This window comes from Kroppenstedtia guangzhouensis (genome assembly GCF_014637345.1).
GTDB lineage: Bacteria > Bacillota > Bacilli > Thermoactinomycetales > DSM-45169 > Kroppenstedtia > Kroppenstedtia guangzhouensis.
Window position 1 is genome coordinate 230,686 of record NZ_BMEX01000004.1, and the last position, 56,473, is coordinate 287,158.

The following is a 56,473-nucleotide window of genomic DNA, read 5'->3' on the forward strand; positions in this document are numbered from 1 at the left end:
GGTTCCCGATCTGTTGCGAGAGTGCCGGCTGGGCGACCCTGAGCCGCTCCGCCGCCCGCGTGAAATTAGACAACCTCGCCGCCTCGACAAAGTACCTCAACTGTCTCAGTTCCATGCTTCTTCCCCTTTGTTGGTGGCATAAGTATTCCTTATGTCCAGAATAGCATAGATATTTATCGCTTTTTAATCATGTTGCGGAAACCTGTAACCGGAACTTCCAAGACCCAAATCCCGATGATTCGTTATTCGCTGCATTTTGCGGCTAAGCTGACGGCCTCCGAGCCTTTGGAAAAAGACCTGTGATCTTTGACGAGGCATTCCAATGTCCGGTGGAGAATGGGTTGCCCTCATTTATCGGGGTGGACAGGTGATTGTTGCAGGCTGGAGCAGGATACTCCATCTTTGAATAACAGGTCTGTGATCCCATGCGACAGCTGGGATCCCGAGTGGACACCCGGGTGGGTGTTTCAGGCTACCGGGTGGACGTGGCAGTGATTCACCCTGAGGATCCGGAAGAAACCCTCGGAGATCTCATCGAAATCACCGATTTGGGCGATATCGGGGGTGTCTTCTAGTTATCTACAATCATTCGCCTTTTAAAAAGTCCGGGTTCATGAAGCTGGGATGGGGATATGTGTAGAATCCTTCTCCGGTTTCCCTTCCCAGTTTTCCTTTATCGATATACTCTGTTTTCAACAAGTCAGCCACCTTTTTAGATTCGGGATCACCTGTCTTTTCTGCTTTTGCCAGTGCGATATTATAAGCAGTCTTAAGTCCGACGACGTCCAAGATGGCAAAAGGACCCCGGGGAGCACCTGTGGCGATCATCCATGTTTTATCGATGGTTTCTATATCCGCCACTTCTTTTGCCAAGAGCGACTGGGCAGCACTTAAAAAAGGAACCAGCAAGGAGTTCAAAATGTAGCCCGGCTGTTCTTTATGTAAAGCTAAAGGAACCATGCCAATCTGTTTTGCAAATTGAATCACCTCTTGGAACGCTTCCAGATCTGTTCTCGGGTGTTTCATGATTTCGGCTGTATTGTTCTTCCAAATCTCATTCGCGAAGTGCAAGGCCAAGAACTTCTCCGGTCGGCCGGTCGCGTCCGCGAACTGGCTGGGCAACAAGGTGGAGGAGTTCGTGGCGAATACGGTCTTTTCAGGAGCCACCTTGCCTAACTTCCTGTAAAATTCGGTTTTAATATCCGCTACTTCAGGAATCGCCTCAATCATGAGGTCAGCTTCTGCAACTGCCTCGGATAAATCACAAGTGAAGGAGATGCGGTCACAAGCCCTTTGAACCTCTTCCTCCGTGGCTCCCAGATCTTTTTGATAACGTGGCTTTAGATTCATGATTCTTTCTTTCGCACGTTCCAACGAATCATCATCAATGTCATACAGACACACGTTAAATCCTTTGAAAGCGGTCTGGTACGCAATCTGACTTCCCAGAACACCGCCGCCGGCAACGGTGATATGTTGATAATCCATGGCGATTCTCCTTTTAAACTTTTTGTTCTATCATGAGGAATGACTCTGACTTCTATGCATCAGGATGGAATACCTTCACTTTTTTGCAATATGGGTCTTACTCATATGGATGTCCTAATCTAAACGTTGCTTCCTATTCTAGTATCAGTTTATACTCATATGAGAAGTTCTACCGTTATAGAAACTTTTGTGCTGTACAGGCGATGACTTGGGGGTTGTCGCCTGTTTTATTCATGGAGGAGGGAAGAGAAGTGGCGGAGACTGTGGAGAAGCGGTTTCGGCGGATGGAGCAGTATCTGGAGGGATTGGTGCAGGAGTTGGAAGCGTTGCAGTCGGAACTGCCCGGATTTGGGTATGAGATCCGCAATATCGGGATGAAGACCCATGAGGTGCAGCGGAATATTCAGTATCTACGTCGGAAGACCTCACCACCGGGTGGGGGCTCCGATCCGAGGGTGACAGGATCAGGGGAGGAAGCCTCCCGGGATGCAAGAGAGATGGCCCGGGATTTGCACCGGTTTTTGAGTCAGTGCAAGGAATATATGGGTCAGATGGAAGAGGTGGATCCCTCCTTCGCATCATACCGGACTGACTTGCGCATCCTGTTCAACCAGGCCCAGGATCGGCTGCAACAGTATTGGGAGCGGGACGGGCAGGAGAGAAAAGAGCCTTTTATCCAACCGCTGGTTAAACACGACGACCGAAACCAAAAGGATCACTATGAGATCCCCTCTTTTATGGAGATCACCAAGGGGATGGGAGAAGCGTAAACCGGGACAGTCGCTCAGACTGTCCCGGTTTGATTTGAGAGAAAAAGCCGGGTTTAACCCAGCTAAAAGCTTGTCCTGATCCATGTCCGGCCTCACGATGAGGAAGAAATTGTTGACGAGAAGGGCCTGTTTTTATTGCAGTTCCATTTGAATTCGATCTTTTAAGCACATGGCCAAATGGTACCAAGCTTGAACTCCTTTATCCTTGTATTCGTGTTGTTCAGCTAACTCCGCGGCTTTATGGAAATAACCGACTGCTTCTTCCAGCTGATCCTGAGCTGAATACAGGTTGCCCATGGTAAGGAACGCATCTGTCAGATAGGCTGTGCTTTGAAGTTTTTCTCCCTTGGTGATGGCCGTTTGCAGAGCTTCTTTGGCTGATTGCCATTGTTTTTTCTGTATGTTTAAGAGTCCCAGTTGTATGTAACCCCGAACCACCCGGCTGTCATCAACTTGATTTTCGGCGACTTTCAGGGCGATGTTTAATGGAGTTTCCGCTTTTCCCCAATCTTTTTGATCCATATAGATACTGCCCAATACAACCCAATGATCATAGGTCATGGGGAAATGACGATTGAGGCTGGCCAGTTTCAGCCCTTCCCGGGCGACACGGGTCGCGTCTTCCAAGGCACCGCTTTTTCGCAGCAGTTCACTCTTCAGCCAATAAAATCCCAGGACCGTCTCCGCCTTCTGAACCCGGGGCAGTTCGTCCCATATATCTTCCACGATCCGCAGGGCTTCCACGACTCTCCCCAATCGTTCCAGATAGGTTGCCTGATTTCGTAGCAGAATGTATTTTACAAAGTCCCGTTCGCCCTCTGGGTTCAAAGCAGCCAGCCCGCTTTTGGTGTATTGAAGCGCCCGCTCCAGATCGTTCTGAAAGTAGCTGCACAGGCTCAGGTCGTTAAAACTGTAAGCCTCGATGTTGGCATTGGCGGCGTAACCGCTCTGTTTGGACAGTCGAATGGCATCCATCAGGGACCGTTCGGCTTTTGGGTACTTCTTCTGAAACAGGTGGATGGTTCCCTTTAACCAATAGTATTCCGGGGCATAGGGATGATCATCTGACAGATCCAGTCGGTTTAAAGCCTTCAGTGCTTCAGCCCATTGTCCCATCCGTTTCAAGGATTCAATCGCATCCAATTCAAATTTCAAATCGCTTAACTGTTCTTTTTCCCCCAGTATCAATTCAGGGATCTTTTCCAGGGAGATATTCAACTTGTCCAGTAGATAATCCACTTTATCCTGACGAACGTGAGAGACACCCCGCTCAATATTGCTGATGGTTGCCGGAGAAATTTTTTCATCCGCCAGATCTTCCAGCCGCTTTCCTTGTTATTTGCGTACCTTACGGATGATTTCGCCGATTTCGCTTACTCCCATACCATACATCCCCGCGTCCACTCCTTTCCAACTCTTCATGTTATTCTTATTTTATACTCTCTCAAGGAATTTGGAAATACAAAACTATCGTTTCCAATGGGAGAGTTTTATCGGAATCCTTCCGTTCAAACCCAAAAAAAGACCTCCTGCCTGTTGGGAGGTCATTTTGAGGTGTATTTATACCGCTGCTGAGTTTAGTTCCAGCTCGTCTTCCTGATCGTTGTTGAAAGCGTCGCGGTCGAATTCGTCTTCGGAGTTGGCAACGACGAGAGAGGCGACGGTGTCGCCGGTGACGTTGACGGTGGTACGGGCCATGTCGAGGATGGCGTCGATGCCGAGGACCATGGCCATCCCCTCCACAGGCAAGCCCATGCTGGTGAGGACGACGGTGGTCATGATGGAGGCGGTGCCGGGGACGCCGGCGGTGCCGATGGAGGCCAGAGTGGCGGTGGTGACCAGGATCAGGTAGTCGGTGAGGCCCAGGTCCATCTGGAAGACGTTGGCCACGAAGATGGCGACGATGGCGGGGTAGAGACCGCCGCAGGCGTCCATGTTCATGGTGGCACCCAAGGGGGCGACAAAGCTGGAAATCTTCTCAGAGACCTTCACCCGGCTGGTCAGCGTTTTCAGGGTGACCGGGAGAGTTCCGTAACTGCTTCGGGTGGAGAAGGCGACCACCATCACCGGCCAGATCTTTTTCAAAAAGCGGATCGGGTTCACCTTGGCCACAAAAGTGACCAGGCTGCCGTAGGTTACGACCAAGTGGATCAGGCAGGCGAGATAAACCGCGATCACCACCTCCATCAAGGGGAGCAGGGTGGAGAGTCCATGGATGGCGGCCACCTGGGTCAGAAGTCCGTAAACCCCGTAAGGCGTCAACTTCAGAACCATCTTGGTCACCCGGAAAATGACCCGGGAAAAGGATTCGATCAAGCGCTTTACCGGTTCGACGGAATCCGGATTGCGCCGGGATTCAATGGTGATGGCAATCCCGATCAGCATGGCGAAAAGGATCACTGGCAGAATCTTACCCTCGGCCGCATTGGCGATTGGATTGTCCGGAATCATGTCCAAAAACACCTGGGTGACGGGGGGGATCTCCCGGGCTTCACCGGGATCCTTCACATCGAAATCCATTCCGGCTCCAACATTGAAGGCATTTCCCACGAGAATGCCAATGATGCTGGCGATGACCGCTGTCACCAGAAACAGCCCGATGGTTTTGCCCCCGATCTTTCGCAGTTGGGCCGGGTCCTTGATGGTGGTAATGCTGGCGATGATCGCTGTCACCACCAGCGGGAGGACCAACATCTTGATCAGGTGGACAAAGGCATCCCCGAGGAAACCGACAATTTCAGCATCCTTTCCAAAGAGGGCTCCAACAGCCACCCCCAGCAGCATCGCCACCAGCACACGGATGCCAAAGCTCACTTTTTTGCGTTTCAGCCAGATGAGAAACAGGATCAGGGCGGCGGATACCGCCAAGCTGGTATACAATGTTCCAACCTCCCGAAATAAAATGGGTCTGCCGATATATATCATGAATGGGAGTCCAAACCATAAGACTCCTCTCATTAATTCATATCGGGATAGTAGGTATAATATTAGACCCAATCCCAGGATTCGTCAACCATTCTTTTGCAAGACTTGGTTGTTCCAGAGAAAAAGGTTTCATGTAGCCCCCTTTCGATATTGCATGGACCGGAAAACCGGGTAAATCCGGATTGTGATCCGAAGCGGATCGAGAAAAAGTGATGCAAAAACCCGGTGCTGAAATGAGCACCGGGTTGTGTTGGGAAGGAGGGTGGGGATCACTGGAGCGCCTCCCGTGCCTGCTGATTGGACAGGTTCCAGGCTTGCCAGCGCAGTTCCTGTTTGCTGTTCAATCCCTTCCGGGTTTGATCGAGTCCGGTGAGGAGCCAGTTGCGATCCGCCTCCTCGAGGTCGGGATTTTCAACCAGTTGCAGCAGAAGGGGGACCGCATCGGGGGAGAGCTCACCCAGATAATGGGGATCGATTTTCCCTGTCTTTTTCCACCGTTGAATGTTCTTGTCGGCGAACCAGTGATCTATGTTTGCGAAATTGAGGGCCAGATACAGGGTGAGTGCAATCCCCAGGTACGGCAGCCACAGGGAGAACCGCCTCCGCCAGATGCCGAACAGAGTGACCAGGGTCAACAGGAGCAGCAGCACCATGAAAGCATGGGCAAAAACCCGGAGGTAGGTGTACCCGTATATTTCCTCATACAGGGACAGGTGCAGGTGGGCGGAGGCCAGCATGACACTGCTGAATCCCACCAGCAGGCTGAGGAGTATCTGCACCAGCCGGAGGAGTCCCGGATGGGGCGGATCACCAACAGGATGCCGAAATTGATCGAGGTCACGATCATCAGTTCCGCAAATCCCCACCTTGGGGAGCGGGATCTTAAAAGGAAAACAGCGCCGTGTCGCCTTCCGGGTGGGTTTCGGCTTGCTGGCCGCCGTTCCGTTGCTCGTGATTATCATTCCCTTGCTGGGGACGGCGGACGAGGTGTTTGGGCAGATGCTGTTGGACCTTCCGGACACCCTTGCTCCCTTCAACCTCTGGGAGACCCTGTTTCGGGCGGTGAAGGTCCTGCTGGTCACCTGTTCCTCTTTGCTTTCACCTGCGGCCACCTCACGCCCCGAACCGGGAAGGAAGAGATGAAAGCTCCCCGGGAGGAGAAAGAAAAGAAGGAAGCCTTCCTCTCTCTCGACCCGGTGACTGCGCCCACAGTCCGGTGTACAGCAGAATCAACACCTGGGGATATTGGGCCACCGCCGACCAGCCTGCCTTGAGCAAATGAATGGAGGTGGACCGGCACAGGTAGACGAACAAAGATCCCGCCAGGAAAAGGAGCAGATTTCCGGCCACGATCCGGAGGACGGCCAGACGCATGGTCATCTCCGGTCGAGTGTCGAACTGTAGGGCCAAGTCTTCAGGATCGCCGATTTCCTCCAGCAGCCGTCCCAGGGTTTCATCCGGGTCCATGCCTGCCATGTCCGGTTCCGCCAGTTTTTCGTCCAGGTGAAGTTCGTATTCAAGCAGAATCTCCTTCCGGCCCCGGACGCTCTCAGTGCCTGTTCCAAGCGGCGAAGGTAGACTTTCTTGGCCGGATGCATCTTCATGTGCTCTCCCCCAGCACCCGATCGATCACCGAGACGAAGGAGCGCCACTCCCGTGTTTTCTCCCGGAGCAGGGCCTCTCCCTCCGCCGTGACCCGATAGTACTTGCGTGCTGGCATTCCGGTCTGCTGTTGCCAGAAGGATTCGATAAACCCTTTCTGCTCTAGTTTGTGAAGGGCGGGATACAACGTTCCTTCCTTGATCGTCAACTCCCGGTTGCTCTTCTTTTCCATCTCCTTTGCCATTTCGTAACCGTACATCGGCCGTTTGCTTACTAGGTGCAACAGGAGCAGAGAGGTGCTCCCCTTGACCAGTTCCCTGTCATACATCCGGCTCCCACCTTTCATATCTAGGTACATAGAAATTCTATGTATATGGTTTAGAAAAAAGATTACACCATTTTGAATGAGGTGACAAGGTCTACTTTGCATTTGTATAAACCAATCCCGACCTGCACAGGATACGGATATTCTGTTCGGAGGAGTGAGAATGATGCAGGAGAGACGACAAGAGTACCAGTTGACCAGTGTGGATCAGGCGTTGATGGATGAGTTGGCAGGCCGGGTGCGGGATTGTTATCGGCAGATGACGGAGATCGCCTTGCGTGCGATGGAAGACGGAAGGGAGTCCGAACACCGGGATATTTCCGCTGCTGAAGGGGAGACTGATCCTTTTCACGATGAGGAAGTCCGGTGGTGGATGGGGCCCGGCCGGGAGCTGTGTTATCGCAAAGACGGTGGAAAGGTGATCGTTCGCCCCGCCCGTTGATTGAAGGACGCGTTTTCCGAGGCAGGACAGTAACGTCAGCGGGAAGCGATCATCTGCTGACTTCATTTCGAAACGACTCGATTGGCGATTTTTATTCATTTTGGGCTTTACATACCCTGGCAGGGTATTGTATATTGGGTTTGGCGGTGATATACCCACTGTGGGTATAACAAAGGAGGAAAAATAAATGAAACAGACGATATTACATGTGAAAGGGATGTCCTGTGGTCATTGCGTCGATTCCGTCGAGGGCGCCCTGAAGCGGATCGGGGCGAAAGGGACGGTCGATTTGGAAGCCGGGACAGTCCAGGTCGCCTATGACGAGGATCGAGTGACGTTGGAACAAGTGAAAGAAGCCATCGAAGATCAAGGGTATGACGTTGCGTGAAGAGGATGAGCCGCTTAAAGCGGCTATCTTTTCCTTTTGAATATACCCTGTAAGGGTATTTAAGCAAGGTGATAAAGATGGAGAAGAAGGCTTCCCTCAAAATCAGCGGCATGACTTGCGCCGCCTGTGCCAACCGGATCGAGAAGGGATTGAGCAAGGTGGCCGGAGTCCGCTCGGCTCATGTCAATCTTGCTTTGGAAAAGGCATCTGTCACTTATGATCCGGAGAAGGCGGATGTATCGCTGATAGAAGAGAAAATACAGGATCTGGGATATGACACAGTCAAGGAGGAGGCGAATCTCCAGATCGGAGGCATGACCTGTGCCGCTTGCGCCAACAGGATCGAGAAGAGATTAAACCGCATGAAGGGTGTAAACAGCGCCCATGTGAACCTGGCCACCGAGACAGCCCGTGTGGTGTACACTTCCGGGGAAATCACGGTGGATGATCTGATCCGCAAAGTGGAGGAAACAGGGTATACCGCCATCCCCAAGGACGAAGGGAAAAATGATGAGGATCGCCGTCACCGGGCGATTCAAGCTCAACAGTGGAAGTTCGTCATAGCGGCGATTCTATCCCTTCCCCTGTTATGGACGATGGCGGGACACTTTTCCTTTACTTCGTTCCTGTGGGTCCCTGAACTGTTGCTAAATCCGTGGTTCCAGCTGCTGTTGGCAACTCCTGTGCAGTTTGTCATTGGGAAGCAATTTTATGTCGGGGCGTATAAGGCTTTGAAAAACGGCAGTGCCAACATGGATGTGCTGGTCGCACTGGGAACCTCCGCGGCTTACTTTTACAGTCTGTACCTCATGCTCCGCGACGCGGGACAGGGGGGTCACATGCCGGAACTGTACTTTGAAACGAGCGCTATCTTGATTACGTTGATCCTGCTCGGGAAGTTGTTTGAAGCAAAAGTGAAAGGACGCACTTCCGAGGCGATCAAAAAACTGATGGGGCTTCGGGCCAAGAATGCCTTGGTGATCCGGGAAGGGGAAGAAGTCACCATCCCCGTGGAAGAGGTGACCGTCGGGGACGTGGTGATTGTCAAGCCCGGTGAAAAGGTGCCTGTCGATGGAGAGGTGTTGAAAGGCTCCTCGGCAGTGGATGAGTCGATGTTGACCGGGGAAAGTATCCCGGTGGAAAAACGGGTGGGTGACCCTGTGATTGGAGCGACAGTCAACGGTCATGGTGTGTTGTGGATCCGGGCTGACAAGGTGGGCAGAGAGACCGCTCTCGCCCAGATCATCCGGGTGGTGGAAGAGGCCCAGGGTTCCAAAGCCCCGATCCAACGGATTGCCGATCGCATTTCCGGGATCTTTGTGCCCATTGTGGTGGGGGTTGCTCTGGTGACATTCCTGATCTGGTTCTTCGCTGTCAACCCCGGAAACTTTGCCTCCGCCCTTGAGAAAGCAATCGCCGTCCTCGTCATCGCCTGCCCTTGTGCCCTGGGTCTGGCCACACCCACATCGATCATGGCCGGGTCCGGTCGGGCTGCGGAATTCGGAGTTCTGTTCAAAGGTGGAGAGCACCTGGAAACGACCCACCGGATTGATACGGTGGTGCTGGATAAAACGGGGACGGTAACCCAGGGGGAACCGGAGTTGACCGATGTCCATCCCTTGGATATGGATGAAAAGGAGTTCCTCCATTGGGTCGGTTCAGCGGAAAAGAACTCGGAGCATCCCTTGGCGGAGGCGATTGTGGCCGGAATCAGGGAACGCGGGATTGAAGTTACATCCCCTGAAGAGTTTGAAGCGATTCCGGGGTACGGAATCCGCTCTGTGATCGATGGACGCGAAGTGATCGTCGGAACCCGTCGCTTGATGAATCGGTATGGTGTGGATGGGAGTCGGGCGGAAGAAAACATGAGCCGCTTGGAAGAGGAAGGAAAAACCGCGATGTTGGCGGCGGTGGATGGGCGGCTGGCCGGGATCGTCGCCGTTGCCGACACGATAAAGGAAACGTCCAGGGAAGCGATCCGGCGTTTGCATGACATGGGACTGGATGTGGTGTTGCTGACAGGTGACAACAAACTGACGGCCCGTGCCATCGCCCGGGAAGTGGGTGTGGACCATGTGATCGCGGAAGTGTTGCCGGAACAGAAGGCGGAGGAAGTGAAAAAATTGCAGGAGGCGGGTCACCGGGTGGCGATGGTGGGTGACGGGATCAACGATGCGCCTGCCCTGGCGACGGCTGATATCGGGATGGCGATCGGCACCGGGACAGACGTGGCCATGGAAGCGGCGGATGTCACCCTGATGCGCGGGGATCTGAACGGCATTTCCGACGGGATCGCCATGAGCCGGAAGACGGTGCGGAACATTCATCAAAATCTGTTCTGGGCTCTGGCGTACAATGTGATCGGCATCCCGGTGGCTGGAGTCGGTTTCTTGGCTCCTTGGCTGGCCGGGGCGGCAATGGCTTTCAGCTCCGTTTCCGTCGTTCTGAACGCGCTTCGGTTGCAACGGGTCAAGCTGAAGTGACCTTGGTTTCAAAAGTGGAAGTTTTATATCAAATAAAGAATCAACTGCTGTGTATAATGATGGAAAGGAAGGAGGAGAACCAATGAAGATTGCCAATCCGGATCTGGATCCCGGGAGAAAAAGAGTGAGAAAAAGCCACCATTCCCATCGGGTAAAAAACAATCTCACCTCCCGACTGAACCGCATTGAAGGACAAATCCGCGGGGTGCGTCGTCTGATTGAGAATGATACCTACTGCGATGATGTATTGACCCAGATCGCCGCCGTTCAGTCGGCCCTGAACAGCGTCAGTCGAATTCTACTGGAAGGACACATGAAAAGCTGCGTTGTCGAACGGATCCAGGAAGGTGACGAGGAAGTGATCGATGAACTGATGGTGACAGTCAACAGGCTGATGAAGAAATAAGCCATTGAAGAACCCCTTCACAAAAAGGGGTTTGATTTTTTGTACGAAGCATCTCATCAATATCGGGGGTATACCAGGCACGTGTGGCCAAGCGATAATTCACAGGGAGGGTGTGGTGGCGCCCTTTGTTCTCCCTGGGGGATCAAGTCAATCAAACTTTGGTGATGGATCACATCAATAATATTCGACTCCTCAATTCACAGATCCACGTTTATGCTGCTAAGGGCGCAAATCAAATAAAAAACCCCCGGATTTCCGGGGTTCATTCCAATACGAGGCGTTCTGTGGCTTTTCCAATGACAGCGGAGAACAGACGCTTTTGATTTGTCTTTTTCGACCCGCCCTTTTCCACTGTGAAACCCAGCTGTCGCAAACTGTTGATGATCACTTGTTCATTCAGGCTGGTCTGAGGCGGATAAGACTTTTCCAAGCGCGATCCGACCCCTTTTCATCATTGATCTCTGTTTATAGTATACGACAAATCGAAAGCCTGTTGCATATGTTTCGCGAATTTTTTTTGAAGTTGCTCCAGTTGGTCGTAGCCCTCCGCTTCCGATAAAAGATCGGGGTTGATCGTCAACAGGAAGATATACGGTGTATCGTGGACCTGAGTGGTCCGGGTGAGATAGAGGCGTCCCCGTTTGCGGCTGATTCCCTTGTGTTCAAAGGTATAAACTTCATCGTCCAACAAAATTCCGCGCAGGATCCCCGTTCGCTTGTGTTCATTCAACTTCCGCTCAATCTCCGGGTCCAGGGAAAAGGAGACATCGAGATTCAGTTTATTCTCCAAAATGTTGACTCCCATCACCAAAAAGGCGTATTTCATCGCCAGTTGGTCATTCATCCGGTCTTGATGACTTTGTTCTTTGATCTCATGGTAAAGATTCCCGATGAGGGTGAGCAGTCGATCGGGGATATTTTGATCCATCTCTTTTTTGGCTTGGATGAACTGTTTGTACAGTTTTTTGTCGATCTGAAAGATGATCTGCACCAAGGCATTTAACTCGATCCCTTCCGAAACATAGGCAGAAACATGATTGGCTTGCACTTTCACATGATGGTGATAATGTTTGAAGCTGTATCTGTACAGCTGGGCGGCCAACACGTAAGGTTCGTTCTTGGTGAAGCGTTCCATCGCTTTCTCCACTGAGTTTCTCCACTGCATTTCCTGCAAATCGTCATACAGTTCCATAAAGGTTCGCGCCTTATCGGCGAGGATTGCTTTATATTCTTCCCCACGCAACCGGGCCACCAGAATACAGAAAATCACCAAGAGGAATGTGATGATGAAGGGAAAGTCGAATCCCAGCAGGTCGCCTAAAAAGGTGTTGAAATAGAAGGAATCGGAGTCGTTTTCGATCCACAGATCCAAGATAAACAGGGTGATGGCAGACCCCAATACCAGCCAGTGTGTCGCGGTAAACTTGATTTTCAAGGTTTGATCCTCCGAAAAACCCTCGGGATGAGTACAGGCCTTTTGGGGCATTGTATCACAGAATAATAGGCTTGTTTCGACTGTTGTGGAGATAAAAAGTTCCCAGGATCAAAAAAAGCCCCCCTGATGGGGGGAACATGGATAAATGGAGGTTGTTGTGGCGGGCTGCTTGATACAAGCATAAAGGAGATGACGTCCGGATGCCATCTGCCGAAGGGAGAATTTTTCGCATACGGCCTATTGCCGATTCACCCTGAAAGGGGCGGAGACAGTGGACAGCCGGATGGTGATGAATACAAGTGTATCCGGGGTTTCACAAACATTCACCCCGGATCATTCATCAAGTGGTAGAAATGGGGATCGTCCTTTGTCAACAGAGCTTCCCGGGCGAACGCAGAATTCTTGTGATTGCTTTGGTACGGACAAAAGGAAGAAATCTTTTATTTTCGTGGTTTTCTCCTTCAGGTACAATAGGGTGGGAATTGCATACGGGAGGAGGGCGACAAGGATGAAATCGCCGGAGAGTTTATCACCTTATCTCACATTGAACAGGGAGCAGTGGAAAAAGTTGCGAGCTTCTGTCTCCATGCCTCTGACTGAGACAGAATTGGAGAATCTCAGGGGGATCAACGAAAATCTCTCCCTGGAAGAAGCATCGGAAGTATACCTCCCCCTGTCCCGTCTCCTGAACCTGTTAGCCACCAGCAACCGCAAGATGTCCGAGGCTACGAGGTTGTTTCTGGGAGACCTGAACCCCAAAATCCCCTTTATTATCGGGATCTCCGGCAGTGTCGCCGTGGGTAAGAGCACAACCGCCCGGGTGCTGCAGGCACTTTTGCGTCGCTGGCCGGGCAATCCCCGGGTGGAATTGGTGACGACGGACGGGTTTCTCTACCCCAACCGGGTTTTAGAAGAAAAAGGCCTGATGAAACGAAAAGGCTTTCCTGAAAGCTACGACCTGGAGGGATTGATCCGGTTTCTGGCTGATTTGAAATCAGGTAAAGAAGAAGTGAGCGTACCTCTATATTCCCATCTGGCCTACGATATCTTGCCGGAGAAAAAAAAGTGGGTTCGCCGTCCCGACATCGTGGTGGTGGAGGGACTGAACATTCTGCAGAATCCCTGTGTGGGGCCTGTGGCTCCCTCTGTTTTTGTATCCGATTTTATTGATTTTTCCATTTATGTGGATGCGGATGAAAAGGATATCGCTCGCTGGTATGTGGAGCGTTTTCAGGTGCTCCGCCGAACCGCATTCCGCGATCCCAACTCTTATTTCCACCGCTATGCCGACCTGACCGAAGAAGAGGCCGTCATTACCGCCCGGGGGATCTGGGAGGAGATCAACCGGGTCAACCTGTTGCAAAACATCCTCCCGACCCGGGAGCGTGCCCGTCTTATCCTGACCAAAGGGCCGGATCATGTGGTCCGGGAAGTGAAGCTGCGGAAGATGTGAACCCGTAGGAGGAACCGGATGACAAGAGACCGTGCGTACTTCAGGGCATGCGGTCTCTTGCTGTTCGTGTGGCGTATATTTCCAGTTGGAAGGAGCAGACTAGCAGGTACAAAAGTCCCAAAAAAGATTGGAGGGATGGGATTTATGCCTCGGATCGTGTCGGTGGGTACCGCAGTTCCGGAGCATATCCTTCCCCAGAAAGAAGCAAGGGAGTTTGTGCGCCGGCTTTTTGAAGATTCCTTCGATGACATCGACCGATATCTGCCGATTTTTGAGAATTCCAGGATTGAAACTCGATATCTGAGCCGCCCCCGAGCCTGGTATGAACAGGATCGAGGGTTTGCCGAACGGAACCGGATCTACATTGAGATGGCTTGTCTTCTGGGGAAGGAAGCAGTGATCCGTTGCCTGGAAAGGGCGGGACTTTCACCAGGAGAGGTGGATCATCTGTTTTTTGTTTCCACCTCCGGCCTGGCCACTCCGAGTATTGATGCCCGTATGGTGAAGGGGTTGGGATTAAACCGGCATGTAAAACGGACTCCGATCTGGGGATTGGGGTGTGCCGGGGGGGCATCAGGGTTGGCCCGAGCCTGTGAATATGCCCGGGCTTTTCCCGACAGCCGAGTGGTTTTGTTGGCAGTGGAATTGTGCAGTCTCACCTTCAGGCTGAACGACCGCTCCAAAAGCAATCTGGTGGCCACTTCCCTGTTTGCCGACGGAGCGGCCGCTGTGCTGGTGGCAGGAGATGCCGCCCGGATTCCGGGAGAGTGGGGAGATCCGCCGGCAGTGCTGGATACCATGACCACGACGTGGCCGAACTCTTTGGATGTGATGGGCTGGGATGTGACCGATGACGGGCTGAAGGTGATTTTTTCCCGGGACATTCCCGGAATCATCCGAAAAGAAGTCCTGCCGGCGGTGAAGGAATTTTTGGAGCGGACGGGAGTGGCTTCGGATCAGATCCGTCGCTATATGGCTCACCCCGGCGGAGCCAAGGTACTGAAAGCGTACCAGGAGGTTCTGGAGTTGCCTGGTGAGGCGTTGGTTCATTCCCATGCTGTGTTAAAGAAATATGGCAATATGTCATCGGCAACAGTTCTATTTGTTCTGGAACGAGAACTGCAGGAATCCCATCAGCCAGGAGAGCACGGTTTGTTGACAGCGCTGGGGCCCGGTTTCAGCTCCGAATTGATGCTGCTCCGATGGTGAAGGAAGGGGTGGGGGATGTGAGCTTTTGGTTTCCGATGGTGATGACCGGTCTGCTGTTACAACGGGGGGCGGAGTTGCTTTTGGCCCGAAAGCATACCCGCTGGATTCGCAGCCAGGGTGGGGTCGAGGTGGGTCGGGGGCATTATCCGTTGTTGGTGGGAATCCATTTACTTTTCTTTATATCCCTGGCTTGGGAGGTGATCGGGATCGGCACCGAACCCCCTGCCTGGTGGCCGATTCCCTTTTTTCTGTTTCTGGCGGCCCAGGGACTTCGAATCTGGAGCATTCACTCCCTCGGCCCCTATTGGAACACCCGGATCTGGGTGGTACCAGGACACCCGCGGGTGGTGCGCGGGCCCTACAAATACCTCTCCCATCCCAATTATGTGGTGGTGGTGACGGAGCTTTTGGTCTTGCCCCTCTTGTTTGGCGCCTATGTGACGGCGATCACCCTGTCTGTTCTCAACTTGCTTGTCCTTTTGAAGATACGGATTCCGCTGGAAGAAAAAGCCCTTACGGAGGCCGCCGCCGAAGGGAACGGTTCGGGGACGGACCGGGATTTTGGAGGGGACTGAAGTCTATATCCCAAAGCCGTGATCTCTGGGGATTTCGACATGTCCACTATGCTATTCGGCGGCTTTTCCTATGCCTCTCGTAGAATATTGATGGATCGGTATTGCCTTTCATGTCAGATTCCGGTTTAATGAAAGGGTATTTTTTCGGATTTTCGGTGGAATGGGGATTTTTTCCGTATGAACACGGCATAGGAGTGAGGGCATGTCAGTGGAAATGGAAAATCTGCCGTTGCATGATCATGTAAAGGCGCATCTTTCTAAGCGAGCCGCTGAAATCTATTCTTCTGCTTATCAACTGATTTGGCTTCATCTGACGGGAGAGATCGAGGAGAAGGAGTCTCTGGCCCATCAGGTGGCTTGGGACCGTCTGAAAGAAGAGTACCTCTCCCAATCGGGAAAGATTCGCATCCAATCCCGTTTGAACCAACAATCCTGACCCCGGGAACCGCGGGAGGGAAAGGGGCAAAATTTCCAAATCACCCCGGATGAACGGGGTTTTTTGTTGTGGTATTCTTGTTAGAAAAACAGAGGAGAATCGGATGTGTCTCAACAACGGGGAGAATGGTTCCGGGGATTATCCACAGCCGTTCCGATTATGGTGGGATATTTTCCGGTTGCTGTCACCTTCGGTGTGATTGCACAGCAGACGGGGGTTCCCGTTTTGCAAACCACCTTGATGTCCATGTTGGTGTATGCCGGGGCCAGCCAGTTTATGGCTGTCAATATGTTGGCAACGGGGGTTGGGGGGGTGGAAGTGGTGGCGGCCACCTTTGTCCTCAACTTTCGCCATTTTGTGATGGGACTTTCCCTGATGAATTTACTCCGGGAGTTTCCTTTTCGTTGGAAGCTTGCAATCTCCTCGGGGATGACCGATGAGACCTTTGCGATGGCTTCTGTCCCGGCCAGCTCAGGAAAAAAGATGTCACCGCAATATGTGGCGGGAATGATGTTGGGAGCGTACACTTCCTGGGTTATCGGCTCCCTGGCGGGCCATCTTCTTTCCCGGGTGATTCCGCCGACGCTCAGTGAAAGTATGTCCATCGCTTTGTATGCGATGTTCATCGGATTGCTGGTACCTGCCGTCCGCAAGGAATGGCGGGCGGGTGCTGTGGCTCTGTTTAGCATGCTTCTCTGTTGGGGATTCAGCCAGGTGTTGGATGATGGCTGGGCCATCGTCCTGGCCACGGTTCTTGGAGGGGGGATCGGATCCTTTTGGATGAAGGAGGAGTCGTCATGAATCTGGTCTGGATCATTTTCGGAATGTCTCTGGTCACCATGGTTCCCCGCTGGCTGTCTGTCTGGGTGATGGGCAGATGGAAGTTGCCTCGTCGGTTTCGCCTCTGGTTAAACAGTATCCCTTATGCCGCTCTAGGGGCATTGATCTTCCCGGGGGTCCTGTCCGTGGAACCCAGCGTTCCCTACGTCGGCCTGATCGGCGGCTTGGTGGCCGGAGGTCTGGCTTACTTCCGGCTTCCCATCCTGGTTGTCATCACCGGGGCCGTCCTCGCCGTGATGGGGATGAAGGAACTGATCTGATGTTTTCTTCCACATACGGGTTGAGAACAATTAGTTTCAACCCTTTTTTGTAACTTCCTCCTGACTGGTTGAATAGCCTGATCGAGCTGTTTTCACCCGGTTTGTTAAAAAGGTGGGGGTTGTAGCGGATACCACGATCATATGGGGATCATCGGAAACATCTTTGCGATTATCGGGAATGAAAAGAATCCGCTCCCCAATTGGTTGGGGGCGGATTCTTTTCATTCATTTTAAATCGGATTCAAAGTAATGGATCTGTTGCAGTTGGAGTTTCTCGATACGATATTTTTTCTTGGGAAGCTTGTTGTTATCCGCCAGGGTGTGGGTGAGCCGGGTGACCAGGGTGCCCATGTGGTGCAGGTTTTCCTTGCTGATCTTATCCGGGGTATCCTCCTTGGTGTGATAGTACGGATCGGGGTGGTAGTTCAGGAAAGCCGTCGGGATTCCCGCCTCTTCAAAGGGAACGTGATCGCTGCGGGTGGAGGTGTACCGTTCATAGTCGTGTCCGCCTTTCTTGACGAGTTCCTCGGCCAGATTGGCAACAAAGCTGTCTGCCGTCTCAGAGGCGGTCATGATGCCGATTGTATCCCCGACTCCAACCATGTCCATATTGATCATGGCCGCGATGTTGTCCCGCTCACCTTTACTCAGGGATTCCACATAGCGGGTGGAGCCGACCAGTCCCACTTCTTCCGCTCCAAAGAAGATCACCCTGACATTGTGGTGGAGCTTCTCTTTGGACAGCACCCGGGCCAACTCCAACAGCGTGCCGGTACCGGAGGCGTTGTCGTTGGCGGCGGCGCTGTCCACACCATCATAATGGGCGCCCACCACAATCGTTTTGGCTTTTTTCGGTCCTTTCTGCGCCGGAATGGTGCCGATCACATTTTGGGAGTGGCTGGGGAAAAGCTCCACGTCGGCGACCATGGTGGCTTCCACCCTTTGCCCGGTGGTCAGTTGGCTTTTCAATGCTTCCCCGTCTTCTTTGGACAAGGAGACAACCGGGATCTGTGCGGGTTCTCCCAGGGTGCCGTTGACCGGCCCCTCGGTGTTATTATAGATGATCGCCCCGACGGCACCAGCTTGGGCGGCGTTTTGCGCCTTTTCAAAGAAGCTGATCTCTCCCCGTTGGATCAGGGCGATTTTCCCCTTGACGTCTCCGGAGAAGTCTTCAGGAAGTCCCAGACCGGCATCAGCCAGCTCCGCAGTCAATCCACCCTTCGGAGTGGCCGGAGTGTAGGTGAAGGTGTGGGATTCCAGTGTTTTTTCATCAGGCGTGGTGATTTTCACTTCAGAACCGTGACTCCGGAAAGCCAGGATCGGAAATGTCTGCCTTTCCACTTTCAGCCCGTATCTTTTCAGTTCTTTCACCAGATAATCGGCGGCACGGTGTTCCCCTTCAAACCCTGTCATTCGGGCATTGTCCCGGTCCGCCAGCTTGGCGATATGTCCATAAATCCGCTCCGCTGACACCCGTTCCGCCGGATTTTTTCCGGAAGGCGGTGTGGCATAGGCCGAAGTGCTGAACACTAAAACGATGGCCAAGGCCAGGACGGAGACAATTCCCACTCGTTTCCCTTTCAAAACCTTCCCTCCTGATCGTTTTATATTTTGTCTGCACTTCGTATATTAATTTAAATCAGAAGATTGTCAATGTTATTTTCGCAGAGTGGTAAGGATGTTTTTGTTAAGGATTGATGGAATTGTTTAAGTTTAGGTGAAGATTGAATCCCTTCCTCATTCTCTATGTTATCTTGGGGCCACATGAGAGGATCAGAGGAGGGGACCTCATGAAAATGGTGCGCTTTATCGAAGAAATCAACGGAATTCGGGCAGTCGCCTGTCTGTTGGTGTTGGCTGTCCATGTATCTGCCGGTGTTTACTACCAGCAGGGAGGTTGGGACGGGTTCACCCTCTGGGTCAATCAGCTGGCCAGGTTCGGGACACCGGTATTTGCGGTGATCAGCGGATTTATCCTCTTTCATCAGGTGAAAGTGAAGGGGTTCCGGCTGTGGAGTTTCATCCGTTCCCGGATCCACAAGATCGTCATCCCCTATCTAATCTGGAGCATGGTTTATCTGATCATTTTGAAATATGGATACCAGGTGGACCATTTTGTCTCCTGGAAACACTGGGCGATGATGATGGCATCCGGGCGGGCTTTCTACCATTTATATTTCGTGGCGGTGGTGATTCAGTTTTATCTGATATTCCCTCTTCTTCAACGACTGCTGTGTTCCACAGGTGCCTGGTGGGTGGGGGTCATGATGGCCCTGACACTCAATCTCATTTTTTTAACGGTGGATCCATCGCTCTGGGCCGGAAGTTGGGGAGAGATGATCGACTCGGCGAGGAAATCTCTGTTTCCCGCCTGGATGTTTTATTTTATGTTGGGAGGATTATTCTCCCACCATTGGGATCGAATCCGGGCATGGTTGGGGACAAAAGGGGGATGGTTCCCGGTGATGGCCGTTCCGGTCCTCATCGGAGGGATGATGGAATATCAAATAAAGGGACTATACGGTCCCGCCCGCCCGATGAATCTTTTCAACACCCCCATCCTCCTTCTGGCCGGCATCGGGGCTCACCTCCGTTGGGGAGATCGGTGGTCGGGAGTGAAAAGGGGGCTGATGGCCCTGGGCAATTTCAGTTTCGGGATCTATCTGGTACATCCGATCATTATCATGCTGATGATGGAAACCCTTTCCCCACGGATCTGGAGTCCGGTTTTCCTCCCCTTGCTCTATGTGGTGGTGCTTGCCCTGACCGTCGGATTGATTCAGCTGGTCCGCTGTCTTCCCTTTCATCAGTATCTGTTGACCGTTCCCCGCCGTAAGATCCCGCGGGCAACCTCTCCTGTATCAAGACAAGCCTTCAGAAAGGATTCTGCCTCCGCCTGAGAGAAATCAGGCGATTAATAGCTTGTCAGTATCCTTGTTCATGGTAAAGTGAAAGACGGAGGTGGATGAAAATGCAGGAAGAGACCCGGGAGGAAGTCGTTTGGGAAGGCGCCACTTCCCACGTGGCCCGTATCGGTACTTATCTGTTATGTCTGGTGACCTGTGTGTTGGTAATTCCAATCTTTATTGCTTTGTGGGTTGCGGTGAAACTGAAATCGACCCGCTATCGAGTGACCACGGAACGGATCCGGGTGACCACCGGGATTTTGTCCAAGGAAACCGAAGAGATCGAATTGTATCGAGTGCGGGATCTCAGACTGGAGCAGCCTTTTCTCTACCGAATCTTCGGCAAGGGAAACCTGGTCCTGATCACAACGGACGAAACCATGCCCATTTTGGTGATGGAAGCGGTCCCCCGTCCAATGGAGCTGTTGGACGATATCCGAAAGTATGTGGAGAAACGTCGTGACCTGAAGCGGGTGCGGGAATTGGATATCGATGCCCGGTGACGGTCACCAAAAGGTCCGCTGCGGGCTTTTTTGTATCTGCCCGCAGATGAATCGGGGAAAGTGGAAGGCTGCCAAGAGCTTTGACTCGAGGGAGAAGTTGGATACACCGGAGAGAAGAAAACAATTACCTCCGGATTGCTTGATTCAAGAAAGAGTCATTGGAACCCCGGATGTCGGCAGTTCTCGAAGAGTGAGTCTGGGAAGAAGGGCTTCAGCAAGTGGAAATTCTTCAAAGTCGGTTGGAAGAGACCACTTGGTCCGCCAATTCTATTGATCATGTGATCCCTTCTCTGGATTTACATGGCGTGAAGCTCCTGGCCATGGGCTCCCATTTATAACCGCATCGCCTCATTCCGGATGGAGGCAGCGGGTTTCACGGTGATTGACCGGTTCTTCCCACCCAAGCCCATGTAAAAAAGGTGTAAAGAGCAGGGTTTCTCCATGATTTACCCTCCGCTCCGAAAAATCGGTCAAAAGAGCAAGCCCTTCATCATAAATTTTGTACAAAGGAGACATCATCGATTTGCCTTGAATCATCTGGAAAAAGCGTAGGACTGTAAACCGGTCATGTGGTCACATACAATTTTATACCCAAAATATGGATAATTTATATAAGGTATTTTTTGACGATTCCTGAATGTCCGACAAGGGCGGACAGCCGATCCAGGCTGTGAAATCAAGGATTCTCTTTGGATGATACAGATGGGAGAAAAGATTTAGTCTTATCCGTCTTTTTGAATAGATATTGACTGAAGGAAGATTGTTTAGTTATATCGAATATATCCAGTCATAAAGGGATTCATTTATCCAGTCGATTCACCGAATTCTTTTTCCGATATTTCATATGATTGAGGTGTCTTCATGGCTGAAGCATTGCTTGAGATCACTGGGTTCAAGATGCATTTCCAAACAGATAAAGGAGTCGTGAAGGCGGTTGACGGGGTGGATCTCACTGTCAGTGAAGGGGAGATAGTCGGACTGGTCGGAGAATCCGGCTGCGGAAAGAGCGTCACCTCGCTGTCGGTGATGGGACTGGTACCCCAGCCGCCAGGAAAGGTGGCAGGCGGATCCATCCGGTTTGCAGGGAAGGATCTCACCCGGTTGAAGGGGAGGGAGTGGCAGAAGATCCGGGGCAACGACGTGGCGATGATCTTTCAGGAACCGATGACTTCCCTCAACCCGGTGTTCACCATCGGTAACCAGATGGTGGAGGCGATCCGGCAACATCAAAAGGTCAACAAAAAGAAAGCGCTGTCACGGGCACGGGAAACTTTGCGGGAAGTGGGAATCTTCCGAGAAGGGATTCTGGATGAGTATCCCCACCAGCTTTCCGGCGGAATGCGCCAGCGGGTGATGATCGCTATGGCCATGGTCTGCCGTCCCAAGCTGTTGATCGCCGACGAGCCGACCACGGCCTTGGATGTAACCATCCAGGCCCAGATCCTGGATCTGATGCGGCGGCTGAACCGGGAGACGGGAACAGCCATTCTGATGATTACCCACGATCTCGGTGTGGTGGCGGAGATGTGCCAGCGGGTGGTGGTGATGTATGCCGGACAGGTGGTTGAGCAGGGGGATGTTCAAACCCTTTTTAAAAACCCTTGCCACCCTTATACCAAGGGCCTTCTGAAATCCATCCCCCAACTGGACAAGCGTATCGACCGACTGTACTCCATCCCAGGCCATGTTCCCAATCCACGGAAGTTACCGACCGGGTGTCGTTTTGCCCCGCGCTGTGAATTTGCGTCGGATATCTGCCGGGAACAGGAGCCGCAGTTGCTTGAACTGGGAGACGGCCATGTCAGTCGCTGTTGGCTGGAAGATAAAGATGGAACAAGGAGGGGAGCGGATCGTGACGCCACCACAAACACTGCTTGAAGTGAAAAATCTGAAAAAATACTATCCGATCCGTGGCGGGATTTTCGGCAGGAGGGTGGGGGAAGTGAAGGCCGTCGATGACATCTCCTTCTTCGTGAAAAGAGGGGAGACCCTGGGCATTGTCGGAGAGAGCGGTTGCGGAAAATCCACCACCGGCCGCACCATTCTTCGCCTGGAAGAGCCGACGGGGGGGGAGGTGAAGTTTGAGGGAACTTCCCTGACCCGGTTGAAATCCGAAGAGATGCGCCGGATGCGACGGGAACTGCAAATGGTTTTTCAGGATCCCTTTGCTTCCCTCAACCCGAGAAAAACGGCGGGGGAGATCATTGAGGAACCCTTGCGGGTTCATGGGATCGGAACCGCCCGGGAGCGGAAGGAGGAGGTGCAGGAGTTATTGCAGGTGGTGGGCCTCGATTCCTATCATACCGCTCGTTACCCCCATCAGTTTAGCGGAGGACAGCGGCAACGGATCGGGATTGCCCGGGCACTGGCGGTAAAGCCGAAACTGATCGTCGCTGATGAACCGGTGTCAGCCTTGGATGTCTCCATCCAGTCTCAAGTATTGAATCTGCTGGAAGATTTGCAGGAAAAGTTTGACCTGACTTATCTGTTTATCGCCCACGACTTGAGTGTAGTACGGCATATCAGTGACCGGGTGGGGGTGATGTACTTGGGGCGGATGGTGGAGTTGGCCGACCGGGATGAACTTTTCGACAACCCGCTTCACCCCTACACTCAGGCACTGATGTCGGCAGTGCCGATCCCCGACCCGGAAGTGAAACGGGAGCGGATCATCCTGAGCGGCGACGTGCCCAGCCCCAGCCAGCCACCGAAGGGATGCGCCTTTCATACCCGCTGCCCCCGGGCGATCAAAATCTGTGGACAAATCCGTCCGGAGTTCAGAGATTACGGAGGAGGTCATTTTGCAGCTTGTCATCTGTTGGAGGATGGATCATGAGATTTCGTGAAGGAGGTGTTGGCAGGCGAAGGTTTACGAGGCAATGGTTTTGGATCGAGATAAAATCTTAAGGGGGCGTTTTGACAGATGAAAATGCGTAAGTCTTTGTTGCTTGCCGTGGGATTTGCGCTTATTTTATCCACCATTCTCGCCGGATGCGGGGGCAACAAGTCCGCTGACCAGGGGAAGACACTGATCTACGGTCGCGGGGCGGACTCCACCAAACTGGATCCTTCCTTGGTGACGGATGGGGAGTCCATGCGGGTAACCGAAAATGTGATGGAATCCTTGGTCGATTATAAGAAGGATAACCTGGAAGTCGTGCCTGGATTGGCTGAAAAGTGGGAAACATCGGAAGATGGAAAGACCTGGACCTTCCACCTCCGCAAGGGTGTGAAGTTCCACGATGGGACTGATTTTAACGCTGATGCTGTTGTCTTCAACTTTGAACGCTGGATGAACCAGGAGATGCTGCCGAGCAAAAAGGATGACTTCATCTACTATGCTTCCATGTTCGGGGGCTTCAAAAAGGACAAAGGCCATGTGATCGAAAGTGTCAAAGCGGTGGATGAGCACACGGTGGAGTTTAAATTGAAGGAGCCCCAAGGTCCCTTTTTGCAGAATCTGGCCATGTCTCCCTTTGCCATCGCTTCCCCGGAAGCGGTGAAGAAGGACCCCCAAGAGTTCGCCAAACATCCGGTGGGGACGGGTCCCTTCAAATTTGAGAGCTGGAAGAAGGGGGATACCATCACCCTCGTCAAAAATGAGGATTACTGGCAAAAAGGGCTGCCCAAGCTGGATAAGATCATCTTCAAGTCCATCCCGGACAACTCCGCCCGCTTGACGGCACTTCAATCCGGAGACATCGACGTGATGGATGGGCTTAATCCGGATGATGCCCAACGAGTGGAATCCGATGAAAAGCTGCAGCTCTACAAGCGACCGCCCAACAACGTGGGCTACCTGGCCATGAACATGGAGAAGAAGCCCTTTGACAACAAAAAGGTGCGCCAAGCCATCAACCACGCTGTCAACAAAAAAGCATTGATCAAGAGCTTCTATGCGGGCCTGGCTGAACCGGCCAAAAACCCGATGCCACCGTCCCTCTGGGGCTACAATGATGAGATTCAGGACTATGAATACGATCTTGAAAAGGCGAAAAAGCTCTTGAAGGAAGCCGGTTACGAGAAAGGGTTCGAAGTGGAATTTTGGGCGATGCCCGAACCCCGTCCATATATGCCCGACGGGAAAAAGATTGCTGAGTACATCCAGGCGGACCTGAAGAAGATCGGGATCAAAACCAAGATCGTCAGTCCGGAATGGACCACTTATCTGGAGAAGGCTCAGCAAGGAGAGCATGAAATGATCCTGCTTGGATGGAACGGAGACAATGGAGATCCGGATAACTTCATCTATGTCAACCTGGATAAGGATAACACGAGGATTCCCGCCCAGAATTATGCTTTCTACAAAAGCGACAAGTTGCATGATATCCTGATCCAAGCGCAACGGGAAACAGAGCAATCCGAGCGTGAAAAGCTGTATATGGAGGCTCAGGAGATCATTCATGAAGATGCACCATGGGTTCCGTTAGTCCATGCCCAACCGCCGCTCGCCGGGCAGTCCTATGTGAAAGGGTATGTCCCTCATCCGAGAGGAAGCGAGAGTCTGGCTGAAGTCGACATCCAAAAGTAAACTTGATGGCGGCGTTGCGGGACCGTAATGCCGCCTTTATTTCTTGCACATGGCCGCTTTGAAAGGCTGGTGAAACTGTTGATTGCCTATACGATCCGGAGGTTATTGATGTTGATCCCGGTGTTGATCGGGATGTCATTCATCACTTTTTCTATTGTCCATGCCATTCCGGGTAGTCCGGCTCAAGCCATTCTGGGGGAGAAGGCCTCTCCCGAGGCGATTAAGCAACTGGAACAGCAGATGGGTTTGAATGATCCGCTTTATCTTCAATATTTTCGATATATGGAAGATCTTCTCCATGGAGACTTGGGGACTTCGATCAAGACGGGACGTCCCATCCTGGAAGAGATCGGTCCGTACTTGGCTGCCACGATGGAGTTGGCGCTGGCCGCGATGATCATCGCAGTCTTCTTTGGAGTCAATCTGGGTATTTTCTCGGCGTGGCGGCACAATACCGTCGTCGATTACACATCGATGGTGATCGCATTGATCGGGGTGTCGATGCCGGTTTTCTGGCTGGGTCTGGTGGAACAGTGGATTTTTGCCCAGGAGTTGGGATGGTTGCCTTCCAACGGGCGGATGGATCCCCGGATGTTTTTTGAACCGATCACCCAATTTGTTTTTATAGATGCATTGATTCAAATGAATTTTGAGGCGTTTATGGATGCATTCAACCATATTCTTCTGCCCGCATTGGCCCTGGGGACGATTCCGATGGCGATCATCGCCCGGATCACCCGCTCCAGCATGCTGGAAGTGCTTCGTTCCGATTATATTCGGACCGCCCGGGCCAAAGGAGTGGGAGAGGGACTGATTATCTATAAGCACGCTCTGAAAAACGCGTTTATCCCCATTTTGACCGTCTTCGGTCTCCAAATGGGCCTCCTGTTGGGGGGAGCGGTGTTGACCGAAACGATTTTCAGCTGGCCGGGGGTGGGTCGTTATCTGTATGAAGCGATCAGCACCCGGGATTATCCCGTGATTCAATCTGGCATCTTGGTAGTGGCCACGATTTTCGTGGTGATCAACCTGATCGTCGACCTCATGTACGCATGGATCGATCCGCGGATCCAATACGGAAAGGAGTGATCCCATGTCCACCAATGCACCCACGATGCCGGTCGGGGAACCGGAGCCGACAGCCGGGACGGAAGTGGAGCGGGAATCTCCCTTCCGGGATTCCCTGCGGGCCCTGCTGCGACACCGTTCCGCTATGATCGGAGGGGGAATCATTCTCTTTTTCATTATCATCGCTTTGATTGCCCCCTTGTTACTTCCCTATGGATACAACCAGATTGATGCAGACGCCCGGCTGCAAGCTCCCTCTGCGGATCACTGGTTTGGCACGGATGATTTTGGACGGGATATCTTTGCGCGGGTGGTTTACGGCGCCCGGATCTCCCTCTGGGTGGGTTTTTTCGCCATCACCGGTTCCATTGTGATCGGCTCTTTGCTTGGCTTGGTTGCGGGCTATTACGGAGGGTGGAGAGATACGATTATCTCCCGGATGTTCGATATCCTGCTGGCTTTCCCCAGCATTCTGTTGGCGATCGCCATTGTGGCCATGTTGGGTCCCAGCCTGCAGAACGCTATGTACGCCATCGCCATTATCAATATCCCCACCTTTGGCCGCCTGATGCGCTCCCGGGTGTTATCCGTGAAGCAGGAGGATTATGTGTTGGCCGCCCGGGCCATCGGTATGAAAAACAGCCGGATTCTGCTGCGACACATACTGCCCAATTCCTGGACTCCGATTATGGTGCAGGGAACCCTCGGTTTTGCAACAGCGGTGTTGGAAGCGGCCGCCCTCGGTTTTATCGGGCTGGGTGCCCAGCCCCCGGAACCCGAATGGGGCAAGATGTTGTCCGACTCCAGGGGTTTCATTCAATCTGCCCCGTGGACGATGTTGTTTCCCGGTTTAGCCATCATGTTTACCGTCCTCGGCTTTAACTTATTGGGCGACGGATTGCGGGATGTGTTCGACCCCCGCATGAAGCAATGAACCGGTTCAGGCTCCCGTCTGTGAATTGACGGGAGCTTTACTGTTTTTGGACGATCGACCTGCGGAACCAGCCCACCCGGCTGAAAATCCCGTGCATAGGATAGGATCGAGAAGGGCGGGAAAGGAGGGTGGTTCATGAGCTACGGGTACTATGGTTACGGGTTCGGTCTGGGCCGGCTTCTGATCTTCCTGTTGGTGATCGCCACCATCTTCGCTTTAGTCGGTTACTGGGGCTACTGATTCAATCCCCAGGTTCCCAGCAACGGTTTGATCAGACATGCCCCAATCAACACCCTTGGCACAAGAGAAAGCACTTCTTTATTTAAAAAAGGAGGGCTTTCTCGTTTTTTTAATTATTATAAATAAATCTCAGACGACCCTCCCTAAAGGAGTGGATTGTTGTCCCGCGGGTGAAGAGAACAAACTGTAACTCTATATATCGTATACATCATTTGAAGAAATCGGAATATAGATCCGATGCACAATTTACATAAAAAGTTGACGACAGTAAAGATTATTTTATGGGATATTGCATTATTACAATAATTTCATCCTGAAATTGTATAGTTATAATTTGAAAATATATAATAAAAATCCTTGACAGGCTATTCCATCTTCGTATACAGTTGTCTTTGAAATTGATGGAAAAAAACATAGTTTGCGAAGGGAGAAGTTAAAATGGAAAAATTAGCGTGTATTGTATGCAAGGATGAAATCAGTGTGGACCAGGATGCAACCACCGGTGAGATCGTGGAATGCGCCTCTTGCGGACAAGAACACGAGGTTCATATTACGGGAGATGGGGTCAAAGTGGAACTGGCACCGGAAATTGAAGAAACATGGGGAGAGTAAAGTGACCCAACACAGTAGCGATCACACGGAAGTTTTGCTTTGTGTGACTAAACTGCGGGAAGAAGAAAAACGAATTGCAGATTATCTGGAGAAAGACGGTCTTCAAGTTCAAATCAATCTCGATTCCATGGAGCTTCCCTTGGAATCGGGTCATCCGGAACAGATGTCGGGGATTGCGCTGATCCGTTGCCTGTCGCAGAAGAATGCACTCAACCGAGCAACTCTGCTGGAGTTGGCGGGAGTGGAGACGCTTAACTCTGTGAGGGCGATCATGATTTGTACGAACAAAATATATCAGGCGGTGACTTTTCAAAAATATAAAATTCCGCAACCGAGGTTTAAGGTTGCTTTCAGGACCTCCCATCTATTGGATGCATTCGAAACCTTCGGGAAAATATTCGTCATCAAACCTGCAAGTTCATCGTGGGGCCGGGGGATTGCTAGAATTGTCGGGAAAGATTGTCTGGACGGATGGATTGCTGCCCGGGAGTCCCTGGATCCGGGTCAGCAGTCCTTCCCGGTGCTTATTCAGGAATACATCGATAAGGGGGATTTTGACATACGGGTGGTGGTTGTGGGAAAGGAACCGATTGTTGCCTTTCGGAGGATTTCCCCGGATAACTGGAAAACAAATACATACCTGGGATCGGAAGTGGAACCGTTGGAAATGAACAACGAGATTCGTTTGATCTGCCACCGGTTGACCAGGATCCTGGGCGAGGGGATCTATGGGGTCGATTTATTCTATGACCACCGTAACCGATGTTATTTGGTCTGCGAGGTAAACCAAAACCCAGAATTCTCTAAATCATGGAAAATACATGGTGTGGATGTAGCCAGTTACATTGCAAAATATGTTCGCAGTCGCATTTTCGCCAAACGTAAAGAACAGTTGGTTTTTAACTCGTGATAAAGGGAGATGAAAAATGAAAAACTCACGGATTAAAGAAGAAGATTATTTCTCTATCTCCTTTGTCCTCTCCCGGGTCCTGACCTCAGGGGTGATTATGAGTATAGAGAAAAATGAGAATGAATTAAAAGGACTGGAAAAAAGAATCAAAAAGATTGCAAAAACCAAATATGCATCTTTGTTTAACAGCTATACCGGAGCTGTCCACGCTGCTCTGTGGGGACAGGATCTGGTGTACGGTTCTTCCACCAGAATAGATCATGCAAGCGAGCAGGAGAGAAAATTCCTGCATTGGCTGGGTGTGGAGCTTGTCTCTGATGAAAAGGTACCACTGGGCTTTGAGCGTGTGTCAATCGATTGGGATCATTTAAATCGGGTGGAAGAATTGGTTCACTCCAAACTGGATGGTTCCTCCGTTTTGGTACTGGATTTCACTCCATTGGGTTTTGGTCCCTGTGCGGCGATTGCGACCGATGACACGATGGTGTGGAAGAAAGCTGAACGGCTCAAAATCTTTGGAGCGTTTGATCTGAAAACGATGTGGACTCAGGAAGAAAGCGATCCGGAAATCCAACCGGCGATCCAGTTCAATTACAGGCTGAGTCCTCTGGTTGCTGCCTGTGTGAAATTATCCCTGTTGAGGAGGAATCGTGCGAATGAAGACAGACTTTATTCGAAAGCCGCTCCCATTACCAACTGAGGATTGGATCAAAGAAACCTTGGCTTATCAAGGCGGTCCTCCGATCATTCCCGAAGACATCCGTAAAACCGTGTTCCCTGTGATTACCAAAGAAGACATCACACAGATGATGATCTCCCTTCAGCAGGATGAGGGCAGTGTCGTTGATGAATTTACAGAGGCTTACCGTAAGTATGTGGGAGCCAATCATGCCATTGCCACTGCCAGTGGTACTTCCAGCCTGCATCTAGCATTGGTTGGGGTGGGGGTTGAACCGGGTGACGAAGTGATCTTGCCGGCTTTCACCTTCATTGCAACAGCACAAGCTGTCTTGGCCGCCAAAGCGATTCCCGTTTTTGTAGATATCGATCCAAGGACCTACTGTTTGGATCCGGTGAAGGTGGAAAAAGCGATCACGAACAAAACGAAGGCGATTATGCCGGTCCATGTGCACGGGTTGCCGGCAGATCTGCCCCGATTGAGGGAGCTCGCCAACAAGTATTCTTTGCGCTTGGTGGAAGATGCTTCCCATGCTCACTCTGCTTCGATCGATGGACAGATGTGCGGTTCCATCGGCGATGGGGCGGGTCAGAGTCTGATGGCGGACAAAAATTTCCCCGTCGGGGGGGAAGGTGGAATTGCATTTTTTAAAGAGGAGGCGGATTGGAAAAGGGCTCAAGCCTTCTTGGAGGAATCCGGCATTGATTACCGGATGTCCTGGATTGTAGCCGCTTTTGGGATCAGCCAGTTGGAACGTCTTCCATATTATGATGCGATCCGGGCGAGAAATGCGGATTATCTGACCAAGGCCTTGTCTGAGACACGGTTATTCGAGGGACCTTATGTACCTGAGGGATACAAGCACAGTTACAATATGTACCGGATAAGAATCTCTCCGGAATCCCTCGGACTCGATGATCTGGAGGATTACAAAGTTAAAAACGCGATCCAGGAGCTCATCAACAGCGAGGGGGTATTTGCAAGGGAGTGGCAGAACATGCCGATCCCGGGACATCTTCCTTTCAAAAACAGAAGAGGGTTTGGTAATGGATATCCCTTTACCTTATCTGAACGAGAGGACTTCGGTTATGATCTTCATCACTTCCCCGAAACGTTGAAAATGTTGCGTACCACGTTAACCCTCTGCAGAGAACTTCGATCACCGATCGAATATGAACGGATTCAAGCTTACGCCCTAGCATTCAAAAAAATAGAGGAAAATCCCGACATGATTCGCGAAGTCGTGGAAAAAAACAAGGAAATCAAGGTTTTATATGAAAGGGATGCCAGATTGGGATGACTGGAGGAGAACCAAGTGAAAAGGGCGGCCATATTGGGCGGGACCGGGTTTACCGGTTCAGAATTGTACAGGTTGTTGGGCGGACACCCATATATTGAAGTGGAGTATATCTCATCTGAATCGAAGGCCGGCACCCCTGTGGATCGATACTTCATATCATCCAGGCACAAAAAAAACAAGAGTAACTTAAGGTTTAGAAAATTATCCGAGTTGGATGGCAGATATGACCTGATCTTTTCCTGCTTGCCCACGGGTTCTTTGCCTCAACATATCGAGCGAATAGCGGAACATACGGATTACATCTTCAATATCAGCGGGGATTATCGAATCCCGGATGCAGACCTCTTGCAGAAATATTATCCTGAGACACTCAAACATGAATTTTCGGGAGGCAGCCATTACTACATACCGGAGTTCAGTGAGATCAAGCGGGATGTCAAAGTGGTGAATCTTCCGGGGTGTATGGCGGTGGCGAGCATTTACTCCTTATATCCGCTGGTGGCTCATGACTTGATCGAATCTTGGGTGGTGACGGATGCCAAAACAGGTTCAAGTGGAGCGGGAAAATCCAGTGCGGAGACCCATGCGGAACGCTCCCACAATTTCCGGCCCCACAAAGCTCATGGGCACAGACATCAACCGGAGATTCAATTTGCCCTTCAGAAGCATCTGGGCCGAAGGATTGAGCTCCAGTTCTCCACTTACAGTTTGGATCTGCCCCGGGGGATCTCGGTGTCTTCGTATTCCCGGCTGAAGGAAGACGTTTCGGAAATCGATGTAAAAAAAGCTTTTTACAGCACTTATGTGTCAAAGCCATTCGTTCACTATCTCCGTTCAAAAAATGGAGCCCAATCTCTGCCCATGATTAAAACGGTGGTAGGTACCAACGATGTGGAAGTCGGGGTGTATGTGGAGGGAAGAAACTGCGTATCCATCGCAAGTATTGACAACTTGATCAAAGGTGCTGCCGGACAAGCCATTCAGGCAGCCAATCTCTATATGGGTTTCCCTGAGGAAACGGGAGTTCAATCTTCAGCAGAAGGAGCATGGCCCTAATGGACAAACTGTATGTAATCAAACTTGGCAGCAGTACCATTATGAATAAACCAGGGGTTTTCAGGGAGATTCAACAGATTGTGCAGAGGGGAAATCAAGTACTCCTTGTCGCCGGCGGCGCTGAGGGAATCAAACAAAAGTATGAACAGCTCAACCGGGAAATGCCTTTCCTCACCTTGACGAGCGGGGATGAAGTTCGATACTGTTCTCCAGAGGAAATGCCGATCATCCGTGCGGCTTATCATGAGACGATCTTAGCCAAAACAGTGGAAGCAATGAAATCGCATCATTTGAATGTCTTTGCCCAACTCGGGGGCGACAATGGGGTTGTGACCGGCAAAAAAGCGAAGCCCCTGAAGGCTGTCAAAAATAATCGAGCATTCATTGTCCGTGACTCCCTGTTTGGACGTTACACAGGGTGTCATAAAGAATTTTTGAAATCGGTATTGGTCACATACGATGTGGTTTGTCTGACGCCTCCGATCTATGATCCAAAGATCGGGGAGTATATCAACATTGATGCAGATATGTTGGCAGCCCATTTGGCAATTGACTTGGATGCGCATCATTTACGATTTGTCACCGGTACGCCTGGGATCCTCCAGGATATTCATGACGACCACTCGACGGTTCGGGATGTGTACCAAGATGACGAGCTTCCTTCGATCACAGGAAGAATGAAGCAAAAAGTGCGCGCAGCCCATATGGCTGTCGAGCAGGGTGCCTGCGATGTTTACATTTCCGGTCCGCATACCTTGGCGGGCCGGGGAATTACCCGGTTCTGGAATTTCCCCAGGGAGTTGGCCAGACCTGACTTCGATCTGCTGAACAAAGTGATCCGTATTCCCTCCGTATCCAAAGATGAGCATGAGCTTGCCAAATTTTTGCTCGATGCCGTCAAGTATCCATCGGTTTCAGGAAATATAGATGCTGCCGGAAATATCGTTTTCCAAAAGGGAAATGGAGCGAATCGGTTGCTGCTCCTGGGCCATATGGATACCGTTCCCCCCATCTGGAGAGTAGAGACGGATCAGGATGGCATCTCGGGCAGAGGTGTTGTTGACGCCAAAGGTAGCTTTGTCAATTTTGTTCATATGTTGGAAGAGGTGGACGTGCCTGAGGATGGGACCTTACTTGTGATCGGAGCTGTGGAGGAAGAGGTCTCCTCTTCCAAAGGGGCTTACTATGTAAGGGATCACTATCCCGCAGATGCCGTCATTATCGGTGAGCCGAGCGGAGAGGATCATTTGACGCTCGGATACTACGGGCTGTACAAACTGCGGATTACAATCAGCAAGAAACAGGAGCATACGGCTGCCAAGGACAGCATCAGTGTGATCGATGAGCTCTACCAGGTCGTGGAAAAGATTCGACAACGTGTCCGGGAGATCGATCCGAATACCATGTCATCACTCATTGACATCAAGCAGTTTCAACAGGAAGATCTGCTCACCGCTGTCGGGACACTGAACTTCAGAATTTCTCCGGCTGCTGGAAAAGAGTACAGCCGTGCAATCCGGTTGGATCATCTGGGTGAACATGTTTCCGTCGAGGTGTTGCGCGCTACACCGGGATTCTCCAACCGGAGAAATGACCCTTTGGTCAAAGCCTTTATCCGCAGTTTCTCCGCACATGGCAAGTCCATTCACTATATCAGAAAGCGGGGAACCAGTGATATGAATACATTGGCAACCACATGGCACAAAGTCCCGATGGTGGCGTACGGTCCGGGGGATTCAAGCCTCGACCATACGAGTGAGGAGTACCTGCATTTTGAAGAGGTACAAACTACCCGAGCCATTCTGAGGGATGCAATTACGGAATGGTTCCGGATGCGAGGAGAGGCCTAGATGGATACATTGGGGTCAATGGAAATTCATTCCGAGTCGCTTGTGAATCGCTTGTCCGGGCTGGCCAATGAAGCAAGGAAGCTGATTGTGGAGATGGCGGCGACTCCGACAGGCTGTCATATCGGCGGCAGTCTTTCAGTGATCGATCTGTTACTGGGAGTGTACAGCAAATATGGAGAGGACCCGAATCATTTGATTGTACTCAGTAAAGGCCACTCCGCTGCAGCTCTGTATGCATGTCTTTATTTACACGGGGTAATTGAAGAGAATCCGGCGGTGAATTATGGACAGGACGGATCATTGTTGACCGGTCATCCGAACCATAAACTCCCGGGGATCCCCTTTGCTACGGGAAGTTTGGGTCATGGGATTCCTTATGCTGCCGGGTGGGCTCTGGCCCAGAAAATGAAAGGAGTAAATGGCATTGGAGTTGCCATTGGTGGGGATGGAGAGTTGCAAGAGGGACTCTGTTGGGAAACTGCACAGATCGTTCAAGCGAAAGGAATTTCCAATTTTATCTATATCGTGGATTGCAATGGAGGGCAAAATGATGGATTGGTCAGGGACATATCGCCATATCATCATCTGAGAGGAATGTTCGAATCATTCGGTTTTCTAGTAAAAGAAATCGATGGTCACGACTTCGAGCAAATTCTCTCCGCTGTGGAGCCTGATCCTGAGAAACCGCTGGCGGTGTTGGCCCATACTGTGAAAGGAAAGGGAATCAAGGCGATTGAGGGGAATCCTCATGCCCATTACGCCAAGATTTCCGAAAAAATTGCTAAGAGATGGAGAATGGGTTTAAAATGAGTTTATCCGGAAGAGAAGCGTATAAAGCAGAGTTGGCGGAGTTGGCTTGTGAGAATGACAAGATCCTATGCATTGAAGCGGATTTGGGAGGGAAAAACCATGCCTTTCAGCAAAGGCATCCGGATCGGTTCCTGAACCTCGGTATTGCGGAATCGGCGGGGATTGACATGGCGGCGGGACTGGCCGAAGGAGGTTTTATTCCCTTTTTCTCCACCTTTGCTTCCTTTGCGGCCTTGCGGTCCGCCGAAAGCATTAAGCTGGCCATGGGCTACATGGGGAAAAATATAAAAATTGCAGCGGCATACGGTGGAGTGTCCGGCGGTTGGTTTGGAACCACACATCACTGTTTGGAAGACATTGCGGTCCTGCAATCATTCCAGAACATTCGGATTGCCTGCCCTCACGGAGAGGCAGAAACCAGAAAAGTGATCAGAGAGGCGGCGGCATCTCCTGATCCGTATTACATCCGCCTTTCCCGAAATGAGGTGTTTCAAAGTCTGGATCGGGCCCCGGAACAAAGTTGTCGGGAAATCATCTACCAACAGAAGGAGATTGAACATTCCCATTTGTGTTTGATCTCTGTGGGAGAGCAGGCCACAGAATTGTGCAAACAGATGACGGAAAAGGATCCTTCCCTTCTCCATGCTCACCTCGTGTACGTGGACAGCATTTCATTGAGAAGTTATGTAAAAGAGTTGAAGAAAGTCTCTGATCAATTTCTGGTCGTGGAAGAACACAGGGGTACGGGAGGTACAGCGTCTTATCTCTCTTTGTTGATGCCGGAATGCAAGGTGTATTCTCACGATTGCGGCGATAAATGGCCCTCTTATGGAGGTGACCATGCCGATGTCCTGCGTTATTTGGGTTTTGGCCTCGAAGAACTGAAAGGACAGGTCGCCGCCATAGGAGGAAGAAATGGTATTTAGCGTTCTGAGGACACGAAACTTCCGTAACTACTTTTTTTCTGATATCATTTCCGGATTTGGGGTGGGCATGAGTACGATTGGTGCCAACTGGTTTATCATGGACCGGACCGGATCTCTCAGTGCAGTTGGATTAATGCTCACCCTCAATGTCCTGGCCAGTTTTGCAATCTCCCCTTTGTTTGGCATTGTGACGGACAGATTCAATCGGAAATCCATTATTCACGGAACCAACTGGAGCCGGGCGATACTTTTGTTGCTCATTGCCTCTGCTTTGCTCTTTTCAGGTTTTGACGTGATCTATCTATATTTGTTTACCATCGTCAATGGGATCGGATGGACGGTCTATATGTCGGCCTCGCGAAGCTTGGTGCAGGAACTGTTGCCAAAGGAGGATCTCCTCAACGGGAACTCTTTGATTGAGATCAGCTTGCAGGTTGGTATGTTTGTGGCGGGAGGGGTTTCCGGGGTTTTATACAAATTTTATGGATTCGAGGTGATCCTGATCCTGAACGCGGCTGCATTTGTGATCAGCTCGCTGTTCTTATACAGAATTCGATATACGCCGGTCGCTGTGGAAAAAAACAAAAGGGAGTCCTTCTATATCAATTTCAAGGAAGGGTTGAATTATTTAAGAGAACGGCCGGCGGTTTTCCTGCTGGGTGTGGCTTCCATTATTCCAATGGTTTCTGTGATGGTCTTCAACGTGGTTCTTCCCGGCTATGTGAGCGGCCCTGTGAATGGGGATTCCGTAGTTTTCGGGTTATCCGATATGTTTTACGGGATCGGAGGGCTTCTGTCAGGCTTCGTGGCGGCTTCCCTGGCAAAAAGACTTTCGAACACCAAAGCGATCGTGCTGTTTTTTATCATGGCCGTCAGTATTCAAATCGCTTGGGTTTTCAACCATTATGTTTTGGTTTTGTATATTGGGTGCGTATTATTCGGCCTCAGTAACTCTTCTCTGCGAATCGTTATGAATACAATGATTATGGAGACCATCTCCAAGTCGTTTATGGGGAGAGCCATGTCTGTGTGGATGGCGATCTCGTTTTTGCTTCAGTGCGTTTTTGCCATGGGACTTGGAGCCCTGATGGATCGGTATACTCCAAGTATCGGTTTTGTCGGAATTGGAGGTCTGATGCTTTTGGGTCTGGGGATTGCACTGAGTGTCGTCCTCCGAAATGCATCTAACAAACCATCCGGGCAGCCCTTGAATGATGAAACCATGAAAGGAGAAACTTCATGAGCGCACCAAAAATTGTGGCGTTTACCGAGCCGAGTTTCTATGGGGTCAGTTTTGCCAGGGCTGCATATGAACAGGGACATCAGGTGATTTCAATTGCCTCATCCGAGGAAAATCCCGCCAAGTACGGGTATGAAGGGTTCTATCATGATTTGCTGGTGGCGGATATCCGGGATGAAGAGTCCATCTATCACGCCATCAGAAATTCAAAATATGACGGCAAGCTGGATGCACTCGTACCCGCAACCGATTATGCCTCCCATCTCACGGCGAGAGTGGGGGAGCGCCTCGGTCTGAAGGGAGTGCCTTATACAGCGGCGCTACGGTCCAGAAATAAGGATCTGGCAAGAGAAGCATACGATCAACACGGGATTCCCAGTGTTGATTATCGAAAAGTGAAAACCTTGGAGGAAGCAGAGAGAGCAGCAGCGGAGATCGGGTATCCGGTAGTTTTGAAACCAACGAATTGTGCAAGCTCTCAAGGTGTATATTTTATCAGCGGTCCGGACGAACTGAGAGAAGCTTTTGCCGACCTTACTGAGTTTAAGATCACGTATATGGATTTCAAGGTTCGGGAGGAATATTTGGTTGAGGAGTATATTGAGGGGCAGGAGTTCAGTGTCGAACTTTTTTTGGAAGATGGTAAACCCCTTTTAGCGGTTGTGACTGAGAAAATCACTTCACCGCTGCCATACTTCGTAGAGGTGCTGCACACACTTCCAACCTCTGTTCATCAGGAACGGGAAGGGGAGATCATCGATACGGCAATCGGCGCCATGAAAGCGATCGGGATCCATGATGGACCCAGCCATGTGGAAGTGAAATTGTCGGCTACAGGGCCGCGCATCATTGAAGTGAACGGCAGGCCAGGTGGAGACCGGATTGCCTCCGATCTGTTGGTGCAGGCTTTTGGAATTGATATTTTTGAAGCCACCGTCAATTATTACCTGGATGCTCCCGTCAACCTTCAACCCCGTTGGAACCGGGCGGCGGCAATCGCGTACTTGACTGCGGAAAGAGAAGGAACGGTGGAAAAAATAGACGGATTGGAAGCTTTAAACGATAATGAAAATGTGGTCCACTCTCATCTCATGGTTCAACCGGGAGATCGGGTTACGGTGGCGCGAAACTCTGATGATCGGCTCGGTTATATCATAACCGTCGCTGATACGCCAGCAGAGGCAAAAGAAGTTGCGCTTCAATCGATAAAGAACATTAAACTCTCTTATAAAGAAGCGAAGTTACCTCAAGAACATCAAATTTGACGAGAACAGAGATGTTGATAAACCTCATTCACAACGCTTCAATCAACACGCCTGTACCTGCACCATTTTACACTGTAGAACAGGGCTGTTGATGAGCCAAAAAGTGGGCGGTGGAGGGAGTCGTGTACTGGCGTAGCGAGACCGGGAGCGAAGCGAACCTGGCGCGACTTGTGCCCTATGGGTGCAACGGTCGCGTGGTAGAACACGATCTCCCCACCCAAAATATGGCTAATCAACACGCGTGATTGTAGAAAGCTCTCTGGTGAATTCGGTTTTGTAGGAAACCCGATTCTCCACCGGGGGGCTTCTTTGGTTTGGGCTTATTCAAGTGTGTTTGGGAATGTTTCCGTAAAAACAAGAATCCGTTATCATGGAGAGAGGAAACAACGAATCATTATACCGAGGAGGTCCAATATGGAATCGAGCGATCTGATCGACTGGGGACATCGGATCCGGATGATCGATGGCTATGATCTGAATGTTCCGGGTCGGACGGGAATCTATGTGTTGGAAGAGGAAGAATTGACACTGGTGGAAACCGGCCCGAGTCTGTCTGTCCCCCGCATCCTGAAGGGATTGGAAGCTTTGGGCCACCGGCCGGAAGACGTGCGCAATGTGATTGTCACCCATATCCATCTGGATCATGCCGGCGGGGCGGGCCTCCTGTTGCAAAGTTGTCCAAAGGCGCGGGTGGTGGTGCATCCCCGGGGAGCCCGTCACTTGGCAGATCCCACCCGCCTGATTCAGGGGGCCCGGATGGTTTACGGGGAGCAGTTTGATGCATTATTTGAACCTGTGCTTCCCGTTCCCGAGGATCAGATCCTGGTTCGGAAGGATGGGGAGACTTTGGAGATCGGACCGGACCGGAAGCTGAAGTTTCTGGACTCCCCCGGCCATGCCGCCCACCACTTCAGTATATATGATCCGGTCAGCCGGGGGTTGTTTGCCGGGGATACCGCCGGGATCCGATACGGACAGCTGGAGGAGTTGGGATGCTCTTTGTATATTCCTTCCACTTCCCCCAATCAATTTGATCCCGCTGCGATGAAACAATCCATCGATCGCTTCCGCAAAGAAGAGGTGGACCGAATTTTTTTCGGCCATTTCGGGATGTCGGAGGAGCCTGAAGTGGTCTATGAACAGGTGACCGCGGCGCTGGATGTATTTATGGAGGCGGGGGAAGAGGCGATGGCGGCAGGTGAGGGAGCCGCCGGAATCGAGAAACGGTTGAAAGACAGGTACCGGGGGTTCCTTCGGGAGCAAGGGATTCCAGAGGATCATCCCGTTTATTTTCTCTTGAATCTCGACCTGAACGTCAGCTCCATGGGGATGGAGCATTATCTGAGCCGGAAGGGAAAGTGAAATCGGGGACTGTTATAGACGGATGTTGCAAAGTGATCTGAACAGTGTGAAATGGGAGGAGGATCGAACCATGCGAGTGACCGTTTATTCCAAGCCTCACTGCCTGGAATGCAACCTGGTGAAACGTTTTCTCAAAGACCACGGAGTGAAATTTGAAGTGAAAGATTGCAACTCCCACCCGGAATATCTGGAAGAAGTGAAGGGGATGGGTTTTCTCGGTGTTCCGGTCACCGTGATCGATGGAACACCCATCCGGGGTTTGAAGCCGGATGAATTGAAGAAACACCTCAATCAGTGACAAGGGGGATATTTTCCCTGTCACTGATTGATTACTGGAATTTCATGCGGGCTTGCTTCATATATCAAAATTCATTGGAATACATTCAACGGTTATAAATTCAACTGTACCGAATCAAAAAAGAGTGCGGAGAAAACAGGTTTCTCCGCACTTGAATTTTCGGATTCAATCGCTTTTTCCCTGGATTCCTCCCAAGGAAATATATTTGATTTCCAGGTATTCTTCCAATCCATATTTACTTCCTTCTCTGCCCAGGCCGGACTCTTTCATTCCTCCAAAAGGTGCCTGTGCGGTGGAAGGCAACCCGTCATTTGCCCCCAGGATGCCATAGTCCAACTGCTCTGACAATCGGAAGACCCTTCCCACGTCCCGGGTGAAAAAATATGCTGCCAAACCCGAAGGTGTCTGATTGGCCTTTTCGATCACTTCCCTTTCGGAACAGAAAGAAAAAAGAGGTGCCACCGGTCCAAAGGTTTCTTCCCGGGAAAGTATCATGGAGTCATCTGTATGGGTCAACACCGTGGGTTCGTAAAAATACCCCCCAGGGATCTCGGCCCGCCGTCCTCCTGTGACCACGATGGCACCATTGTTTACAGCATCTTCCACATGACGTTCCACTTTCTCCAGAGTTTCCTTGTTGACCAAAGGACCAACCTGAACCTCAGCTTCCAATCCGTTTCCAACTTTCATACTGCGAAAATGAGATGCCATTTTTTCTGCAAAAGATTCCATGATCTTCTCATGAACATAAAATCTGTTGGCCGCTACACAAGTTTCTCCCATTCCCCGCATCTTGGCAACAACAGCCTGCTTAACTGCCTGATCCAAATCAGCATCGGGAAATACGATGAAAGGAGCGTGTCCTCCCAGTTCAAGGGAAACACGTTTTACAGTGGAAGCCGCCTGTTGCATCAAATGCTTTCCCACCTCTGTCGAACCTGTAAAAGAGATCTTCCGAACCCGGGGATCTTCCATAGCCACTTCAGTAAGGCCGGCAGCATCCCGCCCGACAATAATGGACAGCACTCCTTGTGGCAAACCTGCCTCTTCAAAGATTTTTGCGATTTCCAACGCTGACAGGGGGGTTAGTTCTGATGGTTTGACAATCACCGGACATCCCGCAGCCAGAGCCGGACCCAACTTTCGGGTGATCATGGCAGAGGGGAAGTTCCAGGGAGTGATCGCCAAACAGACTCCCACCGGCTGTTTAAAGACCAAAATCCGTTTATCCGGAGAGTTTGCGGGAATGGTATCCCCATAAATCCGTTTTCCTTCCTCTGCAAACCAATCCAAAAAGGATGCAGCATACAGAATTTCTCCCCGGGCCTCGGTCAAGGGTTTTCCTTCTTCCGATGTCAAAATTTTTGCCAGTTCCTCTTTTCGTTCCCTCATTAACCGGGAAGCATCCATAAGAATCCGGCTCCGTTCCTGAGCAGGTCTCTGTGCCCAGTACCGCTCTACCTGGACAGCAGACTCAATCGCCTGTGCCATCTGGCTGACATCCGCATCGGGCACAGAGGCCAGCACTTGTCCGTTGGCTGGGTTCCTCACTTCAAACCGATTTTTGGAGTCGACCCATTTTCCGCCGATATACAACTGATACTGGGAATCCATATCCTCTCCTCCCACTTACATAGTAATTACTATACGCGCCGCCTGTCCTTGGTCCAACCAATCAAATCCCTCATTGATCCGTTCCAGGGGGAGGGTTTTGGTCAGCAGCCGATCCACCGGCAGCTTTCCTTGTTTATACAACTGAATGAATCTTGGGATATCTCGCCGGGGCACACAGCTTCCCACATAAGATCCCTTGATGGTTCGCTCCTCTGCGGTTAATGTCACCTGGGGAAAGGAAAAGTGATGATCCGGGTGGGGAAGTCCTGTAGTGACGGTGGTCCCTCCTCTGGAAGTTATTTCGTAAGCCGTTTTCATCGCCGAAACGACGCCGGCGGTTTCAAAAGCATACTCGACTCCTCCCCCGGTCTCTTTGCGAATCTTCTGGATCACTTCAGGATCGTTGGCGTTATATGTTTCTGTTGCACCAAGACTTTCCGCCATTTTCAGCTTTTCCGGATTTATATCCACTGCAATGATCTTACGTGCTCCCGTAAGCATGGATCCCAATAAAGCACTCAGTCCAATTCCCCCCAATCCGACAACTGCAACACAGCTTCCAGTGGGGACCCGGGCCGTATGAATGACTGCACCCACTCCCGTCATCACGGCACAGCCAAAGATGGCCACTTTTTCAAAAGGAATATCCGGATCCACTTGTATCAGCGAGTGTTTATTGATGACTGCATAGTCGGCAAAACCGGAGACTCCCAGATGATGATGGATGTGAATTCCTTCTCTACTCAGACGCCGCTTACCACCGAGCAGAGTTCCTTGGTTATTGGCTTGGGCACCCGGTTCACACAGGGCGGGACGTCCTTCCATACAGGGCAGACAGTGGCCGCAGCTGGGGACAAAAGAGCAGACGACATGATCGCCGGCTTGAAATTCTTTGACTCCATCCCCCACTTCCACTACAATTCCGGCAGCCTCATGACCCAAAGCCATGGGAGTAGGTCGTGGGCGGCTGCCGTTGATCACAGAGAGATCCGAATGACACAACCCTGCCGCTTGAATCCTCACCAAAACTTCATCCCGTCCCGGCCTCCCCAGTTCCACATCTTCCAACTGTAATGGCCGGCTTTTCTGATACGGGGTGGGTCTTCCTGTTTCATGAAGCACTGCTGCACGTGTTCGCATGGAAATCTCCCGCCTTATTCGTAGTATCCCTCAGTCGACTTGCGGAACTTTTTGAATTGGTCTTTGTCGTGGCCAAACCAAACCTGGGCATTGTGGCGTCTGGCGTACTCCTTGATGTACTCCACCGCTTTCGTAAAACCTACCGAGTCGTAGATAATCCCGGGGATTTTCACGGGGGGTCCATAATTTTCTGCAGAATAGACGGCATCAGAAGCGAGGATAATGGATCCTGTCTCCGGCAAATCCACGTGGAGGCCCAACATGCCCCAGGCATGTCCACTGCCAAAATTGAGGATTTTAACCCCATCCACCAGCGGAATTTCTTGCTCGCTCCGTTGGATGGGACTCCAATCCAGGCCTGTCTTCACCCAAGCATCGATATCGGCCCATACATAGGCTCCCATATCTTTATTGATGGCATAGCTTTTCATGGTATTGGCCAGTTCATCTTCATGGACGATAATCTGAGCATTTGTAAATATCTCCAGACAACCTGCATGATCCAAATGAAGGTGAGAAACCACCACATATCGAATATCTTCGGGACGGACACTCAGTTGCTCCAAGCGATGGGGCAGGTAACACTCTTCGCTGGCGAAATGAGGGAACATTTTTTGCACCGGTTCGGGCCAACGACCTTCTTTCCCCATCCCATCGGGATTACAAGCAGTGTCGAAGAGGATTTTTCCCTCCGGATGATCAATAAGTACAGTATAGATCGGAAATTCAACAAATTCCGCAGGTGGATTCGGAAGGTCGATGGAAGCTGGATTGTGCATGGCTACCATAAAACCCTTGTCCATCTTCATCGTTCCATTATCCAAAACATAGAGTTTGAGGTTGTTCACCAGAATCCCTCCTTGATGATGTTCACCTGATAAATTATGCAAACTCCATGCCAATGGTAAACCTTCAATCTCAGGGTATTCATACTGGTCCATATTGCAAAATTGCAATTCGGGGGTGGTCTTTTTGCAACTTTTCAACAGGAGCTTGTCCACTGATTTCTCATCTCACAGCTGGTACCGCAATCGGGTGTCCACTATGAACCGGGATCGATCCCCGTGGTCTTTCTTTCATTCTCATGCTTGTGGAATCTATGTTGCCGACCATCAAGGAAACACCTTGTACGTCAATCCAGCATACGAAAAAATCAGTGGTATTCCCAGCGAAGAGGTGGTCGGCCGCAACCTGAAAGATCTGGTTGAATCAGGATATTACAACCGATCCACCACTTTGTCCGTCCTTGAGCAAAAACAGCCAGTTCATATTCAACAGATCATTCAAGGAAAGAAGGAGGTTTTCGCCACAGGAAGTCCGGTTGTGGACACCCGGGGAAATGTCCAAATGGTTATTACCGTCGTGGAACCTAAATCCTCCGTCACAATTTTCAAATCCGGCGAAAGCGGAATGGTGGCCGACAGTCCGGCCATGCAAGAGCTTTTGAAGACTGCCGGTAAGGTTGCCGCCTTTGATATCCCTGTTTTAATTCAGGGAGAGACAGGAACCGGAAAAGAAGTGTTGTCTCAATGGATTCATCAACGGAGTCGACGGAAAAACGGCCCATTCCTCGCCGTCAACTGTGCCATTCTTTCTCATCATCTGCTGGATTCAGAGTTGTTCGGATACGGAAAAGGAGCCTTTACTGGGGCAGAGAGGGAAGGAAAAAAAGGTCTGTTGGAAGCCGCTTCCGGAGGAACTTTGTTTTTGGACGAAATCGGGGACATGCCATATCAGACACAAGTCAAACTCCTGCGAGCTTTGGAAAACCAAAAAATCCGCCGCATCGGTGAAACACAGGATCGGAATATTGACATCCGGTTGATTCTTGCTACAAACAGGGATCTGTTCAGCCTTGTACAAAAGGGAACTTTTCGGGCGGACCTCTACTACAGAATCGAAGGGATTCAATTGAAGATTCCCCCACTTCGGGAGCGGAGAACGGACATCCCCTTGTTGGCCAGGCATTTTTGGAAGAAAAATATCCAAAAGTACGGATGGGCCAAAGCATTCAGTCCGGAGGCCGCCACTTTATTGAAAGAGTATGAGTGGCCAGGCAATATCCGCCAACTCAGGAACTTCATAGAACAACTCTATATTTTGAGTGAGCAATCCCTTCACCTGGATCAGGTGATGAAGATCATGGAACAGATGAAGACGCACAAAGCCGGAACCTCCTCTTCTTTAAAAGAACAGGTCCGCAGATTTGAACGAGAGCGGATCAAGGAAGTCCTCGCAGAAACCGGATCAGCCCGGGAAGCCGCTCGGGTTCTGGGGATCAACCCTTCCACCCTGTTTCGAAAGTTGAAAGGATGACCTGAGGTTTACAAGGTGTCAGAAAGACAAAAAGAAGTTCCTTTTATTCCGATGCAATGGATTCCATCATGACCTATGAATTGTGATTTAGTGCGTTCTGGCTCGTCAAAACAACGAAATGGTCATGTGAAACCCAATCCCGGCCGACCTGACCAGCACTAATTCACATCGCTTCCAGGGTTATATTATCGATTGTTTCGGCAATGAAAGAATTTTTGGGGTTATAGGAAACCCGATCCGAGAAATGTATGAAATGATCATACTTCTTTGAAGATACCTTTTTAATAAAATAAAAAACAAATAAAATTTATTGTTATCTTCAACGCAGATTCCTTAATATGTATTTCATTCCATTGATTCATCTATGTGAATTGGTGGACATTTCCCTTCTTTTACGGTAGAATTCCATAGAAATGGGCCAAAGGAATGATGGAACTTTGCAGGAGTGAAATTTTCTGTCTATTCTGGTGTAGGACAAAGAGCTTATTCGCAGTCAGGGGGAAAAATCAATGGAAACACGTGAACAGTGGAGCAACAGAGCAGGATTTCTCTTTGCAGCTATAGGCTCCGCCATCGGTCTTGGGAATATTTGGCGATACCCTTATATCGCCTATGAAAACGGGGGCGGGGCGTTCCTGATTCCTTATTTCATTGCCTTGTTGACGGCGGGGATTCCGATCCTGTTGTTGGAGTATTCTCTCGGTCACAGGTATCGGGGCTCTGCACCGCAGGTTTTCAGAAAAATCTCGAAAAAATGGGAATGGCTTGGTTGGTGGCAGTCCTTTGTCGCATTTATTATCGTCAGCTTTTATGTGGTCATTATCGGTTGGTCTTTAAATTACACCTATTACTCCATCGGAACCCAGTGGGGCGATGACACGGAAGCCTTCTTCTTTGAAAACTTCCTTGGTCTGAGCGGGGGCTTTTGGGAGATGGGCGGATTGCAATGGAAGGTGCTTCTGCCTGTCTTCCTGATCTGGTTGATCATCTTTGTCGTGATGCATTTGGGGGTTCGGAAAGGGATTGAAGGGGCTTCCCGGATTCTGATGCCGATTCTGATTTTGATGATGGTGATCATTACGATTCGGGCGGTGACCCTGCCGGGGGCCGGGGAAGGGTTGAATGTACTCTTGACACCCGACTTCTCTTCCCTTACAGATCCGCAGGTATGGGTTGCAGCTTATGGGCAGGTCTTCTTCTCCCTCAGCATCGGTTTTGCGATCATGCTGACCTATGCCAGCTATCTTCCGAAAAAGTCCGACTTGTCCAACAGCGGATTGATTGCAGCTTTCGCCAACAGCGGGTTTGAGTTTTTGGCCGCTCTAGGAGTTTTTGGGGCCCTTGGTTTCCTGGCCGCCAGCCAAGGGGTGGATGTAAACAGTGTGGTCAATGCGGGTGTGGGTCTCGCTTTTGTCGTCTTTCCCCAAATCATCAATCAATTTCCCGGTCTTAACTCTCTCTTCGGGGTACTCTTCTTCGGGTCGTTGCTCTTCGCCGGCTTTACTTCGGCCATCTCCATTCTGGAGCCGACCATTGCCAGTGTGAAGGAGAAGTTTAACCTGAGTCGTCGGGCTGCGGTGAACTGGGTTTGTGGGCTCGCCTTTCTTCTCAGCCTGCTCTACACCACTCAAGGAGGTCTTCGGTATCTGGATACCGTGGACCACTTCATCAACCAGTACGGGGTCGCCTTGGCCGGTCTGGTGGAAGTGTTGCTGATCGCTTGGTTCGTCCGGAGGCTGAACGAGATGCGGACTCACATCAACGAAATTTCCGATATCCGGATCGGCAACTGGTGGAACCTCTGTCTGAGGGTGATCACTCCTGTGATGGTGCTTGTGATGACCGGGTTCAGCCTGTTCCAGGAGTGGCTTAAACCCTATGAGGACTATCCCTTGAACGGAATTGCCCTCATGGGTTGGGGATCCGTGGTATTGACGATTGTGGTGGCGGTTGTGTTTCAACGTCTGGACTGGAAGCAAACGCAGGTTCAAGGAGGGAAGAAGGAATGAACACCGGAGCGATTGTGATGTTGGTTTTGGGAGCCACAGGTCTTTGGGGGGGGCTGGCCTATTTCCTGTGGTATGCATGGCGCTGTAGCAAAAAGAAGCAGAATGTAAATCCCTCCTGATTCAATGTTGTAATGAAAACCCCGTCCTTCGGGCGGGGTTGAATAAAACAACCAGGGGACTGAACAATAGGATTAGAGGATTAATTCAGAAAATGTAGAATATAAGTATTATGACAGCAGATTTGGTTGTCAATCCGGTTTTCCTTATCTCAGGGGGGAAAGAAATGGCACAAGTGCGGGATCAGTGGACCGGCCGGGCCGGATTTATCATGGCGGCTGTGGGTTCGGCCATCGGTCTGGGGAACATTTGGCGTTATCCATATGTAGCTTATGAAAACGGCGGCGGGGCATTTTTGATTCCCTATTTCTTTGCGCTGCTGACAGCGGGGATTCCGATCCTTCTGCTGGAATATGCCCTGGGTCACGGTCACAAGGGTTCCAGCCCGCTGGCATATCGGCGGCTATCAAAAAAATGGGAATGGCTGGGCTGGTGGCAGGCATTAATCGCTTTTCTCATCTCCACCTATTACATGGTGATTTTGGCTTGGGCCCTCAGCTACACATGGTTTTCCTTCGGAACGCAGTGGGGGGGAGATACTGAAAAATTTTTTTTCGATCAGTACCTCGGTGTGACGGACAGCTTCTGGAATTTCGGTGGTCTGCAGATGAATGTGGTTATTCCGTTGCTTCTGGTGTGGATCTTTGTCTATTTTGTCATGCGGCAGCAGGCACACAAGGGGATTGAACGGCTCAGTCGAATCATCATGCCGATTCTGATCGTGATGATGATCATCATCACGATTCGGGGAGTCACCCTGGACGGAGCGACCGTCGGTCTGAATGCGTTGCTGACACCGGACTTTGGGGCTTTGATCCATCCGGAAGTGTGGGTGGCGGCCTATGGGCAGGTGTTCTTCTCCTTGAGTGTCGGCTTTGCCACCATGATCACTTATGCCAGCTATCTCAAGAAAGATGAGGACTTGTCCAACAGTGGTTTAATCGCTGCCCTATCCAACTCCGGATTTGAATTTATGGCGGCTTTGGGAGTCTTTGGTGCCCTCGGCTTCCTGGCGGCCCAGTCCGGTGTCGATGTTCAGGGAGTGGTGGCCAGCGGAGTCGGACTTGCCTTTGTGGTCTTTCCCCAGATCATCAATGAACTTCCCTGGTTGAACTCTATGTTCGGAGTTTTGTTCTTCGGCTCTCTTGTCTTTGCCGGACTCACCTCAGTGGTTTCTATTGTGGAGCCCGCCATCTCCGCCATCAGGGACAAGTTGGGGACCACCCGAACCGCAGCAGTGAACTGGATCTGCGGAAGTTCCTTTGTCATCAGCTTCCTCTACGCCACCAAAGGCGGGATCAATTATCTGGATCTGATCGACCACTTTCTCAATTCCTACGGGCTCTTGGTGGGTGCCGTTTTGATGACGATTGCCGTTGCTTGGACGTCTCGCAAGGTACGTGATCTGCAAAGCCATATCAACCGGGTTTCAGATGTGCATATCGGCAGTTGGTGGGTCATCTGCATCAGTGTGGTCACACCCTTGGTGCTCTTCATCATGACAGGGATGAATATCTGGGAAGAGCTTCAAGCGCCCTATGGAGATATGCCATACAGCGGGATTTTAATCATGGGCTATGGATCTCTGTTGCTGGCCCTCATCGCGGCTGTCATCTTCCATCACATGGAATGGAAGGCCAATATGGAGCCAGTGCAGTTCAATGAAAAGGAGGGGGCGTAATGAACGCCAGTGCCTGGTTGATGTTTCTGATCGGGGCGATCGGTCTCTGGGGTGGCCTCGGCTACTTCCTGTGGGTCGCCTATAAGTCGGGCAAGAAAGCATGAATTCTAAAGGGTCCCCTATCCGGGGCCCCTTTATTTTTTCAGGTTCCTCTTTGCCTTGCGGGCTTCTTTCAGTTTTTTGTATTCCGCTCGTTCCCTGGATTTTAAAAAGGGATAGGGATCAAAGGCGTAGGTGGTGTGACCGTTGAATTTATAGATCCCATAGTGCAGATGAGGAGGAAATTTACCGGAGGTTCCAGGGGGCCCGTAACCGGAGGAACCCACATAACCGATCACTTGTCCGGGCTGTACGATGGACCCTTTCTCGATATTTTTGTCGAAGCTGCTGAGATGGGCGTAATAGTGGTAGTTGTTTCTGAGATCCCGGATTCCGATACGCCATCCCCCGTATCGGTTCCATCCCTTCAACTCTACATATCCGTATACGGTGCTGAGTACCGGGGTACCGTAACTGGCAAAAATGTCTGTTCCTTCATGGATCCGAATCCCTCCCCATCCCCGTCGGGCACCCCAGGTGTCGTGGTAAGTATAATGGGAATGCAAGGGCATGACAAAGCTAAAACGATCCAAGCGGGTAGTTTCAAAGTGTCTGTAAATTTCTGCATAATGGGTGACTAAATCCACTGCGGTGGGATGTTGATAATAGTTCCATAACCCAATCCGGATATCATCCCGGGAGTCGCCGTACTCCTTGAGATAACTGGTAATTGTATACAGCACATCCAGTGGTTCCGCCGGGTCCGCTTTTCCGTCTCCATTCCCGTCTTTTCCGATCCCTCCGAAAAACCGGATTGATTCGGGGATGGTATCAAAAGGATCGGGATTGGTGACTCCACTCCACAATTTGGGCGGAACGGTGATCGCCACTGGGCCTCTTCGTTTTTCCAAGTCTTGTCGAACCTGTTGCAGATTGCGTTCGTATTGATCCATGGCAGCAAGATAATACCAAGGAATACCGCTTAAGGTTCCCACTTTTTCATACAGGCTCTGCCTGGTGTCAAATTCACCGGCAAATACCGGAGACGGGGTTCCATATACAAACAGTAGGATAATGATAAGAAAAACGGAAATCAGTTGCTTCTTCATGTCCACACCGCTTTTCAAGAGAGTTTATCCTATAGTTTGGGCCGTTTTGAAGGGAGACATTTAAGTATTTAATGGTATTTAAAACATGATGATACTGTGGATAACCCTCTTCCACTCTTTATGCCTGCTGTGGTTTTTGTGGTACACTAACCATGAGCTGAGAAAGTAATACATAAGGAGGGTGCGGGTTGGCTTACGAATATAAACGGAAACCGGAATGGCTGAAGACGAAGCTGACCGTAAATGAAAACTTCCGCGAGATCAAGCGGATGATGAGGGGGAAAACCCTCCATACGGTGTGTGAGGAAGCCAGATGCCCCAATATACACGAGTGCTGGGCTGTTCATCGCACAGCCACCTTTATGATCCTGGGGGATATCTGTACCCGCGCCTGTCGCTTTTGTGCCGTGAAAACCGGTCTGCCTACGGAGTTGGACCTTCAGGAACCGGAACGGGTGGCAGAAGCGGTGGAACAGATGGGCCTGAAACATACGGTGATCACCTCGGTGGCCCGGGACGATCTGAAGGACGGAGGAGCTTCGATCTTTGCGGAGACGATCCGGGCGGTGCGTAAACGTAATCCATTGACCAGTGTGGAAGTTCTGATTCCGGACTTTCAAGGGAATTGGGATGCTTTGAAGATGGTGATGGATGCCCGCCCCGATGTACTGAACCACAATGTGGAGACGGTGCGCCGCCGCTCGGACCGAGTTCGTTCCAAGGCGAAATACGAGCGTTCCCTGGAACTGTTGAAACGGTCCAAAGAGTTGCAGCCCGATATTCCCACAAAGTCCAGTATCATGATCGGTGTGGGAGAACAATGGGATGAAATTTTGGAGACAATGGATGACCTGCGGCGTGTGGATTGCAATATCATGACTATTGGCCAATATTTGCAGCCGACCAAAAAGCATATTCGTTTGGAAAAATATTACACTCCCCAAGAATTTGCCCTGTTGAAAGAAGAAGGGATGAAGCGGGGATTTGATCATGTGGAGTCAGGGCCGTTGGTCAGAAGTTCCTATCATGCTCATGAGCAGGTGAAGGCAGCAAGACCGCAAAAACGTCTTGCCCAGTAAACCCCTTGAAAAACAGCCCCCAGAGTGCGGGAGGCTGTTTTTCAATCTTAAGGACGGGTCATTTTTCCCGGGGACGGGTTCATGGGAATATGTTTTTTCATCGGTTCTCCCCGGTCCATCCGACTGACCAGATCCTCCATCTCTTCCCGGCTCATCCGCATTTTTTCCTGGGTACCGCCGGCACGTTGTCCGATGCGGTTCAGTTCGTTGCGGATGGCCGCATCCCGAGTCACATATACTTGGTAATACCGGGGGGTCAAGCTCCAGGCGGTGCGACGCACTTCGTACAGGGTCTTGTCACTGATTTTCCCCTTGTCCGCTTTCACACCGATCATCACTTTGTCATCAGTGACCACCACAATGGCATCATCCACTTGGGGGAGTTTGGTTGCCAAAAAAGAAATCTGCCGGGCCAGAGCACTTCGGTTGACATACACATCAGGACCGGGGACTGCTCCGCCATCGGTGGCATTATAAAGTTCGTTTCCTTTTTGCCGGCTGAAGCCGATTTGATTGTAACGGTCGTGTTGTGGCGGCCTGTTTCGGTCAGTGACATAATCCAAAGCGTTCTTGTCCCGGTTCTCATACAGAGATTCATCGTAACTGTCGTTAGGTCTCTCCGGTCTTGCCGAAGGGCTATTACAGGCACTGGTAAAAAGAATCAAGGCCATCAGGGGATATAACCAACGTTTCATCAGCTCACCTCCTGCATTTAGGATGCCCGCAGCGGACTTCGATACCCTTGGCAAAAGATTCGGTTTCTGTTGGAAGGATTTTGCATCGATTTTCCCGAAAATTAAAGATGAAAGGAAGGGAATGACTTTGATAACATATATACAGAAGGAAACAATCCGAGGGGTTACAAATGGAAAAAACGGAGATCAAGGGTATTTCATATGAAGTGATCATCAATTACAAAAACGGATGGAATGCCGATGCCTTTACCAAGAGATACAGTGAGGTTTTGGATAAATACGATTACATCGTAGGTGATTGGGGATATGGGCAACTGAGGCTGAAGGGTTTTTTTTCCGATCAACATCCCCGCGCCACTCGGGAGACCCGAATAGCCCATGTGGAGGAATATATTCACGAGTTTTGCAACTTTGGTTGTGCCTATTTCGTTCTTCGCCGGAATCCCATGACTCATTCCGGGCGGAGGGGAAGATACAGGGAGCGTCGAAACATCCGCTCACGCTAAAAAATTAAAGCCAACGCCACCGGCGTTGGCTTTTTTTCAACTTTCATAGGCGTCCCCTTCTGTATTCCGTTTTGAATCGTCATGGGTGGGATGGCTTCCCGGCACTTGTCTGGGGATACCTTCGTGAAGTTCCCTCATCTCATAGTTGAATTGGGGAGATGCGTGTTGGGAGGCCCGCCAAGGGGAAGTTTTTCCGAGAACCTCCTCATGGGTGGCAGCTCCGTAGGAACCTTCCGGGAACTCCTCCGGTATATATTCGTTGCGGAGGGACTCCACGGTTTTCACATCTCTGTATGGAGTGTTACGTCGACGGATCAAAGTGACCACCTCCAAATCTATCTTGCCCGGGGAGGTGGTTCATTATTCGATTTCTCCTCAGAAGAGGGTATGAAGAAATTCCCTCAACTCCGCAGCTTCATCTTCGGTGATCCCGTAGACATATTCTATGTAACCCGGTTCTTCCAGGTCATCTTCACCGATCAGGGCGTAGCGGTTGGATTGAATATTGAAGACCAACAGTTTTCCATAAAAACGGTCAGTGACAGTGATCCCGAGGTCAAAGCGGTGGGATTCTCCCACAAAACTGACAAAACGCGTCTGGGTGGTTTCACTTTCGTCATAAAGAGTGTAAAGTTCATCCTTTGGCATGGAATGACCCCTTTTTCCCCATTATAACGGAAACTGGAGCATTTCAGATCGAAATCTCCAGAAGCGTTGTGAAAAATCGTCACAGGTAGGATTGTTTCCCATGGAGCGTTTTTTGTTCGGAATATCCCGACCGACTCGGAAAGCACGATATCTCAAATCTTCTAGAAAATGCCGAGAAAACGGGTTCGCCGTTGCCTGCGTGGTGTCAGCTGCTGAGTTTCAGTGGTGGCAGAAGCCAACCGGTGGGAGAAGGTGGCATTTCGCAATTCCACCTTCAGTTGCTCATGCTTTTTCCCGATTTCATCCATCATGTGCTGAACGGTTTTTACCGGTAACATGTGATGTTGGGAGGTGAGCACTTTGTTTTCCATCTCTTCCATCATATCAAACATTGTAAAAACATGATCTTCCAGCTGATCGAGTCGGCTGAACACCGTTTCCATCATTTCACCGATTTCATCCAAGCTTCCGATCAGACGATGAACTGGAATTTCATTTTCAAAGGGCAGTCTGGAGGGTTGCCGGGATATAGAGAGAGAGTCATCGAGCGGGTCCATCTCCCATTTTCCTTCTCTGATCAGATCCTGGCGAATCTGGCGCATGGATTTGTTCGTTTCCTGCAAGCGCTGTTGGATATCCGACAATCTTTGGTATCCCTCTTCATCCAGCATATAGTGTCCACGATCATTCACTTCGGGAGAGATGTATTCCTCAAATGCGTCAATCCATTTTCTGACCGTACGTACATGAACGTGGAGGCGTTCGGCGGCCTCCCGCGTAGATATGCGCGCTTCGTCCGACATACGAAAACCTCCCCGAGATTCGTAGTTACAAAACCTTTTCTTTGATTTGCTGCGGAATCCTTCCCTCCCGACAAAGGATGTCAGTCTGTGACAAACAAAGTGTTCAGTTGACAAGGATGGGGACTCCGTGAGGAATCGCAAAAAAAAGACCCGGGCCCGGGTCAGAATGCCGCCTTATTCAATTTTTGTTGCTCCTGTTTGGAAGGGGTACGGAAAATCCATTTCAGCCGGGGTTGGAGCAGCGGACGAAGGCCCCTGGTGACCCAAGGGGAAGACAAGAGAAAGGTAAGGGCGATCGCCCCAAGAGTGGCCAAAATAAACAGAGGGGGGCCAGGGTACTTGTCATCCACATCCAGAGCGTCATAGAATTTGATGAAAAAACCATGCAACAGATAGACTGTCAGTGAACGGCTTCCCATGGCACTGAACCATGTTTTTTCCCGTGGAATCACTGCCAACACCCAGGCGGAGACGACCAGGGTCAAAATGATAAAACCAACCCGGATCAAACCGGCAGACCATTCGGGATGTCCGAGGCTTTCATAGGGGTCGGTGAAGTACAGCCATCTTCGAAAAGAGAGATCAAATGGAGAGAGAAACTCCAGCCAATACATCAGCGGAACGAGCAAGATGCACCCAGCCCAACCGATCACCCGTTTCCAAGGGGAGAACAACACCTTGAAATGGTCTCTTCGCAAATAGAAACCGAGCAGGAAAAACGGGAAAAAGGCGATGGTGCGGGAAAGACTTAAAAAGCCGTCGGCTTCGTCAATATATCCGACTGCGATGGACAAGATCAAGGCAGTGACGAGAGGATATTTCAGATTGACGAACAGGGGGAGCATCATTAACCGCCATAAAAACAGGCTGAACAGGAACCACATGATCCAATAAGGATCCAAAATGGAGATCTCCAGGGAGTCCGTCCCGTAAACGAGATGATCATATATGGAATATAGAATCTGGAAAATAAGATAGGGAACCAGAATGGAGGAGATCAGTTTCCTGTTTTGTCCCTCTCTGTTATATCCCTTTGCGAAATAGCCGGAAACCAGAATAAACAGCGGCATGTGAAAGCTGTAGATGGCCAAATAAATCGCTTTCAAAATGGAACTTTCATCGATTAAGGGGCGGTAGGTGTGCCCGATCACCACTAATATGATCAATACGAACTTGATGTTATCAAAGTAATAATCCCGCTGTTTGGGTGTTGAGGACTTGATTACGTCCAGATTTGAAACAGACATAAAACCTCCTGACATCGCCTGGAAAAGCGATATAAGTTTTCAAAAATAAGTTGAAAAAGTATCCTACTTAGATGAACGAAAGAAAAAAGGGTCAAGTTTCAGAGGGGAATTACCCGGTCCGTTACTTGAATAAACATCCCTTCGCCACCCATTTCTCCCTTGGTTTCAAAAGAAAACTGTGGATATTAAAAGAACGACATGGACAATCTTTTGGAATGCTCCCCCTGTGAAAAAGGTATCACAGAAAGGATGGGTTTCACACGGCCTTTTATCCATAAGAACTCTGACTGGAGAAAAGAAATCCTACGATACCATCCGGATTTTCCTCACAAAAATCACCGGCCGGAAAGGAGGGCCGGTGAGTTCGTTATATTAGTCATTGATACGGGAATTGGGTTTGGTAGTTGGTAAATTTTTGGGCGGCTTGGGTGATCTGTTGCGTGTTGGCTTGATCCATTTTGTACCAACCCTTGCTATGCATCAGGTTGAACAAATCCCGTTGACATTGATGAATATCAGACAGGATGCTCATCTGGGTCTGGAAAAGGGTATCGTTACTCGCTTCATTGACTGCAATGCCGTAGGATTGAGACATGTACTTTTCCATAGCTAAAATGTCGTTGAGACGATCCCGGTCATTCATCTCCGGTCCCTTTATCTGTGGCTGGGTTTGGGTTTGGCCGGTCTGTTGTTGAGTTTGCATCCGTGACTCCTCCTTATTGATTTATGGGTTGGCTCTGTTGTCCGCCGCTGGTGGAGTGACTGTTCAGATATTGAAGCAATTGCTCATAATGTTGTTGATGTTTCTGCCCGATGCTTTCAATTTGGGATTTGATTTGAGGGTCCTGGCATTCTTGGGCGTAATGATGGCATTTTTTGAAAGCCAACAGTTCCCAGGACATCTCATCCTTCAAATAGTTCAAGTCTTTGGTGGTCAGTGGCATTTTGACCCATCCTTTCTTATTCAGGGTGAAGGGTGATTTGTTTGTTATGCTGTGATATGCGACGGGAAATATGTATGAACAGGACCATTGGTTTTCTTTGGAGGGGGATCCTGCTGTATAATAAGGAGGAGGTTGAATCAGGAATGGGAAAGGGTGTCATCATGGTTTACGATGTGGATACCGATCGGATCGAATCTCAACTTCTATACCTGGAACAATGCTTGGTTGTGACTCAACGTTCCCGGCAATCCTTGGAACAAAGTGATGATCCGGTTCTTTTATTTGCTGCGTCCCGGGCTTTACATATCGGGATGGAGTGCATGATCGACGTCGGCAGTACCTTGATTGACGGGTTTATTATGCGGGATCCGGGAGGATACCTGGATATTGTGGATATTCTGGAAGATGAACGTGTGATTCCAACGGAAGCCGTTTCCCGTCTGAAGGAGCTGGTCCGGGTGCGGGATCGGCTGGTACGTCGATATGATCAGGTGACAAAGGAGGAATTACTCCAAGAACTGTCGGACACGAAAGTGTTGGCCTCCTTTATCGGATGGGTCCGCGATTACCTGGCCCGCGAGTTGGAAAGTGCTAGCTCATCCGCACCGGGGAGTCGTAACAGTGAATAAATACGTGAACCTTCCCATGTCGGTCTTTGCCGACGAGATGGCAAAGCGCAAGATTCCCAGTCCCGCTGCCGGGAGCAGTCTGGCCGCCTCCTTGATGATGGCGATCTCCCTGTTGGAGCTGACGGTTTCGGAACAGGCTGAAAAAAAAGGAGAGACCTATCGTCGGGATCCGTCTCAGGATTTGAAACGCCTTCAGCGTTGGCGGGAAGAAGGGAAGGTTCTGGTGGATAAGGATATTCAGGCCGTGGAAGAGATGGTCCGGCGAGGGAGTTCCGTCGGAGCGGAGCGATTGTTGGCTCCCGTTCGCCGTCTGCATGAATTGGCCAGGGAGATTCTGAAGTGGATCCCTGATTATCTGACTGTGTCGGGA

62 protein-coding genes and 2 pseudogenes (2 of these 64 running past the window's edge) are annotated in these 56,473 nt (G+C 50.7%); 43 read left to right on the forward strand and 21 right to left on the reverse strand.

Annotated elements, in window-relative coordinates; genetic code table 11:
- A protein-coding gene (locus IEV46_RS07655) for a LysR family transcriptional regulator (protein ID WP_188431598.1) crosses the window boundary here: on the reverse strand, positions 1 to 115 show its beginning. It extends 800 nt beyond the left edge of the window; only the first 115 of its 915 coding nucleotides appear in the window; the start codon lies at positions 113 to 115; its stop codon lies off the left edge, out of view.
- 310 nt (positions 116 to 425) lie between these two features.
- Here IEV46_RS07655 and IEV46_RS07660 point away from each other — a divergent pair, with 310 nt between their 5' ends.
- The gene (locus IEV46_RS07660) at positions 426 to 575 is read left to right on the forward strand and encodes a putative endonuclease domain-containing protein (RefSeq protein ID WP_188431600.1); all 150 of its coding nucleotides are present in this window, start codon (positions 426 to 428) and stop codon (positions 573 to 575) included.
- Between the two features lie 10 nt (positions 576 to 585).
- On the opposite strand, the gene IEV46_RS07665 is transcribed toward IEV46_RS07660, so the two are convergent.
- Complete coding sequence (locus tag IEV46_RS07665) at positions 586 to 1,488, reverse strand: 3-hydroxyacyl-CoA dehydrogenase (RefSeq protein ID WP_188431602.1); 903 nt, start codon at positions 1,486 to 1,488, stop codon at positions 586 to 588.
- 251 nt (positions 1,489 to 1,739) lie between these two features.
- Here IEV46_RS07665 and IEV46_RS07670 point away from each other — a divergent pair, with 251 nt between their 5' ends.
- A complete protein-coding gene (locus IEV46_RS07670) occupies positions 1,740 to 2,258 on the forward strand; it encodes a hypothetical protein (protein ID WP_188431604.1) in 519 nt (172 codons plus the stop codon).
- 132 nt (positions 2,259 to 2,390) lie between these two features.
- Here the strand turns inward: IEV46_RS07670 and IEV46_RS07675 are convergent, their stop codons facing one another.
- The 3 genes from IEV46_RS07675 to IEV46_RS07685 form a co-directional block, all read right to left on the reverse strand.
- Positions 2,391 to 3,497 (reverse strand): tetratricopeptide repeat protein, encoded by a 1,107-nt coding sequence (locus IEV46_RS07675; protein WP_229735964.1) that lies wholly within the window; start codon positions 3,495 to 3,497, stop codon positions 2,391 to 2,393.
- 321 nt (positions 3,498 to 3,818) lie between these two features.
- Positions 3,819 to 5,138 carry a dicarboxylate/amino acid:cation symporter gene (locus IEV46_RS07680; protein WP_188431606.1) on the reverse strand — a complete coding sequence of 440 codons (1,320 nt, stop codon included), beginning with the start codon at positions 5,136 to 5,138 and terminating at the stop codon, positions 3,819 to 3,821.
- A gap of 314 nt (positions 5,139 to 5,452) precedes the next feature.
- Entirely contained in the window at positions 5,453 to 6,145 is a 693-nt protein-coding gene (locus IEV46_RS07685; RefSeq protein ID WP_188431608.1) for a DUF4153 domain-containing protein, read from the reverse strand.
- Between IEV46_RS07685 and IEV46_RS07690 the strand changes: the two genes are divergently transcribed.
- A complete protein-coding gene (locus tag IEV46_RS07690) occupies positions 6,111 to 6,326 on the forward strand; it encodes a DUF4153 domain-containing protein (protein ID WP_188431610.1) in 216 nt (71 codons plus the stop codon). The genes IEV46_RS07685 and IEV46_RS07690 overlap by 35 nt on opposite strands.
- Here IEV46_RS07690 and IEV46_RS07695 read toward each other — a convergent pair.
- Together IEV46_RS07695 and IEV46_RS07700 are read right to left on the reverse strand one after the other, a co-directional pair.
- Positions 6,297 to 6,659, reverse strand: coding sequence for a hypothetical protein (locus IEV46_RS07695; RefSeq protein WP_188431623.1), 363 nt, complete (start codon positions 6,657 to 6,659; stop codon positions 6,297 to 6,299). The two genes, IEV46_RS07690 and IEV46_RS07695, sit on opposite strands and share 30 nt — an antisense overlap.
- Before the next feature lie 124 nt (positions 6,660 to 6,783).
- A complete protein-coding gene (locus IEV46_RS07700; RefSeq protein ID WP_188431625.1) occupies positions 6,784 to 7,113 on the reverse strand; it encodes a PadR family transcriptional regulator in 330 nt (109 codons plus the stop codon).
- Positions 7,114 to 7,276: 163 nt separating this feature from the next.
- Here IEV46_RS07700 and IEV46_RS07705 point away from each other — a divergent pair, with 163 nt between their 5' ends.
- The 4 genes from IEV46_RS07705 to IEV46_RS07720 all read left to right on the forward strand — a co-directional run bounded on the left by IEV46_RS07705 (position 7,277) and on the right by IEV46_RS07720 (position 10,829).
- On the forward strand, positions 7,277 to 7,552 hold the full coding sequence (locus IEV46_RS07705; RefSeq protein WP_188431627.1) for a hypothetical protein: 276 nt from the start codon (positions 7,277 to 7,279) through the stop codon (positions 7,550 to 7,552).
- Positions 7,553 to 7,739: 187 nt separating this feature from the next.
- Positions 7,740 to 7,940 carry a copper ion binding protein gene (locus tag IEV46_RS07710; RefSeq protein WP_188431629.1) on the forward strand — a complete coding sequence of 67 codons (201 nt, stop codon included), beginning with the start codon at positions 7,740 to 7,742 and terminating at the stop codon, positions 7,938 to 7,940.
- 77 nt (positions 7,941 to 8,017) lie between these two features.
- On the forward strand, positions 8,018 to 10,423 hold the full coding sequence (locus tag IEV46_RS07715; protein WP_188431631.1) for a heavy metal translocating P-type ATPase: 2,406 nt from the start codon (positions 8,018 to 8,020) through the stop codon (positions 10,421 to 10,423).
- Between the two features lie 82 nt (positions 10,424 to 10,505).
- On the forward strand, positions 10,506 to 10,829 hold the full coding sequence (locus IEV46_RS07720) for a metal-sensitive transcriptional regulator (protein WP_188431633.1): 324 nt from the start codon (positions 10,506 to 10,508) through the stop codon (positions 10,827 to 10,829).
- A 262-nt stretch (positions 10,830 to 11,091) separates the two neighbouring features.
- On the opposite strand, the gene IEV46_RS07725 is transcribed toward IEV46_RS07720, so the two are convergent.
- The gene (locus IEV46_RS07725) at positions 11,092 to 11,259 is read right to left on the reverse strand and encodes a hypothetical protein (RefSeq protein ID WP_188431636.1); all 168 of its coding nucleotides are present in this window, start codon (positions 11,257 to 11,259) and stop codon (positions 11,092 to 11,094) included.
- 21 nt (positions 11,260 to 11,280) lie between these two features.
- Complete coding sequence (locus tag IEV46_RS07730) at positions 11,281 to 12,264, reverse strand: hypothetical protein (protein WP_188431638.1); 984 nt, start codon at positions 12,262 to 12,264, stop codon at positions 11,281 to 11,283.
- A 508-nt stretch (positions 12,265 to 12,772) separates the two neighbouring features.
- On the opposite strand from IEV46_RS07730, the gene coaA reads away from it, so the two are divergent.
- From coaA to IEV46_RS07760, 6 genes are all read left to right on the forward strand, one after another.
- The gene (coaA, locus tag IEV46_RS07735; RefSeq protein WP_188431640.1) at positions 12,773 to 13,717 is read left to right on the forward strand and encodes a type I pantothenate kinase; all 945 of its coding nucleotides are present in this window, start codon (positions 12,773 to 12,775) and stop codon (positions 13,715 to 13,717) included.
- Between the two features lie 144 nt (positions 13,718 to 13,861).
- Positions 13,862 to 14,926: a type III polyketide synthase gene (locus tag IEV46_RS07740; protein WP_373284577.1), complete on the forward strand. Its 1,065-nt coding sequence runs from the start codon at positions 13,862 to 13,864 to the stop codon at positions 14,924 to 14,926.
- A 17-nt stretch (positions 14,927 to 14,943) separates the two neighbouring features.
- Entirely contained in the window at positions 14,944 to 15,501 is a 558-nt protein-coding gene (locus tag IEV46_RS07745; protein WP_188431644.1) for an isoprenylcysteine carboxyl methyltransferase family protein, read from the forward strand.
- Between the two features lie 202 nt (positions 15,502 to 15,703).
- Entirely contained in the window at positions 15,704 to 15,937 is a 234-nt protein-coding gene (locus IEV46_RS07750; RefSeq protein ID WP_188431646.1) for a ChaB family protein, read from the forward strand.
- Between the two features lie 105 nt (positions 15,938 to 16,042).
- Entirely contained in the window at positions 16,043 to 16,738 is a 696-nt protein-coding gene (locus IEV46_RS07755) for an AzlC family ABC transporter permease (RefSeq protein ID WP_229735965.1), read from the forward strand.
- Positions 16,735 to 17,037, forward strand: coding sequence for an AzlD domain-containing protein (locus IEV46_RS07760; protein ID WP_188431648.1), 303 nt, complete (start codon positions 16,735 to 16,737; stop codon positions 17,035 to 17,037). The genes IEV46_RS07755 and IEV46_RS07760 overlap by 4 nt, the downstream gene beginning before the upstream one ends.
- Positions 17,038 to 17,262: 225 nt before the next feature.
- Here IEV46_RS07760 and IEV46_RS07765 read toward each other — a convergent pair whose 3' ends face one another.
- Positions 17,263 to 18,621: a DUF4910 domain-containing protein gene (locus IEV46_RS07765; protein ID WP_188431650.1), complete on the reverse strand. Its 1,359-nt coding sequence runs from the start codon at positions 18,619 to 18,621 to the stop codon at positions 17,263 to 17,265.
- Between the two features lie 206 nt (positions 18,622 to 18,827).
- Between IEV46_RS07765 and IEV46_RS07770 the strand changes: the two genes are divergently transcribed.
- The 21 genes and pseudogenes from IEV46_RS07770 (at position 18,828) to IEV46_RS07865 (ending at position 39,527) form a co-directional block, all read left to right on the forward strand.
- Positions 18,828 to 19,937 (forward strand): acyltransferase, encoded by a 1,110-nt coding sequence (locus tag IEV46_RS07770; RefSeq protein ID WP_188431652.1) that lies wholly within the window; start codon positions 18,828 to 18,830, stop codon positions 19,935 to 19,937.
- 71 nt (positions 19,938 to 20,008) lie between these two features.
- Positions 20,009 to 20,446 carry a PH domain-containing protein gene (locus IEV46_RS07775; RefSeq protein WP_229735966.1) on the forward strand — a complete coding sequence of 146 codons (438 nt, stop codon included), beginning with the start codon at positions 20,009 to 20,011 and terminating at the stop codon, positions 20,444 to 20,446.
- An 861-nt stretch (positions 20,447 to 21,307) separates the two neighbouring features.
- Positions 21,308 to 22,324 (forward strand): ABC transporter ATP-binding protein, encoded by a 1,017-nt coding sequence (locus tag IEV46_RS07780; protein WP_308420292.1) that lies wholly within the window; start codon positions 21,308 to 21,310, stop codon positions 22,322 to 22,324.
- Positions 22,299 to 23,282 carry an ABC transporter ATP-binding protein gene (locus IEV46_RS07785; protein WP_229735967.1) on the forward strand — a complete coding sequence of 328 codons (984 nt, stop codon included), beginning with the start codon at positions 22,299 to 22,301 and terminating at the stop codon, positions 23,280 to 23,282. The genes IEV46_RS07780 and IEV46_RS07785 overlap by 26 nt, the downstream gene beginning before the upstream one ends.
- An 87-nt stretch (positions 23,283 to 23,369) precedes the next feature.
- Complete coding sequence (locus IEV46_RS07790; RefSeq protein WP_188431656.1) at positions 23,370 to 24,977, forward strand: ABC transporter substrate-binding protein; 1,608 nt, start codon at positions 23,370 to 23,372, stop codon at positions 24,975 to 24,977.
- Between the two features lie 78 nt (positions 24,978 to 25,055).
- Entirely contained in the window at positions 25,056 to 26,066 is a 1,011-nt protein-coding gene (locus tag IEV46_RS07795) for an ABC transporter permease (RefSeq protein ID WP_188431893.1), read from the forward strand.
- Between the two features lie 4 nt (positions 26,067 to 26,070).
- Positions 26,071 to 26,979, forward strand: coding sequence for a nickel transporter permease (nikC, locus tag IEV46_RS07800; protein WP_373284579.1), 909 nt, complete (start codon positions 26,071 to 26,073; stop codon positions 26,977 to 26,979).
- 135 nt (positions 26,980 to 27,114) lie between these two features.
- Positions 27,115 to 27,219, forward strand: a complete 105-nt coding sequence (locus IEV46_RS07805; RefSeq protein ID WP_188431659.1) for a sporulation protein YjcZ — start codon at positions 27,115 to 27,117, stop codon at positions 27,217 to 27,219.
- 438 nt (positions 27,220 to 27,657) lie between these two features.
- Positions 27,658 to 27,831, forward strand: coding sequence for a lysine biosynthesis protein LysW (locus IEV46_RS07810; protein WP_188431661.1), 174 nt, complete (start codon positions 27,658 to 27,660; stop codon positions 27,829 to 27,831).
- A 1-nt stretch (position 27,832) separates the two neighbouring features.
- Positions 27,833 to 28,741, forward strand: a complete 909-nt coding sequence (locus tag IEV46_RS07815; protein WP_229735969.1) for a RimK family alpha-L-glutamate ligase — start codon at positions 27,833 to 27,835, stop codon at positions 28,739 to 28,741.
- A 16-nt stretch (positions 28,742 to 28,757) separates the two neighbouring features.
- Positions 28,758 to 29,441: a degT/DnrJ/EryC1/StrS aminotransferase gene (locus IEV46_RS07820; protein ID WP_188431671.1), complete on the forward strand. Its 684-nt coding sequence runs from the start codon at positions 28,758 to 28,760 to the stop codon at positions 29,439 to 29,441.
- On the forward strand, positions 29,398 to 30,720 hold the full coding sequence (locus IEV46_RS07825) for a DegT/DnrJ/EryC1/StrS aminotransferase family protein (protein WP_188431673.1): 1,323 nt from the start codon (positions 29,398 to 29,400) through the stop codon (positions 30,718 to 30,720). Before IEV46_RS07820 ends, IEV46_RS07825 begins: the two co-directional genes overlap by 44 nt.
- A 15-nt stretch (positions 30,721 to 30,735) precedes the next feature.
- Positions 30,736 to 31,776 carry an N-acetyl-gamma-glutamyl-phosphate reductase gene (gene argC, locus IEV46_RS07830; RefSeq protein WP_229735971.1) on the forward strand — a complete coding sequence of 347 codons (1,041 nt, stop codon included), beginning with the start codon at positions 30,736 to 30,738 and terminating at the stop codon, positions 31,774 to 31,776.
- Between the two features lie 41 nt (positions 31,777 to 31,817).
- Positions 31,818 to 32,456: pseudogene (locus IEV46_RS18765) on the forward strand (amino acid kinase family protein); the annotation flags it as partial.
- A gap of 153 nt (positions 32,457 to 32,609) precedes the next feature.
- Positions 32,610 to 33,626: pseudogene (locus IEV46_RS18770) on the forward strand (M20/M25/M40 family metallo-hydrolase); the annotation flags it as partial.
- The gene (locus IEV46_RS07840; RefSeq protein WP_229735973.1) at positions 33,627 to 34,436 is read left to right on the forward strand and encodes a thiamine pyrophosphate-binding protein; all 810 of its coding nucleotides are present in this window, start codon (positions 33,627 to 33,629) and stop codon (positions 34,434 to 34,436) included.
- A complete protein-coding gene (locus IEV46_RS07845) occupies positions 34,433 to 35,362 on the forward strand; it encodes a transketolase family protein (RefSeq protein WP_188431677.1) in 930 nt (309 codons plus the stop codon). Before IEV46_RS07840 ends, IEV46_RS07845 begins: the two co-directional genes overlap by 4 nt.
- Positions 35,352 to 36,605: an MFS transporter gene (locus tag IEV46_RS07850; RefSeq protein WP_188431679.1), complete on the forward strand. Its 1,254-nt coding sequence runs from the start codon at positions 35,352 to 35,354 to the stop codon at positions 36,603 to 36,605. The genes IEV46_RS07845 and IEV46_RS07850 overlap by 11 nt, the downstream gene beginning before the upstream one ends.
- Positions 36,602 to 37,867, forward strand: coding sequence for an ATP-grasp domain-containing protein (locus IEV46_RS07855; protein WP_188431681.1), 1,266 nt, complete (start codon positions 36,602 to 36,604; stop codon positions 37,865 to 37,867). The genes IEV46_RS07850 and IEV46_RS07855 overlap by 4 nt, the downstream gene beginning before the upstream one ends.
- Positions 37,868 to 38,281: 414 nt before the next feature.
- Positions 38,282 to 39,229 carry an MBL fold metallo-hydrolase gene (locus IEV46_RS07860; RefSeq protein WP_188431683.1) on the forward strand — a complete coding sequence of 316 codons (948 nt, stop codon included), beginning with the start codon at positions 38,282 to 38,284 and terminating at the stop codon, positions 39,227 to 39,229.
- Between the two features lie 70 nt (positions 39,230 to 39,299).
- The gene (locus IEV46_RS07865) at positions 39,300 to 39,527 is read left to right on the forward strand and encodes a glutaredoxin domain-containing protein (RefSeq protein ID WP_188431685.1); all 228 of its coding nucleotides are present in this window, start codon (positions 39,300 to 39,302) and stop codon (positions 39,525 to 39,527) included.
- Positions 39,528 to 39,692: 165 nt separating this feature from the next.
- Here the strand turns inward: IEV46_RS07865 and IEV46_RS07870 are convergent, their stop codons facing one another.
- The 3 genes from IEV46_RS07870 to ahlS are packed head-to-tail and all read right to left on the reverse strand — an operon-like array spanning position 39,693 to position 43,129.
- Positions 39,693 to 41,141 carry an NAD-dependent succinate-semialdehyde dehydrogenase gene (locus IEV46_RS07870; protein WP_188431687.1) on the reverse strand — a complete coding sequence of 483 codons (1,449 nt, stop codon included), beginning with the start codon at positions 41,139 to 41,141 and terminating at the stop codon, positions 39,693 to 39,695.
- A gap of 15 nt (positions 41,142 to 41,156) precedes the next feature.
- Entirely contained in the window at positions 41,157 to 42,281 is a 1,125-nt protein-coding gene (locus IEV46_RS07875; protein ID WP_188431689.1) for a zinc-dependent alcohol dehydrogenase family protein, read from the reverse strand.
- Between the two features lie 14 nt (positions 42,282 to 42,295).
- Positions 42,296 to 43,129 carry an AhlS family quorum-quenching N-acyl homoserine lactonase gene (gene ahlS, locus IEV46_RS07880; RefSeq protein ID WP_229735975.1) on the reverse strand — a complete coding sequence of 278 codons (834 nt, stop codon included), beginning with the start codon at positions 43,127 to 43,129 and terminating at the stop codon, positions 42,296 to 42,298.
- A gap of 124 nt (positions 43,130 to 43,253) precedes the next feature.
- Between ahlS and IEV46_RS07885 the strand changes: the two genes are divergently transcribed.
- From IEV46_RS07885 to IEV46_RS07905, 5 genes are all read left to right on the forward strand, one after another.
- Positions 43,254 to 44,597 carry a sigma-54 interaction domain-containing protein gene (locus IEV46_RS07885; RefSeq protein ID WP_188431691.1) on the forward strand — a complete coding sequence of 448 codons (1,344 nt, stop codon included), beginning with the start codon at positions 43,254 to 43,256 and terminating at the stop codon, positions 44,595 to 44,597.
- A gap of 509 nt (positions 44,598 to 45,106) precedes the next feature.
- Positions 45,107 to 46,606: a sodium-dependent transporter gene (locus IEV46_RS07890; RefSeq protein WP_188431693.1), complete on the forward strand. Its 1,500-nt coding sequence runs from the start codon at positions 45,107 to 45,109 to the stop codon at positions 46,604 to 46,606.
- Positions 46,603 to 46,725, forward strand: coding sequence for a MetS family NSS transporter small subunit (locus IEV46_RS07895; protein WP_188431695.1), 123 nt, complete (start codon positions 46,603 to 46,605; stop codon positions 46,723 to 46,725). The genes IEV46_RS07890 and IEV46_RS07895 overlap by 4 nt, the downstream gene beginning before the upstream one ends.
- A 164-nt stretch (positions 46,726 to 46,889) precedes the next feature.
- Entirely contained in the window at positions 46,890 to 48,404 is a 1,515-nt protein-coding gene (locus IEV46_RS07900; protein ID WP_188431697.1) for a sodium-dependent transporter, read from the forward strand.
- Entirely contained in the window at positions 48,404 to 48,508 is a 105-nt protein-coding gene (locus IEV46_RS07905; protein WP_188431700.1) for a MetS family NSS transporter small subunit, read from the forward strand. The genes IEV46_RS07900 and IEV46_RS07905 overlap by 1 nt, the downstream gene beginning before the upstream one ends.
- Positions 48,509 to 48,538: 30 nt before the next feature.
- Here IEV46_RS07905 and IEV46_RS07910 read toward each other — a convergent pair whose 3' ends face one another.
- Positions 48,539 to 49,552 (reverse strand): M23 family metallopeptidase, encoded by a 1,014-nt coding sequence (locus tag IEV46_RS07910; protein WP_188431702.1) that lies wholly within the window; start codon positions 49,550 to 49,552, stop codon positions 48,539 to 48,541.
- Between the two features lie 188 nt (positions 49,553 to 49,740).
- On the opposite strand from IEV46_RS07910, the gene lipA reads away from it, so the two are divergent.
- Complete coding sequence (gene lipA / locus IEV46_RS07915) at positions 49,741 to 50,631, forward strand: lipoyl synthase (RefSeq protein WP_188431704.1); 891 nt, start codon at positions 49,741 to 49,743, stop codon at positions 50,629 to 50,631.
- Positions 50,632 to 50,678: 47 nt separating this feature from the next.
- Here lipA and IEV46_RS07920 read toward each other — a convergent pair whose 3' ends face one another.
- A complete protein-coding gene (locus IEV46_RS07920) occupies positions 50,679 to 51,326 on the reverse strand; it encodes a YhcN/YlaJ family sporulation lipoprotein (protein WP_188431706.1) in 648 nt (215 codons plus the stop codon).
- Between the two features lie 170 nt (positions 51,327 to 51,496).
- On the opposite strand from IEV46_RS07920, the gene IEV46_RS07925 reads away from it, so the two are divergent.
- Complete coding sequence (locus IEV46_RS07925; RefSeq protein WP_188431708.1) at positions 51,497 to 51,832, forward strand: YutD family protein; 336 nt, start codon at positions 51,497 to 51,499, stop codon at positions 51,830 to 51,832.
- Between the two features lie 36 nt (positions 51,833 to 51,868).
- Here IEV46_RS07925 and IEV46_RS07930 read toward each other — a convergent pair whose 3' ends face one another.
- From IEV46_RS07930 to IEV46_RS07955, 6 genes are all read right to left on the reverse strand, one after another.
- A complete protein-coding gene (locus IEV46_RS07930; RefSeq protein WP_188431710.1) occupies positions 51,869 to 52,150 on the reverse strand; it encodes a hypothetical protein in 282 nt (93 codons plus the stop codon).
- Between the two features lie 57 nt (positions 52,151 to 52,207).
- The gene (locus tag IEV46_RS07935; RefSeq protein WP_188431712.1) at positions 52,208 to 52,480 is read right to left on the reverse strand and encodes a DUF3055 domain-containing protein; all 273 of its coding nucleotides are present in this window, start codon (positions 52,478 to 52,480) and stop codon (positions 52,208 to 52,210) included.
- Between the two features lie 161 nt (positions 52,481 to 52,641).
- The gene (locus IEV46_RS07940; RefSeq protein WP_188431714.1) at positions 52,642 to 53,283 is read right to left on the reverse strand and encodes a MerR family transcriptional regulator; all 642 of its coding nucleotides are present in this window, start codon (positions 53,281 to 53,283) and stop codon (positions 52,642 to 52,644) included.
- Between the two features lie 161 nt (positions 53,284 to 53,444).
- Positions 53,445 to 54,530 (reverse strand): acyltransferase family protein, encoded by a 1,086-nt coding sequence (locus IEV46_RS07945; RefSeq protein ID WP_188431716.1) that lies wholly within the window; start codon positions 54,528 to 54,530, stop codon positions 53,445 to 53,447.
- Positions 54,531 to 54,906: 376 nt separating this feature from the next.
- The gene (locus IEV46_RS07950) at positions 54,907 to 55,233 is read right to left on the reverse strand and encodes a spore coat protein (RefSeq protein ID WP_188431718.1); all 327 of its coding nucleotides are present in this window, start codon (positions 55,231 to 55,233) and stop codon (positions 54,907 to 54,909) included.
- Positions 55,234 to 55,246: 13 nt separating this feature from the next.
- Entirely contained in the window at positions 55,247 to 55,474 is a 228-nt protein-coding gene (locus IEV46_RS07955; RefSeq protein WP_188431720.1) for a ferritin family protein, read from the reverse strand.
- 143 nt (positions 55,475 to 55,617) lie between these two features.
- Between IEV46_RS07955 and IEV46_RS07960 the strand changes: the two genes are divergently transcribed.
- Entirely contained in the window at positions 55,618 to 56,103 is a 486-nt protein-coding gene (locus tag IEV46_RS07960; RefSeq protein WP_188431722.1) for a DUF86 domain-containing protein, read from the forward strand.
- Positions 56,096 to 56,473: the 5' portion of a hypothetical protein gene (locus tag IEV46_RS07965; protein WP_188431724.1), read on the forward strand. It continues 186 nt past the right edge of the window; 378 of the gene's 564 nt are visible here — the first part of the coding sequence; its start codon is at positions 56,096 to 56,098; its stop codon lies off the right edge, out of view. Before IEV46_RS07960 ends, IEV46_RS07965 begins: the two co-directional genes overlap by 8 nt.

Bases quoted from the DNA above. Each gene is read 5' to 3' on its own strand.
- IEV46_RS07955 (WP_188431720.1), bottom strand. From the start codon at position 55,474: ATGCCACTGACCACCAAAGACTTGAACTATTTGAAGGATGAGATGTCC.
- IEV46_RS07910 (WP_188431702.1), bottom strand. From the start codon at position 49,552: ATGAAGAAGCAACTGATTTCCGTTTTTCTTATCATTATCCTACTGTTT.
- IEV46_RS07875 (WP_188431689.1), bottom strand. From the start codon at position 42,281: ATGCGAACACGTGCAGCAGTGCTTCATGAAACAGGAAGACCCACCCCG.
- IEV46_RS07660 (WP_188431600.1), top strand. From the start codon at position 426: ATGCGACAGCTGGGATCCCGAGTGGACACCCGGGTGGGTGTTTCAGGC.
- IEV46_RS07850 (WP_188431679.1), top strand. From the start codon at position 35,352: ATGGTATTTAGCGTTCTGAGGACACGAAACTTCCGTAACTACTTTTTT.
- IEV46_RS07845 (WP_188431677.1), top strand. From the start codon at position 34,433: ATGAGTTTATCCGGAAGAGAAGCGTATAAAGCAGAGTTGGCGGAGTTG.
- IEV46_RS07775 (WP_229735966.1), top strand. From the start codon at position 20,009: ATGCAGGAAGAGACCCGGGAGGAAGTCGTTTGGGAAGGCGCCACTTCC.
- IEV46_RS07685 (WP_188431608.1), bottom strand. From the start codon at position 6,145: ATGATAATCACGAGCAACGGAACGGCGGCCAGCAAGCCGAAACCCACC.
- IEV46_RS07720 (WP_188431633.1), top strand. From the start codon at position 10,506: ATGAAGATTGCCAATCCGGATCTGGATCCCGGGAGAAAAAGAGTGAGA.
- IEV46_RS07715 (WP_188431631.1), top strand. From the start codon at position 8,018: ATGGAGAAGAAGGCTTCCCTCAAAATCAGCGGCATGACTTGCGCCGCC.
- IEV46_RS07920 (WP_188431706.1), bottom strand. From the start codon at position 51,326: ATGAAACGTTGGTTATATCCCCTGATGGCCTTGATTCTTTTTACCAGT.
- IEV46_RS07770 (WP_188431652.1), top strand. From the start codon at position 18,828: ATGAAAATGGTGCGCTTTATCGAAGAAATCAACGGAATTCGGGCAGTC.
- IEV46_RS07865 (WP_188431685.1), top strand. From the start codon at position 39,300: ATGCGAGTGACCGTTTATTCCAAGCCTCACTGCCTGGAATGCAACCTG.
- IEV46_RS07810 (WP_188431661.1), top strand. From the start codon at position 27,658: ATGGAAAAATTAGCGTGTATTGTATGCAAGGATGAAATCAGTGTGGAC.
- IEV46_RS07945 (WP_188431716.1), bottom strand. From the start codon at position 54,530: ATGTCTGTTTCAAATCTGGACGTAATCAAGTCCTCAACACCCAAACAG.
- IEV46_RS07710 (WP_188431629.1), top strand. From the start codon at position 7,740: ATGAAACAGACGATATTACATGTGAAAGGGATGTCCTGTGGTCATTGC.
- IEV46_RS07950 (WP_188431718.1), bottom strand. From the start codon at position 55,233: ATGCAAACTCAACAACAGACCGGCCAAACCCAAACCCAGCCACAGATA.
- IEV46_RS07760 (WP_188431648.1), top strand. From the start codon at position 16,735: ATGAATCTGGTCTGGATCATTTTCGGAATGTCTCTGGTCACCATGGTT.
- IEV46_RS07700 (WP_188431625.1), bottom strand. From the start codon at position 7,113: ATGTATGACAGGGAACTGGTCAAGGGGAGCACCTCTCTGCTCCTGTTG.
- IEV46_RS07695 (WP_188431623.1), bottom strand. From the start codon at position 6,659: ATGGCAGGCATGGACCCGGATGAAACCCTGGGACGGCTGCTGGAGGAA.
- IEV46_RS07860 (WP_188431683.1), top strand. From the start codon at position 38,282: ATGGAATCGAGCGATCTGATCGACTGGGGACATCGGATCCGGATGATC.
- IEV46_RS07665 (WP_188431602.1), bottom strand. From the start codon at position 1,488: ATGGATTATCAACATATCACCGTTGCCGGCGGCGGTGTTCTGGGAAGT.
- IEV46_RS07960 (WP_188431722.1), top strand. From the start codon at position 55,618: ATGGGAAAGGGTGTCATCATGGTTTACGATGTGGATACCGATCGGATC.
- IEV46_RS07925 (WP_188431708.1), top strand. From the start codon at position 51,497: ATGGAAAAAACGGAGATCAAGGGTATTTCATATGAAGTGATCATCAAT.
- IEV46_RS07780 (WP_308420292.1), top strand. From the start codon at position 21,308: ATGGCTGAAGCATTGCTTGAGATCACTGGGTTCAAGATGCATTTCCAA.
- IEV46_RS07750 (WP_188431646.1), top strand. From the start codon at position 15,704: ATGTCAGTGGAAATGGAAAATCTGCCGTTGCATGATCATGTAAAGGCG.
- IEV46_RS07805 (WP_188431659.1), top strand. From the start codon at position 27,115: ATGAGCTACGGGTACTATGGTTACGGGTTCGGTCTGGGCCGGCTTCTG.
- IEV46_RS07940 (WP_188431714.1), bottom strand. From the start codon at position 53,283: ATGTCGGACGAAGCGCGCATATCTACGCGGGAGGCCGCCGAACGCCTC.
- IEV46_RS07895 (WP_188431695.1), top strand. From the start codon at position 46,603: ATGAACACCGGAGCGATTGTGATGTTGGTTTTGGGAGCCACAGGTCTT.
- IEV46_RS07740 (WP_373284577.1), top strand. From the start codon at position 13,862: ATGCCTCGGATCGTGTCGGTGGGTACCGCAGTTCCGGAGCATATCCTT.
- IEV46_RS07890 (WP_188431693.1), top strand. From the start codon at position 45,107: ATGGAAACACGTGAACAGTGGAGCAACAGAGCAGGATTTCTCTTTGCA.
- IEV46_RS07855 (WP_188431681.1), top strand. From the start codon at position 36,602: ATGAGCGCACCAAAAATTGTGGCGTTTACCGAGCCGAGTTTCTATGGG.
- IEV46_RS07905 (WP_188431700.1), top strand. From the start codon at position 48,404: ATGAACGCCAGTGCCTGGTTGATGTTTCTGATCGGGGCGATCGGTCTC.
- coaA (WP_188431640.1), top strand. From the start codon at position 12,773: ATGAAATCGCCGGAGAGTTTATCACCTTATCTCACATTGAACAGGGAG.
- IEV46_RS07900 (WP_188431697.1), top strand. From the start codon at position 46,890: ATGGCACAAGTGCGGGATCAGTGGACCGGCCGGGCCGGATTTATCATG.
- IEV46_RS07820 (WP_188431671.1), top strand. From the start codon at position 28,758: ATGAAAAACTCACGGATTAAAGAAGAAGATTATTTCTCTATCTCCTTT.
- nikC (WP_373284579.1), top strand. From the start codon at position 26,071: ATGTCCACCAATGCACCCACGATGCCGGTCGGGGAACCGGAGCCGACA.
- IEV46_RS07825 (WP_188431673.1), top strand. From the start codon at position 29,398: ATGAAGACAGACTTTATTCGAAAGCCGCTCCCATTACCAACTGAGGAT.
- IEV46_RS07705 (WP_188431627.1), top strand. From the start codon at position 7,277: ATGCAGGAGAGACGACAAGAGTACCAGTTGACCAGTGTGGATCAGGCG.
- IEV46_RS07840 (WP_229735973.1), top strand. From the start codon at position 33,627: ATGGATACATTGGGGTCAATGGAAATTCATTCCGAGTCGCTTGTGAAT.
- IEV46_RS07870 (WP_188431687.1), bottom strand. From the start codon at position 41,141: ATGGATTCCCAGTATCAGTTGTATATCGGCGGAAAATGGGTCGACTCC.
- IEV46_RS07935 (WP_188431712.1), bottom strand. From the start codon at position 52,480: ATGCCAAAGGATGAACTTTACACTCTTTATGACGAAAGTGAAACCACC.
- IEV46_RS07790 (WP_188431656.1), top strand. From the start codon at position 23,370: ATGAAAATGCGTAAGTCTTTGTTGCTTGCCGTGGGATTTGCGCTTATT.